At 56.9% G+C, this 57,145-nt stretch carries 53 protein-coding genes (1 of these 53 cut by a window edge); 9 read left to right on the top strand and 44 right to left on the bottom strand.

Annotation, left to right across the window (positions count from 1 at the left end):
* The 4 genes from IEY11_RS01890 to IEY11_RS01875 form a co-directional block, all read right to left on the bottom strand.
* Positions 1–647: the beginning of a CdaR family protein gene (locus IEY11_RS01890; protein WP_188885591.1), read on the bottom strand. 724 nt of this gene lie to the left of the window's left edge; the window shows 647 of its 1,371 coding nt (coding positions 1–647); it begins with the start codon at positions 645–647; the stop codon falls past the left edge of the window.
* Entirely contained in the window at positions 644–1,462 is an 819-nt protein-coding gene (gene cdaA / locus IEY11_RS01885) for a diadenylate cyclase CdaA (RefSeq protein WP_243022759.1), read from the bottom strand. Before cdaA ends, IEY11_RS01890 begins: the two co-directional genes overlap by 4 nt.
* A 460-nt stretch (positions 1,463–1,922) precedes the next feature.
* Entirely contained in the window at positions 1,923–3,050 is a 1,128-nt protein-coding gene (locus tag IEY11_RS01880; protein ID WP_188885590.1) for an aminotransferase class V-fold PLP-dependent enzyme, read from the bottom strand.
* 1 nt (position 3,051) lies between these two features.
* On the bottom strand, positions 3,052–3,261 hold the full coding sequence (locus IEY11_RS01875) for a putative Se/S carrier-like protein (protein ID WP_181967687.1): 210 nt from the start codon (positions 3,259–3,261) through the stop codon (positions 3,052–3,054).
* Between the two features lie 376 nt (positions 3,262–3,637).
* Between IEY11_RS01875 and IEY11_RS01870 the strand changes: the two genes are divergently transcribed.
* Entirely contained in the window at positions 3,638–4,840 is a 1,203-nt protein-coding gene (locus tag IEY11_RS01870) for an ATP-binding protein (protein ID WP_188885589.1), read from the top strand.
* A gap of 214 nt (positions 4,841–5,054) precedes the next feature.
* Here IEY11_RS01870 and IEY11_RS01865 read toward each other — a convergent pair whose 3' ends face one another.
* The 5 genes from IEY11_RS01865 to IEY11_RS01845 all read right to left on the bottom strand — a co-directional run bounded on the left by IEY11_RS01865 (position 5,055) and on the right by IEY11_RS01845 (position 10,796).
* A complete protein-coding gene (locus IEY11_RS01865; RefSeq protein ID WP_188885588.1) occupies positions 5,055–6,731 on the bottom strand; it encodes a trypsin-like peptidase domain-containing protein in 1,677 nt (558 codons plus the stop codon).
* A gap of 208 nt (positions 6,732–6,939) precedes the next feature.
* Positions 6,940–8,376 (bottom strand): sensor histidine kinase, encoded by a 1,437-nt coding sequence (locus IEY11_RS01860; RefSeq protein WP_188885587.1) that lies wholly within the window; start codon positions 8,374–8,376, stop codon positions 6,940–6,942.
* Positions 8,377–8,379: 3 nt separating this feature from the next.
* Positions 8,380–9,060, bottom strand: coding sequence for a response regulator transcription factor (locus IEY11_RS01855; protein ID WP_110435133.1), 681 nt, complete (start codon positions 9,058–9,060; stop codon positions 8,380–8,382).
* Positions 9,061–9,307: 247 nt separating this feature from the next.
* Positions 9,308–10,501 (bottom strand): site-specific integrase, encoded by a 1,194-nt coding sequence (locus IEY11_RS01850; protein ID WP_118728956.1) that lies wholly within the window; start codon positions 10,499–10,501, stop codon positions 9,308–9,310.
* Positions 10,502–10,583: 82 nt separating this feature from the next.
* Complete coding sequence (locus IEY11_RS01845; RefSeq protein ID WP_118728955.1) at positions 10,584–10,796, bottom strand: excisionase; 213 nt, start codon at positions 10,794–10,796, stop codon at positions 10,584–10,586.
* Positions 10,797–11,049: 253 nt separating this feature from the next.
* On the opposite strand from IEY11_RS01845, the gene IEY11_RS01840 reads away from it, so the two are divergent.
* Positions 11,050–11,613, top strand: coding sequence for a recombinase family protein (locus tag IEY11_RS01840; protein WP_118728954.1), 564 nt, complete (start codon positions 11,050–11,052; stop codon positions 11,611–11,613).
* A 194-nt stretch (positions 11,614–11,807) separates the two neighbouring features.
* Here the strand turns inward: IEY11_RS01840 and IEY11_RS01835 are convergent, their stop codons facing one another.
* Positions 11,808–12,893, bottom strand: a complete 1,086-nt coding sequence (locus IEY11_RS01835; protein ID WP_188885586.1) for a replication initiator protein A — start codon at positions 12,891–12,893, stop codon at positions 11,808–11,810.
* 813 nt (positions 12,894–13,706) lie between these two features.
* Entirely contained in the window at positions 13,707–14,048 is a 342-nt protein-coding gene (locus IEY11_RS01830; protein ID WP_188885585.1) for a hypothetical protein, read from the bottom strand.
* Positions 14,049–14,314: 266 nt separating this feature from the next.
* Here IEY11_RS01830 and tsaA point away from each other — a divergent pair, with 266 nt between their 5' ends.
* Positions 14,315–14,995 carry a tRNA (N6-threonylcarbamoyladenosine(37)-N6)-methyltransferase TrmO gene (gene tsaA, locus IEY11_RS01825; RefSeq protein ID WP_118728951.1) on the top strand — a complete coding sequence of 227 codons (681 nt, stop codon included), beginning with the start codon at positions 14,315–14,317 and terminating at the stop codon, positions 14,993–14,995.
* Positions 14,996–16,080: 1,085 nt separating this feature from the next.
* On the opposite strand, the gene IEY11_RS01820 is transcribed toward tsaA, so the two are convergent.
* The 6 genes from IEY11_RS01820 to typA all read right to left on the bottom strand — a co-directional run bounded on the left by IEY11_RS01820 (position 16,081) and on the right by typA (position 25,041).
* A complete protein-coding gene (locus IEY11_RS01820; protein ID WP_188885584.1) occupies positions 16,081–17,955 on the bottom strand; it encodes a DUF4914 family protein in 1,875 nt (624 codons plus the stop codon).
* 330 nt (positions 17,956–18,285) lie between these two features.
* Positions 18,286–19,071: a TIGR00282 family metallophosphoesterase gene (locus tag IEY11_RS01815; RefSeq protein ID WP_118478386.1), complete on the bottom strand. Its 786-nt coding sequence runs from the start codon at positions 19,069–19,071 to the stop codon at positions 18,286–18,288.
* 735 nt (positions 19,072–19,806) lie between these two features.
* Positions 19,807–20,766, bottom strand: a complete 960-nt coding sequence (locus tag IEY11_RS01810) for a ribose-phosphate pyrophosphokinase (RefSeq protein WP_117488850.1) — start codon at positions 20,764–20,766, stop codon at positions 19,807–19,809.
* Positions 20,767–20,830: 64 nt separating this feature from the next.
* Entirely contained in the window at positions 20,831–22,078 is a 1,248-nt protein-coding gene (locus IEY11_RS01805; RefSeq protein ID WP_201309091.1) for a DapH/DapD/GlmU-related protein, read from the bottom strand.
* A 645-nt stretch (positions 22,079–22,723) separates the two neighbouring features.
* Entirely contained in the window at positions 22,724–23,110 is a 387-nt protein-coding gene (locus IEY11_RS01800; RefSeq protein ID WP_118478380.1) for a RidA family protein, read from the bottom strand.
* Between the two features lie 104 nt (positions 23,111–23,214).
* Positions 23,215–25,041: a translational GTPase TypA gene (typA, locus tag IEY11_RS01795; RefSeq protein WP_118478378.1), complete on the bottom strand. Its 1,827-nt coding sequence runs from the start codon at positions 25,039–25,041 to the stop codon at positions 23,215–23,217.
* A gap of 233 nt (positions 25,042–25,274) precedes the next feature.
* Between typA and IEY11_RS01790 the strand changes: the two genes are divergently transcribed.
* Positions 25,275–26,390, top strand: a complete 1,116-nt coding sequence (locus IEY11_RS01790; RefSeq protein ID WP_188885583.1) for a stalk domain-containing protein — start codon at positions 25,275–25,277, stop codon at positions 26,388–26,390.
* A gap of 74 nt (positions 26,391–26,464) precedes the next feature.
* Here the strand turns inward: IEY11_RS01790 and acpP are convergent, their stop codons facing one another.
* From acpP to IEY11_RS01740, 10 genes are all read right to left on the bottom strand, one after another.
* Positions 26,465–26,689: an acyl carrier protein gene (gene acpP, locus IEY11_RS01785; RefSeq protein ID WP_110435152.1), complete on the bottom strand. Its 225-nt coding sequence runs from the start codon at positions 26,687–26,689 to the stop codon at positions 26,465–26,467.
* Positions 26,690–26,694: 5 nt separating this feature from the next.
* Entirely contained in the window at positions 26,695–27,486 is a 792-nt protein-coding gene (gene accA / locus IEY11_RS01780; protein ID WP_188885770.1) for an acetyl-CoA carboxylase carboxyl transferase subunit alpha, read from the bottom strand.
* A 19-nt stretch (positions 27,487–27,505) separates the two neighbouring features.
* Positions 27,506–28,381, bottom strand: coding sequence for an acetyl-CoA carboxylase, carboxyltransferase subunit beta (gene accD, locus IEY11_RS01775; RefSeq protein WP_110435153.1), 876 nt, complete (start codon positions 28,379–28,381; stop codon positions 27,506–27,508).
* A 289-nt stretch (positions 28,382–28,670) separates the two neighbouring features.
* On the bottom strand, positions 28,671–30,014 hold the full coding sequence (gene accC / locus IEY11_RS01770; protein WP_117488862.1) for an acetyl-CoA carboxylase biotin carboxylase subunit: 1,344 nt from the start codon (positions 30,012–30,014) through the stop codon (positions 28,671–28,673).
* 20 nt (positions 30,015–30,034) lie between these two features.
* Positions 30,035–30,460 carry a 3-hydroxyacyl-ACP dehydratase FabZ gene (gene fabZ, locus IEY11_RS01765; RefSeq protein ID WP_181967688.1) on the bottom strand — a complete coding sequence of 142 codons (426 nt, stop codon included), beginning with the start codon at positions 30,458–30,460 and terminating at the stop codon, positions 30,035–30,037.
* Positions 30,461–30,778: 318 nt separating this feature from the next.
* The gene (gene accB / locus IEY11_RS01760; RefSeq protein ID WP_118728946.1) at positions 30,779–31,252 is read right to left on the bottom strand and encodes an acetyl-CoA carboxylase biotin carboxyl carrier protein; all 474 of its coding nucleotides are present in this window, start codon (positions 31,250–31,252) and stop codon (positions 30,779–30,781) included.
* 2 nt (positions 31,253–31,254) lie between these two features.
* Positions 31,255–32,484, bottom strand: coding sequence for a beta-ketoacyl-ACP synthase II (gene fabF / locus IEY11_RS01755; protein ID WP_118360849.1), 1,230 nt, complete (start codon positions 32,482–32,484; stop codon positions 31,255–31,257).
* Between the two features lie 226 nt (positions 32,485–32,710).
* Positions 32,711–33,439 carry a 3-oxoacyl-[acyl-carrier-protein] reductase gene (gene fabG / locus IEY11_RS01750; protein ID WP_116704637.1) on the bottom strand — a complete coding sequence of 243 codons (729 nt, stop codon included), beginning with the start codon at positions 33,437–33,439 and terminating at the stop codon, positions 32,711–32,713.
* 63 nt (positions 33,440–33,502) lie between these two features.
* Positions 33,503–34,450: an enoyl-[acyl-carrier-protein] reductase FabK gene (gene fabK / locus IEY11_RS01745; RefSeq protein WP_118285714.1), complete on the bottom strand. Its 948-nt coding sequence runs from the start codon at positions 34,448–34,450 to the stop codon at positions 33,503–33,505.
* A 144-nt stretch (positions 34,451–34,594) separates the two neighbouring features.
* The gene (locus IEY11_RS01740; protein WP_243183930.1) at positions 34,595–35,584 is read right to left on the bottom strand and encodes a beta-ketoacyl-ACP synthase III; all 990 of its coding nucleotides are present in this window, start codon (positions 35,582–35,584) and stop codon (positions 34,595–34,597) included.
* Between the two features lie 203 nt (positions 35,585–35,787).
* Here IEY11_RS01740 and fabD point away from each other — a divergent pair, with 203 nt between their 5' ends.
* Complete coding sequence (gene fabD, locus IEY11_RS01735) at positions 35,788–36,705, top strand: ACP S-malonyltransferase (protein WP_118360851.1); 918 nt, start codon at positions 35,788–35,790, stop codon at positions 36,703–36,705.
* A 57-nt stretch (positions 36,706–36,762) separates the two neighbouring features.
* Here the strand turns inward: fabD and IEY11_RS01730 are convergent, their stop codons facing one another.
* Complete coding sequence (locus IEY11_RS01730; RefSeq protein ID WP_110435160.1) at positions 36,763–37,326, bottom strand: manganese efflux pump MntP; 564 nt, start codon at positions 37,324–37,326, stop codon at positions 36,763–36,765.
* Between the two features lie 965 nt (positions 37,327–38,291).
* On the opposite strand from IEY11_RS01730, the gene IEY11_RS01725 reads away from it, so the two are divergent.
* The 3 genes from IEY11_RS01725 (at position 38,292) to IEY11_RS01715 (ending at position 41,042) form a co-directional block, all read left to right on the top strand.
* Positions 38,292–39,662: a Mur ligase family protein gene (locus tag IEY11_RS01725; protein ID WP_188885582.1), complete on the top strand. Its 1,371-nt coding sequence runs from the start codon at positions 38,292–38,294 to the stop codon at positions 39,660–39,662.
* Between the two features lie 13 nt (positions 39,663–39,675).
* Positions 39,676–40,410: a type 1 glutamine amidotransferase gene (locus tag IEY11_RS01720; protein ID WP_188885581.1), complete on the top strand. Its 735-nt coding sequence runs from the start codon at positions 39,676–39,678 to the stop codon at positions 40,408–40,410.
* 170 nt (positions 40,411–40,580) lie between these two features.
* Positions 40,581–41,042 (top strand): sugar ABC transporter substrate-binding protein, encoded by a 462-nt coding sequence (locus IEY11_RS01715; RefSeq protein ID WP_188885580.1) that lies wholly within the window; start codon positions 40,581–40,583, stop codon positions 41,040–41,042.
* A gap of 42 nt (positions 41,043–41,084) precedes the next feature.
* Here the strand turns inward: IEY11_RS01715 and IEY11_RS01710 are convergent, their stop codons facing one another.
* The 8 genes from IEY11_RS01710 to IEY11_RS01675 are packed head-to-tail and all read right to left on the bottom strand — an operon-like array spanning position 41,085 to position 47,439.
* The gene (locus IEY11_RS01710; RefSeq protein WP_188885768.1) at positions 41,085–41,708 is read right to left on the bottom strand and encodes a precorrin-8X methylmutase; all 624 of its coding nucleotides are present in this window, start codon (positions 41,706–41,708) and stop codon (positions 41,085–41,087) included.
* Between the two features lie 8 nt (positions 41,709–41,716).
* On the bottom strand, positions 41,717–42,241 hold the full coding sequence (locus IEY11_RS01705; RefSeq protein ID WP_188885579.1) for a cob(I)yrinic acid a,c-diamide adenosyltransferase: 525 nt from the start codon (positions 42,239–42,241) through the stop codon (positions 41,717–41,719).
* Positions 42,238–43,737: a cobyric acid synthase gene (locus tag IEY11_RS01700; protein ID WP_188885578.1), complete on the bottom strand. Its 1,500-nt coding sequence runs from the start codon at positions 43,735–43,737 to the stop codon at positions 42,238–42,240. The genes IEY11_RS01705 and IEY11_RS01700 overlap by 4 nt, the downstream gene beginning before the upstream one ends.
* Before the next feature lies 1 nt (position 43,738).
* Positions 43,739–44,800, bottom strand: a complete 1,062-nt coding sequence (locus IEY11_RS01695; RefSeq protein WP_188885577.1) for a pyridoxal phosphate-dependent aminotransferase — start codon at positions 44,798–44,800, stop codon at positions 43,739–43,741.
* A gap of 44 nt (positions 44,801–44,844) precedes the next feature.
* Positions 44,845–45,801: an adenosylcobinamide-phosphate synthase CbiB gene (gene cbiB / locus IEY11_RS01690; RefSeq protein WP_188885576.1), complete on the bottom strand. Its 957-nt coding sequence runs from the start codon at positions 45,799–45,801 to the stop codon at positions 44,845–44,847.
* Positions 45,798–46,127: a bifunctional adenosylcobinamide kinase/adenosylcobinamide-phosphate guanylyltransferase gene (locus tag IEY11_RS01685; protein ID WP_188885575.1), complete on the bottom strand. Its 330-nt coding sequence runs from the start codon at positions 46,125–46,127 to the stop codon at positions 45,798–45,800. The genes cbiB and IEY11_RS01685 overlap by 4 nt, the downstream gene beginning before the upstream one ends.
* Complete coding sequence (locus IEY11_RS01680; protein WP_188885574.1) at positions 46,124–46,912, bottom strand: adenosylcobinamide-GDP ribazoletransferase; 789 nt, start codon at positions 46,910–46,912, stop codon at positions 46,124–46,126. The genes IEY11_RS01685 and IEY11_RS01680 overlap by 4 nt, the downstream gene beginning before the upstream one ends.
* A complete protein-coding gene (locus IEY11_RS01675; protein ID WP_188885573.1) occupies positions 46,909–47,439 on the bottom strand; it encodes a bifunctional adenosylcobinamide kinase/adenosylcobinamide-phosphate guanylyltransferase in 531 nt (176 codons plus the stop codon). The genes IEY11_RS01680 and IEY11_RS01675 overlap by 4 nt, the downstream gene beginning before the upstream one ends.
* Positions 47,440–47,525: 86 nt before the next feature.
* Here IEY11_RS01675 and IEY11_RS01670 point away from each other — a divergent pair, with 86 nt between their 5' ends.
* Positions 47,526–48,062 (top strand): YcxB family protein, encoded by a 537-nt coding sequence (locus IEY11_RS01670; RefSeq protein ID WP_118728935.1) that lies wholly within the window; start codon positions 47,526–47,528, stop codon positions 48,060–48,062.
* A 142-nt stretch (positions 48,063–48,204) separates the two neighbouring features.
* Here IEY11_RS01670 and cobT read toward each other — a convergent pair whose 3' ends face one another.
* From cobT to cbiD, 8 genes are read right to left on the bottom strand one after another with little or no spacing between them, the layout of a single operon-like run.
* Entirely contained in the window at positions 48,205–49,263 is a 1,059-nt protein-coding gene (cobT, locus tag IEY11_RS01665; protein WP_188885572.1) for a nicotinate-nucleotide--dimethylbenzimidazole phosphoribosyltransferase, read from the bottom strand.
* Positions 49,260–50,609 carry a cobyrinate a,c-diamide synthase gene (locus tag IEY11_RS01660; RefSeq protein WP_188885571.1) on the bottom strand — a complete coding sequence of 450 codons (1,350 nt, stop codon included), beginning with the start codon at positions 50,607–50,609 and terminating at the stop codon, positions 49,260–49,262. Before IEY11_RS01660 ends, cobT begins: the two co-directional genes overlap by 4 nt.
* Positions 50,596–52,548 (bottom strand): precorrin-6A reductase, encoded by a 1,953-nt coding sequence (gene cobK / locus IEY11_RS01655; protein ID WP_188885570.1) that lies wholly within the window; start codon positions 52,546–52,548, stop codon positions 50,596–50,598. The genes IEY11_RS01660 and cobK overlap by 14 nt, the downstream gene beginning before the upstream one ends.
* Positions 52,545–53,273 (bottom strand): precorrin-3B C(17)-methyltransferase, encoded by a 729-nt coding sequence (gene cobJ / locus IEY11_RS01650; RefSeq protein WP_188885569.1) that lies wholly within the window; start codon positions 53,271–53,273, stop codon positions 52,545–52,547. Before cobJ ends, cobK begins: the two co-directional genes overlap by 4 nt.
* Complete coding sequence (locus tag IEY11_RS01645) at positions 53,270–54,310, bottom strand: cobalt-precorrin 5A hydrolase (RefSeq protein WP_188885568.1); 1,041 nt, start codon at positions 54,308–54,310, stop codon at positions 53,270–53,272. Before IEY11_RS01645 ends, cobJ begins: the two co-directional genes overlap by 4 nt.
* Positions 54,307–55,062, bottom strand: a complete 756-nt coding sequence (gene cobM, locus IEY11_RS01640; protein WP_188885567.1) for a precorrin-4 C(11)-methyltransferase — start codon at positions 55,060–55,062, stop codon at positions 54,307–54,309. The genes IEY11_RS01645 and cobM overlap by 4 nt, the downstream gene beginning before the upstream one ends.
* Positions 55,059–55,751 (bottom strand): precorrin-2 C(20)-methyltransferase, encoded by a 693-nt coding sequence (cobI, locus tag IEY11_RS01635; RefSeq protein ID WP_188885566.1) that lies wholly within the window; start codon positions 55,749–55,751, stop codon positions 55,059–55,061. The genes cobM and cobI overlap by 4 nt, the downstream gene beginning before the upstream one ends.
* Positions 55,748–56,884 (bottom strand): cobalt-precorrin-5B (C(1))-methyltransferase CbiD, encoded by a 1,137-nt coding sequence (cbiD, locus tag IEY11_RS01630; protein ID WP_188885565.1) that lies wholly within the window; start codon positions 56,882–56,884, stop codon positions 55,748–55,750. The genes cobI and cbiD overlap by 4 nt, the downstream gene beginning before the upstream one ends.
* Between the last annotated feature and the right edge of the window lie 261 nt (positions 56,885–57,145).

Raw genomic sequence — 57,145 nt, 5'->3', positions numbered from 1 at the left:
CTGGTGATATAGTTCGAGGTGAACGCCGCACCGTCCTGATCATACAGGGTTACCTTGCATTCGTAGTCGGCCAGCGAGGAATTGCGGCCGGTAACATCCACGGCTGCAACCGCCTTGGCCACCTGCGCCAGATCGGTTGCCGGACCAAAAACGGTGACCTTTTTGGTTGCCGCGGTCGGCTTGCCTGCGCGGTAGCCATCGCTCGGTGTGCCGGTCACATTGACCTCAATCGGAACATCCTTGCTCTCCACGCGGTCCACGCGGACGTGCACCTTGCCGGGATTGACATAGTTAGTCTCCACGCCGGACTTGCTGACCGATACGGTGACCGGAAGATCGTATTCATTCGCCTCGGTCAGACCCGAGATATCCACCGTTGCGGTGATCTGGCTGGCGCGGACCTCGCCGACGCTCTTGCTCTGACCGCGCAGGCTGACAGTGACCGTTGTGTTCTCGCCCTCGATGAGCTCCAGACCGGTCGATGCTTTCAGCTGGGACGCACCGATGACGCGCACCGGCACATCGTCAAAGCGCATGTTGCGCTCAGGATTGTCAATATCCATAACAACTGCCCACAGAACGATAGACAGCGCCAGCGACAGGAGCTTCAGCAGAAAATCCTGCTTTTTGATAAAATTCTTCTTCACTTGCCGGCACCTCCCTTCCACTTGTCGCGGATGGCGGCAATACGGCTTTTTTCGTTCCTGTTCCTGAGTTCATCGCCGAGCAGCTCGCTCTCGAGCATCTTCTGCAGAATCTCGGGCGACAGATGGCGCTTGAGCATGCCGCCGATGGCGACAGAGATCGCGCCGGTCTCCTCGGAGACGACGACGAGCACGCTGTCCGCGGTCTCGCTCATGCCGACAGCCGCGCGGTGGCGCGTGCCGAGGTCGCGTGACAGACCCTGATTGCCGGAAAGCGGCAGCACGCAGCCTGCAGCGCACACCCGTCCGGCACGGACGATCATGGCGCCGTCATGCAGCGGGCTGTTCTTGAAGAAAATGTTCTTGATGAGCTCGGCAGACGGTGCTGCGTCCACTCTCGTGCCGGTGGAAATGATCTCACCGAGACGCTCCTTGCGCTCGAACACGATGAGCGCGCCGGTCTTGGTCCTGGACATATCCGCGCACGCGGAAACGGTTGCAACGATCATGCTCTCTACCACATTCGGGTCGGTATCCGGAATCAGCATGCGGCTGAGGTTGCCCTTGCCGATCTGCTCGAGCAGGCGGCGCAGCTCCGGCTGAAAAATGACCACAACGGCGAATACGCCGACGCTGAGCGCGTTGCGCAGCAGCCACGAGATCATGGTCAGACGCAGGAAGCTGGCGAACAGCATGATAAGCACCAGAATAAGAATACCCTTGGCCAGTCGTGCGGCGCTGGTATCCTTCAGCAGCTTCATAACACGGTAAATGATATACGCCACGACGAGGATATCCACCACGTCGATCGGCGTCATTGTGCGGAATTGATCAAACGCACTGAAAAAAGAACTTATTATGGTCCGCCATGATAAATTCGGTGAGAATACATTTTGCAGCGCTCCCATTTTGTCACCTATCCTAACTTGCTCCTCATTTTTTGGCTGTCGCCAAACCACGGTTTGGCCGACAACAGGAACGGACCGTGGGCCGTTCCAAAGTCGTCCGAAAGTTCCCATTCGGAAACTTTCTCCCTCTCAGGGCATAAAAACCAGCGCTATCCTTGCGCGGCTTCTTGGCCGCGCTGCGCCGATACATGCTCCCGTTTTTTATGAATTTGCTGAGCAAATTCTATTTTATGCGCGCTGACGCGCGAAGAAAAAAACAAATCGGTAAAGCACAGACTTCTTTTCGACAAGCCGCAGTCTGTTACCTTTACAGAAAGCCATGTTTTACCTTACTTATACTACCACAAATCCGGCTTTCTGTATAGCGTGTTCACAGTTTTTTTACCAATCTGCAAACTTTGTCTGCGGCCTGCTCCAGCTGCCGCGCCGTCGAGTAGAACGACAGGGACAGCCGCACGGTTCCGGTGTCCTCCGTGCCCGCCGTCCGGTGCGCGAGCGGCGCACAGTGCAGCCCCGCCCGGGTGCACACGCCCTCGTCCGAGAGCATATCCGCGAGCACCTCACTCGGCGTGCCGGGAACGCGGAAGGACAGCACGCCGGTCTGCTCCTTTCCGGCAAAGCATTCGATTTTGCTTTCGCGGGAGAGCGCACGGGCAAGCTCATGCACCAGCCGTCTCTCCTGCCCGGCAATGTGCGCCGGCGTGACCGCCCGGACAAAGGCGATGCCCGCCGCGAGTCCCGCGATGCCGGGCACATTCGGCGTGCCGCTCTCGAGCGCATCCGGCAGAAAATCCGGCTGACGCAGCTCCTCGGACAAACTGCCCGTTCCTCCGGTCAGCAGCGGCTTCGCGGCAATCCGGTCATCGAGCGCCAGCAGAATGCCCGTGCCCATCGGTCCGTACAGCGCCTTGTGTCCGGGCATGCACACCGCCGCAAGACACGGATAGCGCTTTACGTCAATCTCCGCCACGCCCGCCGACTGCGACGCATCCAGGATGAGCGGCACACCTGCCGCCGTCAGCAATTCCGCGATTTCGTCCAGCGGCGCAATGCTGCCGAATACGTTGGAAACGTGGCTCAGTATCATCAAGTCGGCGCCCTGCACAAGCGCCTGTTTCAGCGCGGAAACCATAGCCGCGCCGTCCCACAGCGGCGTATCCAGCACGGTCGGCTCAATATTTCGAGCCGTCAGCGGCCGCATGACCGCATTGTGCTCGTAACCGCTCACAATGACGCGGGAATCCGGCGCAACCAGAGCATTTACCGCAATATTCAGCGCATGTGTGGCGTTCAGCGTAAAAATGACGCGCTCCGGCTCGCCCACGCCGAACAGCGCCGCTGCCTGCTCCCGGCAGGCGTACACCAGCTCTCCCGCTCGGCTGGCTGCCGCGTAGCTGCCTCGTGCGTAGCCTGCCGCGCCGTACATCGCACGGCGAACCGCCTGCTCGACCGCCCGCGGCTTATACAAGGTGGTGGCAGCATTATCCAGATAGATCATGTCAGTCCTCCCGCAGCACACGGCACGGCGGCACACCAAGCTGACGCAGCCGATGCACGGCCCAGTCCGCCTGCTGCGCGCTCACGCGCACCGCCCATCCGCAGGATTCGGTTCGTTCGTGACGCGGCGGACGCGTGACCTCTCCCGGTACACCCAACCGCGCCAAATGCCGCCGCAGGCCGATGGCCTCGGTCTGACTGCGGCAGATCAACAGCGCATAACCGCCCATAAGGGCACTCCTCCCTCCCAATTCTGAGAAACTAAGGCAATACCGCATAATTGAACAAAAGCGATTTGTGAGTAAATTTTGCGGACTGACGAGGCGCAGTTTTGCGGTAATACTTGATGTATTACCGTGAAATCTCGGCAGCGCGGACGGAACTCGCGCAAGGAACCGAAGCCAAAGTCAGGGCACAAAATTTCCGCAAAGCGCCGCGGCAGCGCGACCGGAGCCTGCGCAAGGAACCGCAGCTTTAATTGTGCGGTGTTGCCCTAAGGTTTCTCCCCTCATACTATGTTGAAATGAGCGGAAAAGTGTGCTATGCTGATTACGTTATAAACTACAATCCCGACTGGAGTTGAAAACAATGGAGCTTTCCGCCCTTTCCCTGCGTCTGCGCGCGCTTTCCGTGCTGCGCGGACTGCTCCCCCATCCGCTGGTGCGCGCCTACAGTGACGCGCTGACCGCGCTCGACGGCACAGCCGCCGACTTTGCTGACCGCTACGGCGCACTGTGCGCGACCCGCTTCTCCTGTGGCGATATCGCGCAGGCAGTGCTCGACGCCGTGCACTTTGACACCAACACCCTGACCGATACCATCAACGCACCGGAAGCGGCTGTGCTCAATGCCGCAACCCACGATCTGGACGTGCTGAACGCTCTGCTCGCGCTCGACGGCGAAGCCTTCAGGTCCGCCGCAGCGGACAAGTTCTACGAGCCTGCCCTCGAGGATCTGCCGGACTTCGAGGCCGCGGACTCGCTTCCGTTCTCCACCGGCGCAGCGCTTGCCGATTACTACCGTGAGGAGGGCTACGGCTTCTTCGCACAGTCCTCTGCGTTTGCCATGCAGGACGACGGCTCGGCGACCCCGATCGTGCATCCGGACGCCATCCGTCTGCACGACCTGCCCGGCTACGAGATGCAGAAGCAGAAAATCCTCAAGAACACGCTTGCCTTCCTCGACGGACGCGACGCCAACAACATCCTGCTCTACGGCGACAAGGGCACCGGCAAGTCCTCGACCGTCAAGGCGGTTGCCAATGAGTACGCCGACCGCGGCCTGAAGATCATCGAGATGTCTCCACGGCAGATCACGAATTTCCCCAAGCTGTTCGAGCAGACCCTGCGTTCGCCGTTCCGTTTCATCGTGTTCCTCGATGACCTGACCTTCAGCAGCGAGGATGACAACTTTGCCGCGCTCAAGGCGTTCATCGAGGGCGGTCTGGCCGGAAAGCCGTCCAATCTGGTCATTTACGCAACCTCCAACCGCCGTCATCTCATCCGCGAGAGCATGGCTGACCGTCAGGGCGATGAGGTGCGCGTGCGCGATACCCTCGAGACCGTCACCTCGCTGTCCGACCGTTTCGGTCTGGAGATCACCTTCTCCGTGCCGGATAAGGACGAGTATCTGTACATCGTCGAGCAGCTGGCCAAGGAGAATGACATGAACCTTGATATCGACGAGCTGCACCTGCTTGCAGAGCGCTTTGCGCTGCGCCGCAACGGCCGCTCGCCGCGTACCGCAAGACAGTTTATCAGCCAGCAGCTGGCGGAGCAGTATGGCAAGTAATTGAAGATGAAAAATGGAGAGTGATTTCATTTTTCATTCCGTGTGCAGAAAAGGCAGATTTTCGTTTGAAAATCTGCCTTTTGTTTTACCATTTACGATATTGATATTGTAGGGCGGGATGAGGTCAGAAGGTGAATTGTCCGTAAGGACAAGAGAAGCCACCCTGGGGTGTCCCGCTCTACACGAAACCGCTCCATTTTCAATTCTCAATTATTTACCAGCCGAACGAACCAAACGGACTGGAGAACCGATAGCTGCCGTAGCCGTCATCCTGCTGCGAATTATCGCTCTGGCTGCTCTGGCGCTGCTGGGTCTGGGCATTCGGGTCATCGCCCTCGAGGTCGTGCGAATCGGTCAGCGTGATGGTGATATTGAGCGTCTTGCCGGTCGAAATGCGGTATACGCTCAGCGTCAGCTTGTCGCCGGCCTTCTTATCCTGCTTGAGTTCGTTTACCTTATCCATGTCCGGGGTCGGGGTACCGTCAACGGCGGTGATGACATCACCGACCTGCAGACCCTCACTGGCTGCCTTTGCGCGGGAATCAATGGAATATACCTGCACGCCGGACACCTTGCCGTCCGCGGACTCAACGTTCTGGCCGGTGATGCCGATGGACGGACGGCCGGAAACGTAACCGTTCTGAATCAGCTCATCAACAATATCCTTGGCGGTGTTGATCGGGATGGCAAAGCCCATGCCCTCAACGGTGGCGCTGCCGAACGCATTACCGGACAGCTTAGCGGACGTGATGCCGACTACCTGACCGTACTTGTTAATCAGTGCGCCGCCGGAGTTGCCGTTGTTGATGGAAGCATCGGTCTGAATCAGCGTCATAACACGGTCATTGACGGTCAGGTCGCGGTTGATGGCGGAAATACGGCCGCCGGTGATGGTGTTCGCAAACTGTACGCCGCCGGGAGAACCGATCGCGTAGGCATACTCGCCCGGCTCCAGCTCATCCGAGTCACCGAACTCTGCGGCGGTCAGGTCGCTTGTCGGCGTTACCTTGATGACCGCAAGGTCGGTCTGCTCATCCGTGCCGATGATCTCGGCATCAAGAGAGGTGCCGTCGCTCAGCTGTACGGAAACCGACTGCGCGCCGTCCACAACGTGGTTGTTGGTGATGATGTAGCCGTCCTTGCTCATGATGACGCCCGAGCCGCTGCCTGTGCCCTCCGAGGTGGTGGAGATAACCGAAACGACCGACGGATTGACCTTTTTGTAGATATCCTCACCGGCCATGCCGTCCGCGGTATCGTAGTTGTCCGAGGAGTTGCTCGAATCCGACTCCGGCTTGCTGTTGATCTGCAGCGTCGGCGCGGAATCCGAGGTCGATGCCGAAGCGCCGGAATCGCTGTTTGCATTGCCGCCGAACGCCATATTGCCGACAACGGCGCCGCCTGCAAACAGCAGGCACGCAGCTGCTACACCGCACAGGCCAAGCGCTAAGCCTCTGCTGTGCTTTTTATTCTTCGGGGTGTGCGGCTTCTGGCTCATCGGCGGAACCTCGCCGAAGCCGGTCTGCTGCTGCGCCTGACGGAACTCCGGATGCTGCACCGGCGTCTGGAACGGCGTGCGCGGCTCTTCTGCCTGCGGCTGCTCGCTCTGCGGAGCCTGTGCAGGCTGTTCCGCCTGCGGCTGCTGCATCGGCTGCTCGCTCTGCGGAGCCTGTGCGGGCTGCTCTGCCTGCGGCTGCGGCATCGGCTGCTCGCTCTGCGGTGCCTGTGCAGGCTGTTCCGTCTGCGGCTGCTGCATCGGCTGCTCGCTCTGCGGAGCCTGTGCAGGCTGCTCGTTCTGCGGTGCGGTGTTCCGGGTTTCGGCGGCCGGCTGTTCGTTATTCTGATCGCTGCTGTTCAGCGGTGTTTTGTTGTTCATGTTGAAGTCGTCCATGATACTGACCTCCTGTTGTTATTCGCGGGAACATTCCGTTCCCTCTGTTGATGCTTCTATCATAGTTTCTCAATGTGGCAGTTTGTTGAAAACAATATGAATATTTTTTGAACACTATGTCAAGGTTCTGTGTAGCAGGTACACAATTCGCAAAAACTCCCACAGACCATTTGGGTCTGTGAGAGTTTGGAAATCAGGTGTTATTCTGTCAGTTCTGCTCCGGTGCGAGCGGCAGGGTGAACTCAAACTCGGTTTCGCCGCCGCCCGAGCGGACGGAGATCTCGCCGCCGTGCAGGTTGATGATGTTCTTCACAATATACAGGCCGAGACCCGCGCCGGTCTTATCCATCGAGCGCGAACGGTCGGTCTTGTAGAAGCGGTCGAACACATGCGGCAGATCCTCCGCCGAAATGCCGATGCCGGTGTTGCTGATGGCGAATACGCACAGCTGTCCCTCCTGATGGACCTTCAGCTTCAGCGTACCGCCGTCCTCAATGAACTTTACCGCGTTATCGGTCAGGTTGTACACCACTCGGTACAGGTGGTCGCGGTCGCCCATGACGGTCAGCCGTTCCTCGAGGTCGCACTGCACATCCAGCTTCTTTTTCTCAATCTTCTGCTCGAACGAGAGCAGGATCTGCGCCGTCATTTCGGTAAAGTCGAACGGCGCCGGACTGAGGATCAGCTCGCCGGACTGAATTTTTGCGGCATCCAGCATGCGGTTTACCATGCGGGACAGGCGTTTGGTCTCCTCCGCGATGATTTTCAGGTACTTGTCGCGCTGGTCGAGCGGAATCGTGCCGTCGATCATGCCGTCCACAAAGCCGCCGATGGTCGTCATCGGGGTCTTGAACTCGTGGCTGACGTTGGAAATGAAGCCGCGGGTCAGCTCCTCGAGCTGGTCAAGGTCGCGCGCCATGTTGTTGAACGAGACCGCCAGTTCGTCAATCTCGTAGCAGCGATTGTCCTCGGGCACGCGCACATCGAAGTTGCCGCCCGCGAATTCCTTAGCGGCGGCGGCAATCGTCTTGAGCGGACGCGTGAAGTGCTGAGAGATCATGAACGAAATCACCAGCATGACCGCCAGTGTCACCAGCAGGATGAGCACGAGCGTCTGCGTCGAGTGACGCACCACGCCTGCCGAATTCGGGTCCTGCGTGGAGACGAAGATCATCAAATCCGCATCGCCGTTATCATCCTTGACGCAGGTGCCCACCGTGTAAAACGAGGACTCACTCAGCACGCCGAGTGACCCGACAGACGCATAACTGCCGTTTTTGTGCATCTCCGCGACCACTTCGTTTGAGATATGATAGCCGGGCAGCGTGTAGGTCGTGCCGTCCGGCTTGGCGCCCATTTCAATGTTGCCGTCCGCGTCCGTGATGAGCACGGTCAACTCGTCCTCCTTCGCCACGCGCGCGATAGACAGCACGTAAATCTGACGGATCACGTCAGAGTCCGTACCCTCAAGCAGCTTGCTCTGCTCGGCAAGGCTCTGCACGGTCGTGCGCAGCTCGGTCTGCTTGGCGTGCAGCGCGTAGCTGCTCATCTGGTAGCAGAATACCACGCCGGCCAGTGCAAACGCGCACACGATCAAAATCAGGTGGGCCACATAGTCCTTGAAGAAAAAACTGCGTCTGCCCATGGCTTACTCCTTGGTCTCAAACTTGTAGCCGACACCCCATACGGTTTTCAGCTCCCACTTGTCCGAAACGCCCTCCAGCTTTTCGCGCAGACGCTTGACGTGTACGTCAACCGTTCTCGTGTCACCGAAATAGTCAAAGCCCCATACATCGTCGAGCAGCTGTGCGCGGGTGAACACGCGGTTCGGGCTGGAGGCGAGGAAGTACAGCAGCTCGATCTCCTTCGGCGGCGCATCCACGCGCTTGCCCTTGATGACCAGATCGTACGCCTGCTTGTCGATGACGAGATTGTCAAACGACAGCTTCTCGGGCGCATCATCCGGCGCCATGCGGCGGAATACCGCACGCACGCGCGCAATGACCTCCGGCATTTCGAGCGGCTTGACGATGTAGTCGTCCGCGCCCATCTCCAGACCGGAAACGCGGTCTGCGGTCTCGCCTTTGGCCGTCAGCATGATAATCGGCACATCGCTCTCCGCGCGGATCTCCCTGCAGACCGCCCAGCCGTCCATCACCGGCATCATCACATCGAGCAGCAGCATGTCCGGCTTGTCGGACTTCCACTTTTTGATGCCCTCCACGCCGTTTTCCGCCTCAAGCACCGTATAGCCTTCGCGCTCCAGATACAGGCGCAGCAGCTCACGGATGTTGGCCTCGTCCTCTACGATCAATATCTTCTTGGGCATAGTTCTCCCCTGCTTTCCCAGTTTAATCTGATTCTATTATAGCGCGTTTTGAGGTGGAATGCATTAACATTTTGTAACAAGTTCCAGAAAACATATTTCAACTTTCACAGCATTATATGCGATTTATTTGTGCTAAATATCGCATTTTCAGAACTTTTTCTTGAATCTCCCGAACCAGCATTTTACATAGCTTCACGCAATTTCACGCATCTTGGTGCAAAATCGGTGCAAAATCGGTGCAACGTCCTTACCCGTTTACCGCCAGTGTTGCAGAACTATTAAATTCAAGAATCTGCCGCATCTGGTTGATAGCCTGCTCGTTATTCGCGTGCGCGTAATATTTCATGGTCGTAGTCGGGTTATCATGCCCCATCATCGCGGCTACATTGGCCGCAGACATTCCCCTGTTCAGTAAATTACTGCACAGTGTATGCCTAAAAGTATGCGGTGTGATGCGCGGTAATGGGTTATCAGGGTGTTTCCTGTTGTATTTATTTACCGCTCTCCGCATGATTGATTCTAAATCAGCAGCAATAACAGGTTTATCTCCCTTTGTCAGCATGAGAAAACCACAGTGTCCATCTATCATAGGTTCAACTGTTCCGCAGTTACGGTGTTCAATGATGTTGTGCAGACTGTTGCACACCGCATCACTCATAGCGATAACGCGATTGCCCGCAGCAGATTTAGGGTTTTTCATGTACTTGCTCCCATCTTTACGCCGCAGCAGTTGTTTGTTAATGGTAATCAGCCGATTCTCAAAGTCCAAATCAGCCTTGGTCAAACCACAAAATTCGCTGATACGAACGCCCGTTCCCAGTAATACAATGAACCAATCCAGATGCCGTGAATATGTGCTGTCATTGGTAATGAAGTCCAATAAGGCATTTACTTGTTCATTGGTCAGCGCATCACGTTTCGCCGTGTCATTTGTGAGTATGTCATTGAGCCGAAAATCAAACGGATTTTCACGAATCAGATGGTTTTTCAATGCCATTTTGAACGCTGGTTTTAATATTTTACTCATAGCTGAGATAGTGCTGTACGCTTTGCCGTTTTTACGCATCGCTTTGAACCACCGCCGCGCATCTATCTCTTTTACGTCACAGATACGACGATTTCCGAACTGTTCCCGTTTTACCATCTCCGCCCATGAAGTGTAGTTGATCTGCGTATTTTCGGTTTTATCGTCTTTCATCTCGATATACATTTCCAGCAGTTCATTCACTGTGATTTTCCCGCTAGAATAGCTGATACCGCTCTCAATCGAACGAATCAGTTCCGCCTTTTTCTTTCTCATGCCCTCTAAAGTCGGGTCTGTTACATAGGCGTATTGGTGGGTGTTCGGGTCAAGTTTCTTGAACTGATAGATACCATTCTTTTTCTGGCACTCTCCCTCTTTTAATACACGCCCTTTGTTGTCTTTTCGCTTTCCAGCCAATAATTAGATCTCCTTTCCTGCTGAAAAGCCCCAAATATGACAGCAACAGTATAGCATAGTTGGGGCTGGATTGCACGAACTTTTACATGGAATAATTATCACGAATGAACTTCTGGAGAGATTTGCGTTTGATAAGATGTTTTGTGCCGACACGGAACACCAGTTCAGGGTGTTCTTCAATAAGAGCACGAATCGAGTTTTGACCAATACCAGAGAACGCCGTAGCCTCTGGCACGTTCAGCAGTTCTTTCTCCCAGAGGGGAACATAGGTGTTATTCATGTAATCAGTGGTCATATGTTTTCCTTTCTTTTTCTTTGAGTGAGATATATCTACTCGCCCGCTCGTGTGCAGGCGGCAGACGTGAAAAGTGTAAATTGTGCCCGTACAGGCAATTGTAAAATTAGGGTATAATCTAACTTGACTCTCTCAGGAGTCTGTTGTTCGGTAAATTTAGAGTTTAAATTGATATTTATTTTACCAACTGTAAAGATAGTCATTGACTTATACTTTACGTTATGCTATTCTAATCTCACAGGAGGTTGAGAATATGGCAAATATCGCGTATGTGAGAGTATCTACAGTAGAGCAGAACGATGAACGGCAGCGTGAAGCGTTAGCCGCTTACCAGATCGACAAGTGGTTCTGCGAGAAAGTGTCCGGCAAAGACACGAACAGGCCGCAGCTTCAAGCCATGCTGGAGTTTGTGCGCGAGGGTGATACCGTGTATGTTCACGATTTCAGCCGCCTGGCACGCTCTACCGCTGACCTGCTGAACATCGTTGACACTCTGGCCGCCAAGGGTGTGCATCTTGTCAGCCGCAAAGAAGCCGTAGACAGCAGTACACCAACGGGAAAGCTCATGCTGACTATGATAGGAGCTATCGCAGAGTTTGAACGCGCGAACCTGTTAGAGCGCCAGAGAGAGGGTATCGCCATCGCCAAGCGGGAGGGCAAGTACAAGGGGCGCACACCTGTTACACCTGCCGACTTTGCCGCCCAGTATGCGAGATACCAGCGCCGCGAGATACCGTCTAAAGCTGAGTTGGCACGAGTGCTCAAAATCAGCCGTCCGACACTGGATAAGCTGATTAAGGAGCAGGGAGAGGGTTAACGCCCTCTCTTTCGCGCTGGAACGCCCTGTATTCGCGTTAGTTTTCACCCGCAATACCGTAGCGAAACGCGACAGTATTGCGGCTGGTGCGCTGTTGTTCAAAGGTCGCAGTTTCCGTACTCCCCTTAGTCCAGCCAGCGAGAGGATAGCTGATTGTGACACATCCTTAGTTACAGTCAGTGACAGAACACAGCTCAATTCCACAAATCACCAAATTCTGCGTACATTCGTTCTAATTTTTTCTTGTTCTGCTCTTGCGTTTCTTGGCTTATTCCAGCCAGAGCATCAGTGTTGCTTGTTTGGCTGGTGGTCTGATATGAACTATCAGCAATACCCGCTTGCACAGTTTGATTGCTGGTTTCTTGCGTGACATGGTATAATTCTGCCGTCAAGTGTTCACGCCGTTCTTCCTCCGAATACTGATTTCCCTTAATGCGATCCATTGCAGTTTCGACTTGTGCTATGCTGATATTCTCTAATTGCTTACTAACTGCATTACCTTTCATTTCTCGATCATCAACACGAATAGTTTGGGGTGTTGCCCTCACTATCTTAAACATCAACTGACATACTTCATCCACTAAAGATTCTTCATTTCTGGCCAGAAAATAAATTTTCGCATCTGAGGTCATTAAACCGTTATTAAAAGCCCGCTCGTTACCATTGACGGAGTAATTACTATTGTCAGTATTACTAATTTCAGTATTGCTACTATCAGTGTTACTGTTATCAGTCTTACTAATTTCAGTCTTATTACTCTGTCCGTTGGACTGCTCTGGAACTGTCCCCTTGACAGGTCTTGTCTGTCCGTCAGACGGTTCAGTGCTGTTCCCCCGACAGCTCTTTAGCTGTTCTTCCAACGGCTCTTGTCCGTCCTTTGAACGTGTTCTGTCCAGTCGTTTTGACGGTTCAGTTTCAAGCACATCATGCACATAGATTCGGTTGGGTTTGCCTAATCCCCGCCGAACCTTGCGAATCAATCCCATGTTGTCGAGGTCATTCACTAACTGGCCAGCTTTCTTTTCACCGCAGCGAACATCTGCCGCCACGTTTCCAAGGTCATAACAGATGAACGGAATGCCATGCTCATCTTTCATCTGGTTGGAGATAGACAGTTGCAGACGGTCACGCATCAAGGCGTACGCCAGAATATGTTGCGCTGTCAGGTGTTTGTATTGCGGCGCTTTTCCGTTGAAGAAAATTTTCGGCAGTTTGGCGAACGCTTGTGTGCTTTCGCTCTGGCCGAACGTTTCGTTCGGTGTGGTAATGGAATTACTCATTGATTATCCTCCCAATTTGATTATTTGTTGAATATTAAGCCTCTATTACCCCTTCTGGCTCGTTCCGATTTTTCGGGAAACAGCGTTCACGGCTCTCCGAGTTTTCGGTAAAAGTTCTCCCAGACAGAAAATTTATATTTCCTTGAATTTTCTCGAGCGCACGAATCAAACTCGAACGTAGGAATGAGCCAAAATACTTGACTTCTCCCGCACTTGATGGTATCCTTGCTTTGAATAGTTGAATCGCAATTTTCTCACTCCTTTTATAATTGGCTCAGAATGCCCTAGAATCGTTTCTGGCGGTCATTCGTCAATGGATACACCAGATGCACCAAAAGCGATTACAGCGCATTCTCGCAGGATTATGGCATTTCGCACTGTCTATCAAATTGTAATCGCTCTCTTTCTGGTCGTTGGTCGTAGTTGGTCATTGTGAATCGCTGGCTGAACTCGATAACAAAATGTTATTGAGTGGCCATGCGGCTGGCTTGCTAAGTCATGGATTCACCTCTTTCTATAAATCGGCTCAGAATGCCTCAGAATCGTTTCTGGTGGTTGTTCACCAAGAGATAGGCGCAGTTAGGGCAGGAACGATTGTGGCGTATCCTCGCAGGCTTATGCAACTTGCCGCGCGGTGATTTTGCTTGACATATACTACTATACAAAAAATCGGAAATTGGGTCTCGGCACTATGCACAAATTCCTTTCTCTTTTATTGTGCATTATTGCAGTTCATAACTAAAATCATTATATAAACAGCAAAAGCGGCTGATATGCGTAAAAGATCGCACATCAGCCGCAGTTATTTTTTATTTAAAAATCTTCTTCATCATCATCAGCCAGAAAAATGGTCAGCTGAAAAGGTTTCTGATCTGCGAATTTTACGGTGATATACTCAATCCGTTCCTCGGGAAAGAAACGCCCGCTTGCCCATGCAAATTCGCCTTTTACCACAATCTTACTCTCCCAGAACGGGTCAATGATAAAAGCAACGCCGTCCTCGATAATTTCAAAAGGCCCTACTACAAGAGATATATCTACTCGACTGGCCGCATCTTTCGAGGGAAAGTTCATCTGCATACTGGTGAAATACCCTCTGTTCAAATGAACCAGCAGGCTTTCCAGTGTCGGGAATGTTAGTCTTTCAAATTCCATGTTTTTTCTCCTTTGTTTTTCCGTTGGGTGATTGGGTTTTCGGTGTCATTTCGGGGCTTTTCAGATATTCGGTGCAAAATCGGTGCAACGATAAATAACACCAAACTTTTTCGCGCTCTATATTACATATTTTTGATAAAATTACTGTTTTCAGCACATGAATCCATCATCAAAGCAAGATATTGCATTAACATTTTGTAAAACACTGCTTTGCACCCGACAGTTCCTGTGCTATACTGAATATATCACCCAAAAGGAGAATTTTTATGTCACAGACGGTAGAAATGCATATTATTGCGCGGATACACAGCGATTTTCCCACCAAATTCGGCATTCCGCGGCAGAGCGGACTGGCGGACGTACCGGCGCGCATTGTATTCGAGCCGGAATACCGCAACGCGGATGCGCTGCGCGGCATCGAGGGTTTCTCTCACCTGTGGCTCATCTGGCAGTTTTCGGCAGCCGTGCGTGACGGCTGGTCCCCGACTGTGCGCCCGCCCAAGCTGGGCGGCAACAAGCGCATCGGCGTGTTTGCGACGCGCTCGCCGTTCCGGCCGAACGAGATCGGGCTGTCCTCGGTGCGCCTTGACCGCGTGGAGCCCAACACGCCGGACGGTCCGGTGCTGCACATTTCGGGCGCGGATCTGATGGACGGCACGCCGATTTTCGACATCAAGCCGTACCTTGCGTACACGGATTCGCATCCGGAGGCACGCGGCGGTTTTGCGCTGACGACCGATGCGGTGCGGGTTAAGTGTCCGGCGCAGCTGCTCGAAAAGCTGCCGCAGGAACGCCGTCAAACCCTGCTGAACGTGCTCGCACAAGACCCCCGACCGGGCTATCAGCACGAGCCGGGTCGCGTGTACGGCTTCCCGTTTGCGGGATTTGAGGTCAAATTCACCGTGGAAGGTGACTTGCTGACCGTTCGGCAAATCGAGAGTCGCTAACTATTCTGCGGTAAATTTTACACGGGGCGCACAAACCGCGCAGGCAGTTCGCCCAATCCGGGCGGCAGCCTGTTTCTCTGCACCGACTGAGCGGGGGACGTGAACTGCGCAGGCGTGTTCGCCCTTTCCGGGCGGCAGCCTGTTTCTCTGCACCGGCTGAGCGGGGGACGCGAACTGCGTTAGCGTGTTCGCCCCTAACGGGCGGAGAGTTTTCCGCTGAACCTCAGCGGGGGGATTCGCCGTCTGCGGACGGCGGGAGCGTGCCGCGCTCCGCGGCGGGGGCAAAAAGGAAGGACAACCTGCGGTTTTCCTTCCTCTTTGAACTCCTACCTTTCCCTTGTTTGTTAGCCTGGCGCAGATTACCTACATGTGACCGCTGCGAAATAGGGGAACGGCAGAGGATTTTTTCTTCCGTGTCTTTCGCAACCTGTTCGCAGTGTCAGATACCGTTCTGCTACACAGACCGGAAAGTCTTCGCAGGCGCGACACAAGGTGAATTGCCCATAGGGCAAGAGAGGGTCCCCTGGGGGATAACAGTGTCGCGCAAACCGTTTGCGAGTGCAAATCAGCTATAACCGCAGGATTTGGATAATCTGCACAGGTAAAAATGTTGCGCGGCACTGTCATGCCGCGCTCTGCGTTGATTAACCCGCATGTGTAGCAGTACGCTGTCTGTGAACTGCGAAAAGGCAGAGAAAGACACGCTGAGGTAACCCGACTGCCGCGTCCTTTTCCTGCTTACGCAGTCTACCGTCTGCACCCAAGCTATCCCAACAAGGGAAACGGGTGTTCAAAGAGGGTAGAAACCGTAGGTGTCTACCCTTTTTGCCCCCGCGGCGGGTGCCGCAACGTCCCCGCCGTCCGCAGACGGCGAATCCCCCCGCTGAGGTTCAGCGAAAAACTCTCCGCCCGGAAAGGGCGAACCCGCCAGCGGCAGTTCGAGTGCCCCGCTCAGCCGGTGCAGAAAAAGGAGCCGCCCCGTCAGGGCGAACACGCTTACGCAGTTCATGTACCCCGTCTATTCCGTGCCGAAAACGAAAAAATCACCGAAACAAATCGTTTCGGTGATTTTCTTTTACGTTTTATTAGAGGCCGGTCGGAGTGATCTTCTCGAAGTCCTCCAGCGTGCCGCCGTTCATGAAGCAGTCGATGATCTGCTTGCCGAGCGGCTCAAGCTCCGGCGTATCGAACTTCGCCAGTTCCTTGCGGAAGAAGTCGGTCAGGATCTTTGCGCCTGCATCGTAGCCGTCGGTGCCTACGCGGTCCTGCGTATCAACGCGCAGGAACTTAGAGCGGATCTTCTGGCCGTCGATGGTCAGATCCTTCATCGCGTAGCCGAGCAGCGGGCAGCGTGCCGGCTCAAGGTGCTCGCGGCGGATCTTTGCGCCGCCGTGGCGTGCCAGATACTCACGGGAGATCCACTCAGCCGCAAAGCCGACCTTGTAAACGCCGATGTGCTGGTTCGGGATCAGGACGTAGCGGGTGTTCGGGCTGTCCACGATCTGGTGCAGCAGCAGGTTTGCCTGCTTTACGCGCTTGCCGGTTGCAAACGGCCAGTAGGAACCAACGCCCTCGCTCTTCAGCTCGTTGCCGGTTACGATAGACGGGTTATTGAAGCCGCGCGGTGCGATCAGACGCCACAGCCAAGCCAGTGCCGGCGGAATGATATGCAGCATACCCATGATGCCGTAGTTCGGGTTATCGCGGGTGGAGGGGGGCATACGAACGCCGAAAGAGCGTACGTCTACTTCTACCGGCTCCTTGACGATGTTCGGAACATCCCAGCGCGGCACGATGGCACGCGGGTTGGAGCACGGCTTGCCGTTGGAATCCAGGGTGTGCTCCCAGATCAGCAGGGTTGCACCCGGATGGCCTTCCATGTTGAAGAAGCACAGCGGCTCCTTCGGCTCGGTGCAGATGCGCTCGTAAACCGGATCGCAGCCGTAGTGGGTTACGCCGTCCATGCGGAGGAACCAGCCGTCCTCACCGTCAACGAGTACCAGCTTACCGGACTTGTTCTGCACGCCCGGATAGCAGGTAGCCATATCGTCGCACACCGGCTCGATCTTGCAGGTGGAGCTGATATGCAGGTAGGTCTTTTCGCCCGTTACCGTGTTGGTAGAGAGCAGCACCTCGCCGTCCGGCTCGCGGGCGATATCCTGCAGCATCTCGCTCTTGCCGCCGCCGGAAGCGCCCTCGTGCATGATGACAAGCTCGTTCTCGTACGGGGTGATCAGACGGCCTGCAGAAGTATGGCAGGTGGTCCAGCCCTCCTGCTCGCCAATGTCGAGCAGTACGGAGTAAACACCCTTCTTGGCAGACGGGCCCGGATACAGGTTATAGGAGAATACCTCGTGGCAGTCATCCAGACGGTTGTGAACAACAACCTGCTTGCCCTCAAAGTGGGTGTGACGGAACGGAGGTGCAACGTAGATGATCGCACGCGGCTTGTAGCCCTCGGTCTCCTCTGCGCTTACAAAGCCCTGCAGATGTGCCAGCGCGAATGCGAAGAACGCGCACTGCTTCGGGCATACGAGCATGGAGCCGTAGCCGTACTGGTTGCCGCCGGAATTAAACGGCATGAGGATCAGCTCCTGCGTCTTGAACCAGTCCATGGTTTCGCGGCGCAGCTTGTCGAACTTGTAGCCGTACACATCCGCAAAGCGCTTCTTATCGGTCGGCTTGTCGTCTGCGATACGCATGCAGTCCGGCTCGCGGCGGCGCATGTAATCCTCTGCAAAGTTGACGGATGCGCCGTTCTTGCAGCGTACAACGTCAGCTTCCTTGATCTGGCCCTTGCCCGGTACATCGAATACAACGTCGTACACGTCGGCATGTTCCGGACCGAATACCATGTCGTACAGTTCCGCCTTGCTGGTGGGAACAACTACGCCCTTGCAGTTCTCGATGACATCGGTCAATTCATCGGTAAAGGTGAATTTGGTGAGCAATGAGTTCATCTGTATCATTTCCTCCTTAAGCACCGCGGAGTCCCTCGCCACGGCATGCTAACCGGGCCGGTTAAATTTCTTAACCTTTGCCCCATTGTCTTTCGATTATAGCATACCGCAAAACCCACCCTCTCGTCAACTGTGATTTTGCTTTTTTTGCAAGTTGAATTACAAGTTCTTGCAAAATGTACAAAACCTGAGGGATTTCTCACTATTTTCCCGACACGGTCACTTGTCCGCCGATAGGACTTTTTTACGAAAACGTTTCCGCATGGCAAAATCCGTTTCACAATGCGCAATCGTGTATCAAAAGTGCGATACTGTGCATCTGCGTACACTTTATCTCACATTCCAGCGCTCCCACACGCGGGTGACGGAATTGCATTTTCCGTTTCTCGTAATATCGAACAGCGCACCGGCAACTGCACAGTCGCCCTCAGCTGTCTTGAAATACTCGGTCAGGTCACCGCGAAACATGGCGATGGACTGCTCCACGCGTACGCCGAGCACGGACACGATCGGGCCGGTCATGCCGATATCCGTGATATAACCGGTGCCCTTGGGATTGACGCGCTCATCCGCGGTCTGCACATGTGTGTGCGTGCCCCAGACAGCCGCCGCGCGGCCATCGAGGTAATAGCCCATGGCAAGCTTTTCGCTCGTGGCGTTCGCGTGGATTTCGGCAAGCGCCACGTCGTACATGCCCTCGTTTTCCTTGAGGATGCGGTCTGCACACAGGAACGGATTATCCGGGCCGAATTTCATGTCGCAGCGGCCGATCAGGTTCATGACGAGCAGGCGCATGCCCTGCGGGCCGTCATAAATGCCCCAGCCCCGACCGGGGCTTTGCGGCGCAAGATTGGCCGGACGGAGAACATCCGAACGGCTGTCCAGATACGGCACGATCTGCTGCTTGCCGAACACATGGTTGCCGAGCGTGATCACGTCCGCGCCGGCGGCAAAAATGTCATCCGCCTGACGCGGGAGAACGCCGTTTCCGGCTGCATTTTCGCCGTTTACGATGACGAAATCTGCGCCGGTGTCGCGCTTGATGCGGCGGAGCAGGCCGTGAAGCGCGTCGATACCCGCCTCACCGACCACATCGCCGATGACTAATAGTTTCATGGATTACCTCTTTCTATCATTGCTGCAAGCCGTTGATTGGTTCCGCTGGATTCAGCGAGGAGTGCGCCGCCGCTGCGGCGGGAGCATGCCGCGCCCCGCGGCGGGGGGCAAGAGGGTAGACACCTACGGTTTCTACCCTCTTAACTCCCGTTTCCCTTTGTTTCCGAGTCTGGCGCAGATTGCCGTCATGTGACCGCTTCGAAATAGGAAACGGCAGAGGATTTTTTTCTATCGTAGGGGAGCACAGTGTGCTCCCATGCCGAGACATATTCGCAGCGTCAGATACCGTACTGCTACACATGTGGTTTCATCTCCGCAGGGCGCGGCATGACAGTGCCGCGCTTGCGCAGAGTAGTCCGTATGTGTAGCAGTAATGTATCTGACACTGCGAACAGGTTGAGAAAGATACGGAAGAAAAAATCCTCTGCCGTACTCCTTTTCGAAGCGGTCACATGTCGGCAATCTGCGCCAGATTAGGAAGCAAGGGAAAGGTAGGAGTTCAAAGAGGAAGGAAAACCGCAGGTTGTCCTTCCTTTTTGCCCCCGCGGCGGGCGCCGCGACGCTCCCGCCGTCCGCAGACGGCGAATCCCCCCGCTGAGGTTCAGCGAAAAACTCCCCGCCCCGTCAGGGGCGAACACGCCTGCGGCAGTTCGTGTCCCCCATCTGGTCGGTGCAGAAAATATATACAAAAAAGAGCCGCTGCACCCATGCAGCAGCTCTTTTCCATGCAAAAACTTAATCGAACAGAGTAGATACGGACGTCTCCTCGTAGATACGCGCGATCGCCTCGGTGAACACCGGTGCAACCGGCAGGACGTTGATCTTATCCAGCTTCTTGTCGTTGGTCAGCGGGATGGTATCGAGGATGGTCAGCTCCTTGATCGGGCTGTTCTGGATGCGCTCGATCGCCGGACCGGACAGTACGCCGTGGCTTGCACAGGCGTAAACCTCGGTTGCGCCGCCGCGCTCTACCAGAGCGTCCGCTGCGTGTACGAGCGTGCCTGCGGTGTCGATCAGGTCGTCAACCAGAATGCACTTCTTGCCCTCTACGTTGCCGATGATGTTCATAACCTCGGATACGTTGGCCTTCGGACGGCGCTTGTCAATGATGGCAAGCGGCATATCCAGCTTCTGGGTGAACTTGCGGGCACGGGTAACCGAGCCCAGATCGGGAGAAACGATAACGGTATCATCGGTGCCGACGCCGAACTTGCCCGCAATGTACGGGATCAGAACGGAAGAACCGAGCATGTTATCCACCGGAATGTCAAAGAAGCCCTGGATCTGTGCAGCGTGCAGGTCCATAGTCAGCACGCGGTCAGCGCCTGCAGCGGTAATAAGGTTTGCGACCAGCTTTGCGGAGATCGGGTCACGCGCCTTGCTCTTGCGGTCCTGACGAGCGTAGCCGAAATACGGAATTACAGCCGTGATACGGCCTGCCGATGCACGCTTGCAGGAGTCGATCATGATGAGCAGCTCCATCAGGTTGTTGTTTACCGGACCGCAGGTGGACTGTACGAGGAACACGTCCGAGCCGCGAACGGATTCCGACATGGAAACCGAGATTTCGCCGTCAGCGAAGGTAGAGATGGCAGCCTTGCCGATCGGCAGTCCGAGCGCAGAAGCGATCTGCATCGCCAGTGCGGGATGGGAGTTGCCGGAGAAAATTTTGATGTTTTTTCCGTGAGAAATCATTGATTTGCCTCCGTCATATAAATATATTTTTTGTTCCGTGTGGATTTATATACGTTTTATGGATTTACTTCTTGTCCTTCTCGTGTGCGGCGCGGCGGCGGTCGTTCCAGCCCTCAAGATTGGTCTGGCGGGAACGCGCAACGCTCAGCGCACCGGCAGGAACGTCCTTGGTGACAGTCGTACCGGCAGCCGTAAACGCACGGTCGCCCAGCTTGACAGGCGAAACGAGGTTGGTATTGCAGCCGATGAAGCAGTCGTCACCGATCTCGGTGCGGTACTTGTGATAGCCGTCGTAGTTGACAACGACCGTGCCGCAGCCGAAGTTGACGCGCTCGCCGACGGTCGCGTCGCCGATATAGGTCAGGTGCGAAACCTTGGTGCCGTTGCCGATGGTGGACTTCTTCAGCTCTACAAAGTCGCCGATGCGGCAGCCGTCACCGACCACGCTCTGCGGGCGGATATAGGCAAACGGACCGACCGTGGTATTGCTGCCGACGGTGGATTCATAAACCTGCGAATTGTTTACCGTAGTGCCTGCGCCGATCTCGGCCTTTTCGAGGATGGTGTTCGGGCCGATGACCGCGCCCGCGCCGACCTTGCAGCCGGGACGGATGTGACAGCCGGGCAGAATGGTCGCGCCCGGAGCAATATCAGCGTCCGGCGCAATGTAGGTGCTGGTCAGATCGAAGATCTGCACGCCCTTCTTGATGAGGCCGAAGTTGACACGCTGCATCATCTCGACCTGTGCCATAAAGGCCGCCGTACCGTCGCAGATGACGTAAATCTTGTTGGTGATGGCAATGCCCTTCTGCGCACCGGCTGCAACAGCCGCCGCAACCAGGCCGTCGAGCGTATCAGCGCCGCTCGCGAGTGCCTTTTTCAGCATATCCCAAGTGAACATGGCGGCATAGCAGCGGCTGTCTCTCGGCAGAGGCTGACCTTCCGCATCAAAGCCCTGCTGCTCGGCAGACAGTACGCTGACGCCGTAACCGGTGTTCAGGTGCGTCTCCGCCAGATGGAACAGAGCGTCCTCCTCGGCCAGTGCAAACGGAGCCGCCAGCACCAGAACGTGCTCGCTCTCCGGCAGCGCAGCCAGCGAGGCAAAACGATTTGCGGCATCGAGCGCAATGTCCTGTGCGCCGGCAACGGCATGCTCTCTGTCGTCGTGCGCAAAGAAGCACGCCTCCACCGCATCAGGCAGCGCATCCCGCATTGCATCGCCCGCAGTGCCGAACAGCACCGGACGCGCAAAAGCGGAAATGCCGTTTTCGTCAAACAGGCCGCCAACCATGACGGCATTTACTTTATTCATCGCAGAAATCCTTTCGTTTCTCAAGGGTCATACGACCAGATTTTCCGATATAGCTTTATTATACAACAGTATGCCGCAAATTGCATTATCATTTTTCGATAAATTTCTTCTCACCGCATAATATTTTTCGCCGTTTGCATACAAAGGCCGCAAAGCAAGCATTTTGGTGGGAATTGAAGTGATGGAGAATTGAGATACCCACCGCCGCAGGCGGCTCTCAGCGAGTCGGAATGGAGGATGGCGAATTCGTGCGGAGCGTGCAGATCACGCCAACCTCGAACCACGTTCGCGGCATAAAATACGCGGTTTGCTTGCATAACCGCACCCACAGGGCAGGCGGCGCGTGCCGCCGAGCCTTCCGCGGGCGACCGCGTTTCCGCCACCCCATAAAATCCCGCAGGGATTTCTGCACCCAGAGAACCCATCACGCCGCGGAGCGCATAAAATGGAGCGTGCGCGCGACAAAAATGGCAGGACATGCGCCTGCCATTTTTAACAAACAGTAAAACACCCCGAAAACCGGAAAGTTTTCGGGGTGTTTTGCTGCAGCAGGTGTTCCCGCCCTGTCCGTGAAACGGACACGCGCGGCGACACCGTCCCTCGATTCAAAGGACAAGTCCTTTGAATCGAAAAAGCCGCAGGCTTTTAGCCCTGTACTGCAACTACTTCTACTTCTACCTTAGCGCCGAGCGGCAGAGCAGCTACTTCAACGCAGGAACGAGCCGGAGCGCCTTCCGGGAAGTACTTCGCGTACACACCGTTGAATGCAGCAAAGTCGTTGATGTCGGACAGGAAGCAGGTGGTCTTGACAACACGGTCAAAGCCTACGCCGCCCTGTGCCAGAACGCACTGCAGGTTCTTCATGACCTGCTCGGTCTGCTCCTCGATGGTGGTTGCTACGATCTTGCCCTCCTTCGGGTCGATCGGAACCTGACCGGAGGTAAATACGAAACCGTTTGCAGCGATTGCCTGAGAGTACGGGCCTACGGCTGCCGGTGCGAGATCAGTGTGCAGAACTTCCTTGATAGCCATGGTGGGAATTCTCCTTTATATATCTTTATTTTTTGATAACAGGGTGAAATGAGCGCTTTTCTTCACCTAAACGGTGTAAAAGCGTAATTGCGGCACAGCCATCATTATTTCTTGCCGCCCTTGGTCTTTTTCAGACGCTCGGTGTTGGACAGAACGCGCTTGCGCATACGGATGCTCTCCGGGGTAATCTCAAGCAGCTCATCGTCGGAGATGAACTCGAGTGCCGCCTCGATGGACATCTGGCGCGGCGGAATCAGGCGCAGCGCATCATCCGAGCCGGATGCACGCATGTTGGTCAGCTGCTTTTTCTTGCAGACGTTTACAGCCATGTCCTCGCCGCGCGGGTTCTCGCCGACGATCATGCCTTCGTATACCATCGTGCCGGGGCCGATGAACAGCGGGCCGCGATCCTGTGCGTTGAACAGGCCATAGCCAACAGCCTCGCCGGCCTCAAACGCGATCAGAGAACCGGTGGTGCGCTTCTGGATATCGCCCTTATACGGCTGATAGCTGTTGAATACGGAGGACATAACGCCCTCGCCCTTGGTATCGGTCAGGAACTCGGTGCGGTAGCCGAACAGGCCGCGCGCCGGAATGATGAACTCGAGGCGCATACGGTCGGTGCCCTTCGGGTTCATGGAAACCAGCTCACCCTTGCGGGAGCCCATCTTCTCCATGATCGCGCCGACAGCATCCGCCGGAACGTCTGCGATCATGCGCTCCATCGGCTCGCAGGTCTTGCCGTCGATCTCCTTGAGCAGCGCCTTCGGTGCGCCAACCTGGAACTCGTAGCCCTCACGGCGCAGGTTCTCGATCAGAATGGACAGGTGCATCTCACCACGGCCGCAAACGCGGAATGCATCGGTGGTATCGGTTTCGTTTACGCGCAGGGATACGTCCTTGAGCAGCTCACGGAACAGACGCTCACGCAGGTGACGGGAGGTAACAAACTTGCCTTCCTTGCCGGCGAACGGAGAGTCGTTGACCATAAAGGTCATCTCAACGGTCGGCTCGGAGATCTTAACGAACGGCAGAGCCTCAACGTGCTCGGGGTCGCACAGGGTCTCACCGATGGTTACGCCCTCGATGCCGGAGAAGCAAACGATCTCGCCTGCCTGTGCCTCCTCGATCGGCTGACGGCCCAGCTCCTCGATGGAGTACAGGGTAACCAGCTTTGCGTTATACGGCTTGGTGTTGCCGTGGTAGTCGCAGACGGTAACCTGCTGACCTACCTTCATCGAGCCGCGCTCGATACGGCCGATGCCGATACGGCCAACGTACTCGTTGTAGTCGATAGAAGAAACGAGCATCTGGGTCGGGCCTTCGGTATCAACCTGCGGTGCCGGAATGTGCTCGAGAATCTGCTCGAACAGCGGGGTCAGGTCCTTGCCCTCCACGTTCGGGGACATGGAAGCGGTGCCTGCACGGCCGGAGCAGTAAACGATCGGGCTGTCCAGCTGCTCGTCGGTCGCATCAAGGTTGAGCAGCAGCTCGAGGACCTCGTCGCCGATCTCGTTGAGACGAGCGTCCGGACGGTCGATCTTGTTGATTGCGATGATGATCTTGTGACCGAACTCCAATGCCTTCTGCAGCACGAAACGGGTCTGCGGCATCGGGCCTTCTGCTGCGTCAACCAGCAGAACAACGCCGTCTACCATCTTGAGGATACGCTCTACCTCGCCGGAGAAGTCGGCGTGGCCCGGGGTATCTACGATGTTGATCTTTACGCCCTTGTAATGTACAGAGGTGTTCTTTGCCAGAATGGTAATGCCGCGCTCACGCTCGATATCGCCCGAGTCCATGACACGCTCTTCTACCACCTGATTTTCGCGGAAAGCGCCAGCCTGCTTGAGCATCTGATCGACCAGAGTGGTCTTGCCATGGTCAACGTGCGCAATGATGGCGATGTTGCGTAAATCGTTACGGATCATATATTCTATTCCTCCATCAGCGGGATTATTTTCGTACAGAATTTATTATACCCGTTTTTTCGTTCATTTTCCACCTATTTTATCGTCAAAATTACGGCGATATATCCGCTCTAAATTGTAAAATATTTTGCTAACTGATAAAAATTCCGCTCAGGATACAGTTGACGCAGACAGACCGCTGCCGTACAATAAAAAAAAGACGCAAGCGTCTGATAAAAGGAAGGAGAATCTCTATGAACAAAATCGGAAAGGCAATGCTCTGCACCGTACTGACCGGCGCAATGGCTGTCGGAGCCGCAGGCGCGGCTGACCTCGGTTCCCTGTCTCCGCAGGGTGCTAAGGCGTATCTGAATCAGATCACCACCCTGCAGAATAAGTATGGCAAGGCTGCCGCTCGCACGGACGATGGCTTCAAGGGACTGCTGACCGGACTTTCCATGGCAAAGCTGGTGGATATGGACGGCGATAAGATTCCGGAGCTGTACTGCGCTGCCGCTCACCAAGGACAGCATATGTACTCATATGCAGACGGCAAAATCTATGAACTTATAATCCCGAAAGGCGTGAGCAACTTCGGTACGGACGTTTCGCCGTGCACCCAGTTTTACGTTGGCAAGGACAAGGCGTATCTGGTCTCCGGTCAGGAAGTGATGAATAACAATCCGGTCACCTTCTGGACCAAACAGGGCGATAAAGCCGTTGTGGTCCTCACTTACACGGACGGCTTCGACTGGGATGCCGAGACACCGACACCAGTCAAAACTATCAACGGTCAGTCCGTTACCGCAGAGGAATTTTCCTCCACTATCCTCGACCTCACCGGCGATATGGACGAGCAGTATTACTCCTTCTGGGAAAGTCCTTACAACAGCGACCGTGCGCTGTCTCCGCGTGCGGCTCTGCAGGACACCATCGCCTCTCTCCGCCGCCTGACCAACCCGACCGCAAAGGTTTCTACCCACAAGGTAACGCTCAACGGCGAGTCGGTAAAGCTTGGCGCGTACACCATCAACGGCAGCAACTACTTCAAGCTGCGCGATTTGGCGAAAGCACTCGACGGTCTGAACACCAATTTTGAGGTCAAGTGGAACGCCGCACAGCAGCGCATCGACCTGACCAGCAAGACCGCCTACACCGCGGTCGGCGGCGAACAGGCCGCCCTGCCCGCCGGCAATAAGGCCGCATCTCTCACGAACGCCTCTGTTTATCTGGACGGCAAGCCGCTTTCCCTTACCGCCTACTCCATCGGCGGCAACAACTACTTCAAGCTGCGCGACCTTGGCGACGCCCTTGGCTTCGGCGTGGATTGGAACGCGGACACCATGACTATGATCTTGACTGTGAAATAAAAAAACACGCTGCACACAGCAAAAAAGCCACCGTTTCAAAGAAACGGTGGCTTTTTCATGCTCAAAACGAAATCTTACTGATTTGCTTCGATGTAGTTTACGATGTCACCGATGGTGCTCATCTTAGCAGCTTCCTCATCGGAAATCGTTACGCCGAAGTTCTCCTCGAGGTCCATCATCAGCTCTACAACGTCCAGAGAGTCTGCGTTCAGGTCTTCCTTAACCTTGGTGTCCATGGTCATGGTGGAAGCATCAGCGTCAAACTTGTCTGCCAGGATCTCACATACCTTTTCAAACATGGGATTTACACTCCTTCATTACTTTCTTGATTTATTGTTCTGAAAACTCCGACTCTGCGGAATTTTTCATACCGTTTCTGCAGCATCGTGTCGATGTCCGGCTCAGCATCCAGCTCGGCAAGCTGGTCGCGCAGCGTGCGCGCCACATTGCGGATAAGCTGTGCGGAGGATGTGCCCTCCTGAATGATGCCTTCGATCATACCGAAGCTGTACAGGTCCTGCGCGGTGATATGCAGCGTGTCCGCTGCCTCCGCCTCGCGCTTGGGGTCCTTCCAGAGAATGGACGCGCAGCCGCGCGGCGAAATAACCGAATACAGGGCGTTCTCGAGCATGAGCACACGATCTGCCACCGCCAGCGCCAGTGCGCCGCCGGAGCCGCCCTCACCCGTCACGATAGAGATAACAGGCGTTTTCAGCTCGATAAACTCATACAAACAGCGGGCAATGGCCTCGCCCTGACCGCGTTCCTCCGCGCCAACGCCGCAGAACGCGCCGCCGGTGTCAACAAAGTTGATGACCGGGCGGTGGAATTTCTCCGCCTGATGTGCGAGACGCAGGGCCTTTCGATAGCCCTCCGGGTGCGCCATGCCGAAGTTGGCGTCCATATTCTGCTCAATGGTGCGGCCCTTGCGGTGGCCGATTACCGTCACCGGTGTGCCGTTGAAGTAGCCAACGCCGCCGAGGATGGCATGGTCGTCCGAAAAATAGCGGTCGCCGTGCAGCTCGGTGAAGTCGGTGAACAACTCATTGACGTAGTCCGTGAGCATCGGACGCTTGGTATCGTGAATGATACGCATTTTTTCACTTGCGGGTTTGTTAATCACGACGCCACACCTGCCATTTCTTGGACTTGGAGCCGCAGTGCAGCTTCAAGAGTTTTTCCAGCGTTTCTCTGAGTTGATTACGCGGAACTATTTTATCACAGAAACCGTGCGATAGCAAGAACTCCGAGGACTGAAAATCGTCCGGGAGGGTCTGACCGATGGTTCCCTCGATAACACGGCGGCCGGCAAAGCCGATGGTCGTGCGCGGCTCCGCGAGGATAATATCGCCCAGCATGGCGAACGACGCGGTAACACCGCCCGTGGTCGGGTCGGTCAGCACGGTGATATACAGCAGTCCGGCGTCCGAGTGACGGCGCGCCGCCGCAGACACCTTTGCCATCTGCAGGAGCGAAAACATGCCCTCCTGCATGCGCGCACCGCCGGAGCAGGTGAACAGCACGACAGGCAGACCCTTTTCGGTCGCGTACTCGAACAGGCGGGTCAGCTTTTCACCGACGACCGAACCCATGGACGCCATCATGAAATGGCTGTCCATCACGCCGATCGCGGTCTCCACGCCGCCGATCTTACACACGCCGGTCTTGACCGCGTCCGGCATGCCGACCTTTTCAGCCAGCTCTGCCGTTTTCTCTGCGTATCCCGGGAAGTGGATCGGGTCCGCCGGTGCCAGATTTGCGTACAGCTCCTCAAAGCTGTCCTTATCCGCGATCTGACGGATGCGCGTGCGCGCGAGCAGTCGTCCGTATCGTCCGCAGTGCGGGCACACATACAGATTCTTGCCGTAGGCATACGCCTTCAGTTCTGCGCCGCAGCCCTTGCAGGTTACAACCTTGGCCGCTTCGTCCTCCTGCGGTTTCATTTCCATAGAGGTCTCGCGTGTTTTTTGAAACAGGTCGATCAGACCCATGCGTAACTCCCCTTTCGTTTGGAGGCAGTACCGCACGATTGGCCTTCGGCGCTTTGCGGCTGTTTTGCCCCCTGGTTTTGTTGCGTACTTTTGCAATACAGCGTACTGCTGCAAGTCCGCGCCGCACCAGTGAACAAAACATCTCGCAAATCGCTCTTGTCCAACCGTGCGGTACTGCCTCTGAAATCCTTCGGATTACAAAAACTTCGCTTTTCAAAATACGCTGATTTTATAAGACCTTCGGATTCAACTATACTTGTACTAAATCTATTATACCATAATAAATGATTTAGTCAAAATCGCCGTTTGCGATGGAATTAACATTAAAGTTTGCTTCCACAAACGCCTTTGAGCACAGGATGTGCATCTGGTAGTCGGTTGCGGTCACAACGCCCTCAAACAGCATCTCCGCGAGAGCGCGGCGCATGCGAACGATAGCCTGCTCACGGTCGGCGCCGTAGACGATCAGCTTGCCGATCATGGAATCGTAGAACGGCGGAATCTTGTAGCCCTGATAAGCCGCGGAATCCACGCGCACGCCGGGACCGCCCGGCAGATGCAAGGACACCAGCGTGCCCGGACAGGGCGCAAAGTTTCTCGACGGGTCCTCCGCATTGATGCGGCACTCGATGGCGTGACCGCGGATGGTCAGATCCTCCTGCTTAAAGGACAGCGGCTCGCCTGCCGCCACGCGAAGCTGCTCGCAGACCAGATCTACGCCGGTGACCTCCTCGGTGACCGGGTGCTCGACCTGAATGCGGGTGTTCATCTCGCAGAAGTAGAAATTGCGGTCGTTATCGACCAGAAATTCGATCGTACCCGCGTTTCGGTAGCCGACGCGCTTTGCCAGCGCAACAGCCGCCGAGGTCATCTTCTCGCGCAGCTCGGGCGTGACGAAAGCCGACGGACTTTCCTCGATCAGCTTCTGGTGGCGGCGCTGCACCGAGCACTCACGCTCGAACAGGTGCACCACGTTACCGTAGTTATCGCCCAGAATCTGCACCTCGATATGGCGCGGATTGTGAATATATTTTTCCATGTACAGGCGGCCGTCACCGAAGTTGGCGATAGCCTCTGCAGCGGCGCTGTCGTACGCGTCCTTGAGGTCCTTGACGCTCTCCGCCACGCGGATGCCCTTGCCGCCGCCGCCGGAGGCCGCCTTGAGCATGACCGGATAGCCGATGCGCTCGGCCTCGGAGATGGCTTCGTCAAAATCGCGCAGCGGGCCGTCCGTGCCGAGCGCGACCGGAACGCCTGCGGCGATCGCGTTGCGCTTTGCCTCGGATTTGTCGCCCATCAGGCGGATAGTTGCTGCAGTCGGGCCGATAAACGCCAGACCGGCCTGCGTGATGCGCTCGGCAAAATCCGGATTCTCGGACAGGAAGCCGAAGCCCGGATGAATGGCCTGACAGCCGGAAGCCAGCGCCGCCGAAATGATATTATCCATATTCAGGTAGCTGTCCGCCGCACGGGCCGGACCGATGCAGACCGCTTCGTCCGCGATCTGCGCGTGCAGCGCTTCGCGGTCAGCCTCGGAGTAAACGGCCACCGAGATAATGCCTAAATCACGGCAGGCCTGAATAATGCGGACCGCAATCTCGCCGCGGTTCGCAATGAGTACCTTCTGAAACATTCGATTAGCTCTCTCCCGCCTCAGTCATTGATGACCATGCATTTGATCTCCGCTTCGGCGGCCTTCTCGTCCCCAACCCAGGCAATGCCTTCGGCTACTGCCATCGGGCCGCGGCGCTTGGTGAAGGTAACTTCCAGACGAAGGGTATCGCCCGGCTTTGCCATTGCGCGGAATTTCGCCTTGTCAATGCCGGTGTAGACCGCAGTCTTGCCCTTGAATTCGGGCAGAGACAGCAGCGCTACGCCGCCTGCCTGCGCGAGCGCCTCCAGACGGAACACCGCGGGCATGATCGGGTTGCCCGGAAAGTGGCCCTGGAAGAAGAACTCGTCGCCGGTCAGGTGCAACGCACCGACTACATGGTTCTCGTCCATTTCGAGGATCTCGTCCACCAGAAGCATCGGCGGACGGTGCGGAAGGATCTCCATGATCTGTTCTTTGTTCAGCATATTATAATCCCTCTCCTTACAAAATGCAAGTGAAACACGCAATACAGCACTAATTATGCGGTAAAACCGCAATGCTTTGCATTGCGCATGAAATAGAAGCGCCTTGCGCTTCGTAAAAACCCGCGACATGTGCGGCGCAGCGCGAACGGCGTCGCGCAAGGTTAGCGCTGGGTTTTTACACCCCGACTCAGCCGTCTTGGGCGCTATCCTTGTGCGACTTCTTGGTCGCACTGCGCGCGGCGACATTCGGGTATCGAAAACAGGTTTCTACGGAACCTGTTTTCGTATATAGGGGGCTTGTGAAGCCCCCTATAAGCGTCATTCGATTACGCAGAGCACCTGATTGTATTCAACCATATCGCCCGGCTGTGCCATAATGCGGATGATCTTGCCGTCGCACGGTGCCTTGATCTCGTTCATGATCTTCATCGCCTCGATGATGCAGAGGGTATCGCCCTCCTTCACCTGCTGACCGACCAGCACGAACGGCGGTTCGTCCGGAGACGGAGAAGAATAAAACGTGCCGACCAGCGGGCTCTTCACCTGCGTGCCTGCCGGAAGCTGCTCCTCAGCCGCTGGTGCCGCGTCTGCGCTCTCCGCTGCGGGTGCTGCCGCCGGCGCCGCTGCGGGTGCCGCCGCTGCTACCGATGCTGCAGCGATCACGGGAGCCGGTTCAGCTGCCTTGATCTTGATTTTTACGTCATCCAGTTCGAGCTCGACCTCGCCCAGCTTTTTTGCAGCCAGCGCGTCCATCAGCTCAAGCGCGATGTCTTTCAATTCTTTGATGTCCATTTTTATACCTTCTTGATCAGGATGCAGGCGTTGTGGCCGCCAAAGCCGAGCGAGTTGGAGATGGCAACATTGATCGGCATCTCAACCGCCTTGTTCGGGGTGATATCCAGATCACACTCCGGATCCGGCTCCTTGTAGCCGATGGTCGGCGGTACAATGCCCTCGCGGATTGCCATAACGCAGGCAATGGCCTCAACCGCAGCCGCGCCGCCCAGCAGATGGCCGGTCATGGACTTGGTGGAGGATACCTTCACGTTGTAAGCCTCCTCGCCAAACGCCTTCTTGATGGCAATGGTCTCATACTTTTCATTCAGCGGCGTGGAGGTGCCGTGCGCGTTGATATAGTCAACGTCAGCCGGGGTCAGACCGGCATCCTCAATGGCACCGCGGATGGCGTGTGCAGCCGCATCGCCGTCCGGAGACGGGCTGGTGATGTGGTAAGCGTCGCCGGAGGCACCGTAGCCTGCCACCTCTGCCAGAATGGTCGCGCCGCGCTGCTGTGCGTGCGTCAGGCTCTCGAGTACGAGACAGCCTGCGCCTTCGCCCATGACAAAGCCGGAACGGCGTGCGTCAAACGGGATGGAAGCCGCCGTCGGATCCTCACCCATGTGAACCGCCTTCATATTCTGGAAGCCTGCCATCGAGATCGGGATAATGCCGTTCTCGGTGCCACCGCAGACAACGACATCCTGATAGCCGTGGCGGATGGCGCGCATTGCCTCACCGATCGAGTGGTTGCCGGTCGCGCACGCGGAAACCGGGCAGAAATTCTCACCCTTGAAGCCGAAGTGCATGGAGATATACGCCGCCGCGATGTTGGCGATCATCTCCGGAATAGCGAACGGCGAAACGCGGCCGGGACCCTTTTCGAGCAGCTTCGGGACCTCCTGCTCGGCAACATGCAGACCGCCTACGCCCGAGCCGAAGATAACGCCCGTGCGATAGGGATCGAAATTGCCTTCCTTGAGGCCTGCCTGCTCGACAGCCTGGATCGCTGCCGCCATTGCGTAATGCACATTTGCATCTGCGCGGCGCGCCTCACGCTTCTCCATATACTGGGTCGGGTCGAAGTCCTTGACCTCTGCACCCAGCTTTACCTTAAAATCGGATACATCAAACTTGGTGATGGGACCGATGCCGCACTTGCCGGTCTTGAGCGACTCCCAAAACGACGGCACATCGTTGCCGACCGGAGTGATGGCACCCATGCCGGTGATTACTACACGTTCCATATATTTGCTCCTTCATTCCAATATCACGCATTTATCTAATCGCAATTTTTATTCCACGCAGCAAAAAGGTATCACCGGATAATTCGGCAAGAGCAATTTGCGCAGGAATTTTGCGTTCTGATTAGGCGCGGGTTTGCAGCAATACTTTGTGTATTGCAAAAATCCGGAACGACATCAGAGCGGAAAATTACCGCAAAGTGCCGCAGGCGAATTGTCCGGTGATGCCTTAATAAAGTCCGCCGTCAGCGATGATCGTCTGGCCGGAAATATAGCTTGCAGCGTCGGAGGCCAGAAAGGCAACCACGCCTGCGATTTCCTCCGGCTTGCCGAAACGGCCGAGCGCGATCTGCTTCTTGGCGTTCTCGCGGATGTCCTCGGGCACCTTGTCGCTCATCTCGGTGGCGATCCAGCCCGGAGCGACTGCGTTTACCGTAATGCCGCGCGCACCCAGCTCCTTGGCGGCGGTCTTGGTCATGCCGACCATACCCGCCTTGGCAGCGGTGTAGTTGATCTGGCCGTAGTTTCCGGTGAACGCCGAAACCGAGGTGATGTTGATAATGCGGCCCTGCTTTGCACGCATCATCATCGCACCGCACAGGCTGAGCATGTTGAATGCGCCCTTGAGATTGGTGCGGATAACGTCGTCGAACTGGTCCTCCTTCATGCGGACCATCAGACCGTCGCGGGTAATGCCCGCATTGTTGACGAGAACGAACGGTACGCCGATCTCTTCCTTAATTTCCTTGAGCGCGGTGTTGCAGGCGTCATAGTCCGCAACATCCCACTTCTTCACATAAGCGTTAACGCCGTGCGCGCGGCACTTCTCCGCCACAGCCTCAGCCTTTTCGACCGAGGACGCACAGTTGATGAGGACGTCGAAGCCGTCCTGCGCCAGCTTTTCCGCGATTGCCGCGCCAATGCCGCGGGAACCGCCGGTTACGATTGCTAAGCTCATTGTTTACTCCATTCTATAAGCAGGCAAGAGTGAGGAGTTTTCGTATCTCTTCACTCTCCGCTCTTATTCAAATCTCTTGTAAGCGTTCTTCAGAAGGTCTTCTGCCTGCGCGGTCATGCCCTTGAGAATCTCCTCGCACGGATGCAGCTCCTTGAGCATACCCGCAATCTGGCCGGACATGAACGTGCCCTCCTCATAGTTGCCGTCCTGCACGGCCTTGCGCAGCGAACCGGCGGTTGCCTTCTCAAGCTCCTCAAGGGAGGCATTGGTGTTCTGCTTCTCGAGCTCGAGGCACTTGCGCGCCATCGGGGTCTTGAGCGAACGCACCGGATGACCGGACGGACGACCGGTAACAACGGTCGAAATGTCGGTAGCCTTGAGAACGAGCTCCTTGTACTTATCCGAAATATAGCACTCGTTGGATGCAAGGAACACGGTGCCGCACTGTACGCCTTCGGCGCCGAGCATCATGGCAGCTGCCATGCCGCGGCCGTCTGCAATGCCGCCTGCGGCGATGACCGGAATGCTCAGTGCGTCTACGACCTGCGGAACGAGCGGCATGGTGGTCAGCTCACCGATGTGGCCGCCGCCTTCCATACCCTCTGCGATAACCGCATCTGCACCTGCGCGCTCCATGCGCTTTGCCAGTGCAACCGAAGCAACGACCGGCATAACCTTAATGCCTGCGTTCTTCCAGTCCGCGATATACTTGCCCGGATTGCCTGCGCCGGTGGTCAGCACTTCGATCTTCTCGTCGATAGCCAGCTGCGCCAGATCATCCGCATTCGGGGAGAGCAGCATGATGTTCATACCGAGCGGCTTGTCCGTGATGGCACGCGCCTTATGGATCTCCTCACGGATGTAATCCACCGGAGCCGCGCCGCCCGCGATGATGCCCAGACCGCCGGCCTTGGAAACCGCAGCCGCAAGATGATGCTCTGCGATCCACGCCATCGCGCCCTGCACGATCGGGTATTCGATACCGAGAAGTTCTGTGATCTTGGTTTTCATAGGTCATTCTCCCCTTTTATACAGGTAATTTCTTGTAATTCTAAATCTATCAAGTTATTATAGCATATTTTTCACGAAATGTAACCAAATGTTATTGCGCTGAATATCTGGTATCGTACATTTCTGTTGAATATTGTACTGTAATTACAATTTCAGCACAAAAGCGCCATAAGTAAGTCCTCCGCCGAAGCCGGTGCAGACAATGGTCTGACCCTCGTGCAGCAGGCCGTTCTTACGCATTTCGTTCAGGCAGATCGGCACGCTTGCCGACGAGGTATTGCCGAAACGGTCCATGTTGACGTAAATCTTCTCTTTCGGCAGATGGTAGCGCTTGGCGATGACATCCAGAATACGCAGGTTGGCCTGATGCGGCACTACCCAGTCGATGTCGTCCGCCGAAACGCCCGCCCGCTTGAGTGCGGTGTCGATGGCCAGCGGGACCGCTCTTGCGGTGAAGCGCACGACCGGTGCGCCCTGCATTTTAAGGAAACGCGCCTTCGGATCTACCGGACGTTCCTCCGCGAACGGGTCCTCGACCGGGAGCGCCTGCATTTGCAGGTATTCGCCGCCCGAGCCGTCCGCCGCGCTGAACGTGGACAGGATACCCGTTGTTTCGTCCTCGGTCGCCTGATAGATAGCCGCCGCAGCACCGTCGCCGAACAGGATGCAGGTCGAGCGGTCGGTGTAGTCCACAATGCGCGACAGCGTTTCCGCCGAGACAACCAGTACGGTCTTTGCCTTGCCGGATTTGATGTAGCTGTCCGCAATGTCGGTCGCGGAAACAAAGCCGGTGCAGGCGTTGTTGATGTCGAACGCGCCGACCTGCCGTGCGCCCAGCTTGTCCTGCAGGATGGCGGCGGTATTCGGCGTGTTGGTATCCGGCGTGCAGGTGCTCACCAGGATCAGGTCGAGCTCCTCCGCCGAGATGCCCGCGTCAGCCAGCGCATCCTGCGCGGCACCGAGCGCCAGCTCCCATGTATGTGTATTCTTTGCGATGCGGCGCTCGCGCACACCGGTGCGCTGCACGATCCACTCATCGTTGGTATCGACCATTTTTTCCAGCATGGCGTTGGTCAGGACAAAATCCGGAATGCAGGCGCCCGTGCCGATCAATTTACTGTTGATGATTTCCACGCTCCTAAAAAGTCCAAATCGCTCTCCCAAAAAGCGTGGAAAAGCGACAATAGTTAGATTGACAAAGTATTCTCCGACTATTATAATAAAAGCACAGTAAATTGTCAAGACAGACCGTTATTATTTAGCAACACTTTGTGTGAAGAATATCTATTAAAATACGGTGCTGTCAGCGTTTGATTATTATTTTGGAGGAACGAAACGTGAACTACGGTTTTGCATTTTTCCCGGGTCAGGGCGCACAGGCCCCCGGCATGGGCAAGGATCTTTATGAGAACTCGCAGGCTGCCAAGCTGGTTTTTGAGGAAGCAAGCGAAGGCGCCGGTCTGGATGTAGCCAAGCTGTGCTTTGAGAGCGATAAGGAAACGCTCTCCCGCACGGAGAACAGCCAGATCGCTATTTTCACCCATTCCATGGCAGCCTGGGCTGCACTGAAGGAAGCAGGCGTGGAATTCAAGGCAGCGGCAGGCTTCTCGCTCGGTGAATACACCGCACTGGCGGCTGCAGGCGTTGTTTCCCTCGCAGACGGCGTGAAGATCGTTTCCATGCGCGGCAAGCTGATGCAGCAGGCTGCGGACTCGATCGACGGCGGCATGGCGGCTATCCTCGGACTGGAGGACAGCGTAATTGAAGAAGCCTGCGCGAAGGTGACCTCCGGCGTGGTTCGTCCGGTAAACTATAACTGCCCGGGTCAGCTGGTTATCGCAGGTGAAAAGGCGGCTCTCGCAGAGGCGATCGAGAACTGCAAGGCTGCCGGCGCGCGCCGTGCGCTCCCGCTTGCTGTATCCGGTGCATTCCACACCCCGCTGATGGCAAAGGCTGCCGCAGAGCTGCGCGCTTACGTTGCGGACTTTACCTTCTCCGCACCAAAGATGGATATTTACTCCAACCTCGACGGCAAGGTTTACGACTGCTCCGACCTGCCGGCACACCTCGAGCAGCACATGATCTCTCCGGTTCGCTGGACGCAGCTGGTGAAGAACGGCATGGCTGCCGGTCTGACCTCGGCGTGCGAGATCGGTCCAGGCAAGACGCTGACCGGCTTCGCGGGCAAGATCAGCAAGGAGCTGACCTGCAAGACCGTGCAGGATATGGCGGGCGTGCAGGCTGCAGCCGAATGATTTTCGACCGAAAACGCATAGAGACAGTAAAAAGGCACCTCATTGAGGTGCCTTTTGTTATCCCAGAAAACCCAAATGCTCCAGCAGGATTTTGAGACCCATCAGGATCAGCACGATACCGCCGAACAGCTCTGCGCGGGACTTGTACTTTGTGCCGAACACATGGCCGATCTTCACGCCGATGCACGACAGCACAAACGTAGTTGCACCGATGAACGACACCGCCGGAACGATATCGACCTGCAGGAATGCAAACGTCACGCCGACCGCAAGTGCATCAATGCTCGTGGCAACCGCAAGCGGCAGCATGGTCATAAAGCGGAACGAATCGCTGACGCTTTCGTCATCGTGCTCGCGCGACTCGCGCACCATGTTTGCGCCGATAAGCCCCAGCAGCACGAAGGCGATCCAGTGATCAATGCTCGTGATGAGCGACTGAAAGCGCACGCCGAGTGCAAAGCCGATGAGCGGCATTAAAAGCTGAAAGCCGCCGAAATACAGTCCGCAGATGACCGCGTGCTTAGCCTTGAGCGTGCGCACGCTCAGTCCCTTGCAGACAGACACCGCGAACGCATCCATCGACAGACCGACTGCGATTAAAAACAACTCCAATAAACCCATTTTCTTGTCCTCCTCAGTCGTTTATCCGGCGGAAAACAGGCACAAAAAAAGACCCATCTGCCGCGTAGAACAGATAAGTCTCGTCATTTCATGCAAAACCAGAGGAGCGTCCTCCCCAGTATGTTGGCTCTGCCGCGCGGCGGAACGCTCCGCGCCGACTACTCCCTTATTGCGCTTTATGATAGCATATGCGCAGCCGAAAGTCAATATGCGGGCAAAATTGTTGCCCTATGCAAACCGAAAAGCCGATACGGAAACGGCGGCACAGGCTGTCCAGTGTGCCCGAACCACGCAGGCGGTTCGCCCTGTCCGGGCGGGGAGCTTTGCCGTGAACCACAGCGGGGAATTGCCGCTACGCGCGGCAGGCGCACAAGAGGGTAGACAACCTGCGGTTTTCCACCCTCTTGTGAATCTCCCCTTTTCCCTACTACCTTGGGTGCAGATGGTAGACTGCGTAAGCGTAGAAAAAAAGAGAACGGCAGAGAATTTTTTCTTCCGCGTTGTATAACACCTATTCGCATTTCGGCTACCATACTGCTACACAGGCGATTTACTCCACGCAGGCGCGGCATAACAGTGCCGCGCAACATTTTTACCTGTGCAGATTATCCAAATCCTGCGGTTATAGCTGATTTGCACTCGCAACCGAGTTGCGCGGCACTGTCATGCCGCGCCTGCGGAAAGTAGCCGGTATGCGTAGCAGTAAAGTAGCCGAAATGCGAATATGCGGATACCGCGCGGAAGAAAAAATCCTCTGCCGTTCCCCTTTTTTCGCAGCGGTCACATGTCGGCAATCTGCGCCAGACCCTCCAAGGGAAAGGGGTGATTCACAAGAGGGTGGAAACCGCAGGTGTCTACCCTCTTGTGCCCCCGCCGGGTAGGCGCATTTTCCGACGTTTTCCCTTGTGCAATGCCGCAAAATGCGATATACTTATTTTATATGACTTGAAAAAGAGGTTACAACAATGAAACTCCAAACCAGACTGGCGGTGCTGGTGTGCAAGGCATCGGGCGCTGTCCTGCGCAGGCTGGGACGCGGCGGCACCAACCTGCCGGGCAAGCTGGCACTGAAAATTGATAAAAATATTCTGGGTGAGCTGTCGCACGGCGTAAAGGTCACGGTCGTGACCGGCACGAACGGCAAGACCACCACCTCCCGCATGATCGAGCAAGCGTTCGCCGATGCGGGACTCAAATATTTCTCCAACAAGTCGGGCGCGAACCTGCTGACCGGCATCATCGCGGTATTTGCACAGCATTCCACGCTGTCCGGCAAATGCCCGTACACGCACGCGCTCATCGAGTGCGACGAGGCAGCCTTCCGCAAAACGAGCGAATACCTGCCGGTCGAATGTCTGGTCGTCAACAACATCTTCCGCGACCAGCTTGACCGCTACGGCGAAATTACGCACACGCTCAACGCCATCCGCGAGGGTATCACGCATGTGCCGAATGCAACGCTCTGCCTGAACGCGGACTGCTCGCTCACCGCTTCCCTTGCGGACAGCGTGCCGAACAAGATCGTCTGGTTCGGCGTAAATGTCCCGATCTACAAGGAGACCGCGCACGAGCTGTCCGACGCGCCGTACTGCATCCACTGCAAGACCGAATATGAGTACGATTACATCACCTACGGCCATCTCGGCGGCTTCCGCTGCCCGAAGTGCGGCTACCACCGCCAGACGCCGCAGGTCGCTGTCACCAAGGTGCTCACCACCGGTGCGGACTCGTCCGACATCATACTGGACATCTTCGGTCACGAGCACGAGGTACACGTCAACCTGCCGGGCGGCTACAACATCTACAACGCCGCCGCAGAGGCCGCTGTCGCGCATGTTGTCGGCATTGATGAACAGACCGCGGTCAGCGCGCTTTCTCAGTTTGAGTGCGGCTTCGGCCGTGCCGAGCAGTTCAAACTCGGTCAGGCACAGGCGCGCATGATGCTGGTCAAGAATCCTGCCGGCTTCAATCAGGTCATCAACCTGATCGCGCACGATGAGGGCAATTACAAGCTGGCATTCCTGCTCAACGACCGCTTCGCGGACGGCACGGACATCAGCTGGATCTGGGACGTTGACTTCGAGGCACTCGCCGACCAGCAGGTGCGCTTTACGCGCGTACTGGTTTCCGGCGTGCGTGCGGATGATATGGCGCTGCGTCTCAAGTACGCAGGCTTTGCACCCGAGCGTATCGAGGTTATCCGCGAGTACGACAGGCTGCTGACCGAGATCGGCTCGGATGAGACACCGGCATTCCTTATGCCGACATACACTGCCATGTTCGACCTGCGCGGTGAGATCAGCAAGCACACCGACGTTAAGGCGTTCTACGAATAAGGGGGAAACTGCAATGGAACTGAATATCTGCCATCTTTACCCCGACATTCTCAATCTGTACGGTGACCGGGGCAACATTATCACGATGAAGCGCCGTCTGGAGAGCCGCGGCATCAGCGTCAATGTGGACGAGTGCTCGATCGGTCAGCCGCTCGATGTGGACAAGTACGACATTTTCTTCATCGGCGGCGGACAGGACTTCGAGCAGGAGGTGCTGCTACGCGACCTCGCCTCCGGCAAGGGCAAGGACATCTGCACCGCTGTTGATGAGGAGAAGGTGTTCCTCGCCATCTGCGGCGGCTACCAGATGCTCGGTCAGTATTACAAAACGTGGGACGGCGTGCAGCTCGACTTCATCGGCGCGATCAACGTGCACACCATCGGCGCGAAAGAGCGCATGATCGGCAACTACATGTACCGCACAACGCCCGAGAGCAGCGGCTCCATCGTGGTCGGCTTTGAGAACCACTCGGGCAAAACCTATCTCGGCGAGGACGTCGCGCCGCTCGGCATGATGATCAAGGGCTACGGCAACAACGGCGAGGATCAGACCGAGGGCGCACGCTACAACAATGTGTTCGCCACCTACTCGCACGGCTCCCTGCTGCCGAAGAATCCCGTGCTGTGCGACTTTATCCTGCAGACCGCGCTCGACCGCCGCTACGGCAAGACCGAGCCGCTCGTACCGCTCAACGATACTCTTGAGCTGAACGCGCACAATTATATGGAGCAGCGTCTGAGCAAATAACCTGATAAAAGTTACGGAAAAAGGCATGATTTGAAGTCATGCCTTTTCTATTTGTCTCTCTGCGGAAAATATGTTAAACTCTTATCAAGGGAAGAGCGGGAGCAGCTCCCGACAGAAAAGAGAACGAGGAGACACACCATGAATAGGAGAATGATTGCGGCAGCACTGGCATGCCTTGCCTGCGCGGCTACCGCAGCGCCGTGGAGCAGGCGGGCGGCACTGTGCTCGAGGTGCAGTACTGCGACGCGCAGCCCGACCGTGCGGCAGCCGCGATGGAGGCTGTCATGCAGAAGTATCCGCAGGGTGTGGACGCGCTGCTCGTTACCAGCGATGATATGGCGCTTGCAGCCATCAAGTGCATCTGGGATAACAACAGCGCCGACTATCAAAAAACCGTTATCTGCGGCTTTGACGGCAATCAGGCTGCGGTGGAAGCGCTCGACCGCGGCGAGCTGACTGTCGATATTGCCCAGCAGGGCTATGAAATGGGCTACAAAGCTGTCGAGGCCGCTTTGGACGTACTCGAGGGCAAATCCGTTGAATCGGTGATCGACTCGGGTTCCGAGGTCATCACAGCGGACAATATCGACGCATACATTGCCGACTGCAGGGAAAAAGGCTTATGGGAATAAACAAAAGAGGAAGTTTCAGCCGAAACTTCCTCTTTTTTCGCGTTAAAAGCCTTCTCGATGTACCATCTGATACAACAGCGCATTGACAATGGACGCGGCTACATTCGAGCCGCCCTTACGGCCTCGTGCGATGATATACGGCGTGTCCCCGCCGATGAACAGCTCCTTCGCCTCGACCACGTTGACAAATCCGACCGGCACGCCGATGACGAGCGCAGGCGCGACAATGCCTTCCTCAATCAACTCATGCAGACGGATGAGCGCGGTCGGCGCATTGCCGATGGCGAAGATGAGCGGGCCTTCAAATTTGGCGGCGTGCTCCATCGAAACGACTGCCCGCGTGACACCGCGCGCCTTGGCCTCGCCTGCCACCTGCTCATCCGCCATCAGGCAGACCGCCTTTCCGCCGAGCTTTGCCAGCGTCGCCTTGCTCACCCCGGAGAGCGCCATATTGGTATCGGTAACCACCGTCGCCCCTGCCGCAAGCGCGGCCTTTGCCTTTTTAATCACGTCCGGCGAGAACGCGAGACTGTCCGCGTAGTCAAAATCCGCCGTGGTGTGGATCACGCGCTTGACTACCTCGGCGATGCCCGCCGGAAACGTGCGCTCGCCCATCTCGGCGGTGATGATCTCAAACGACCGCTTTTCGATGTCCTGCGGCTTCATGTATCCGTTCAAAATTCAATTCCCTCCCGCGCAGCGATGCCCTTCTCAAACGGGTGCCGCTGCATTTTCATTTCCGTAATGTAGTCCGCGTGTGCCTGCAGCGCTTCGGACGGACCCCGTCCGGTCAGTACGACCTCGAGCGTTTCCGGCTTGGTCTCAAGGAATTTTACGACCGTTTTCTCATCCAGAAAGCCGCACGAGATTGCCGCGCAGACCTCATCCAACACGAGCAGCCGCGCGTGCTCCCGCACGGCAAAGCCGGTTGCCGCATCGAAGGTGCGGGTGAGCGCGTCCGCTGTCTCCCGCTTCTCCGCCTCCGTCATGCGGAACGAGAACTTGCCGACCGGATTGGCTGCCATAACGGTCACGTCGGGCAATTTCGCCAGCACGCGGCACTCACCCGAAGTCCCATCCTTGAGAAACTGCGTGAACACGACCTTGTTCCCGCGTCCGGCGCAGCGCACCGCCAGTCCGACCGACGCCGTAGTCTTGCCCTTGCCGTCGCCGCAGTAAATATGAATGAGTCCTGTCATGCTTTTCCCTCCATTATGCGGTAAATCCACTCCATATCGAGCGATTTCCGCACCGAATCCGCCAGTTTGTCGTACTGCTGCTCCTTGTAGGCGTGTGTGTCGAGCGCTTCACCGGTGAGCGTCACACCCTTCTTTTTCGCCAGTGCTTGCGCCGTCCGCAGCGCCGCCTCCGGCGCATCGAACACGCCGTGCAGATAGGTGCCGAAGGCGTTTTCCGTCTGACAGCCGTCCTCGATTTCGCCTTCCCTGCGAAGCAATCGAACGAGCGGCTTTGCACTCGCGTCGCGCACGGTTTCGCCCATGTGAATCTCGTAGCCCTCGACCGCCAGACCGCTCAAATCGGACAGCACGCCGTCAATCTCAAGCAGCGTGCCGCGCGTCTGCGTCGTGGTCTTGCTCGGGCGGAACACCGTGTCGATCGGCAGCAGATTCATGCCGCGCAGACTGCCGCCGCCCTCGGTATTGTCCGGGTCGGACACCGTGCGTCCCATCATCTGGTAACCGCCGCAGATGCCGAAAACCGGTGTGCCTGCCGCGTGCGCCTTGAGAATCTGCGCCTCCATGCCGCTCTCGCGCAGCCACCGCAGGTCTGCCAGCGTGGACTTGGTGCCCGGCAGGATAATCAGATCGGCTCCGGCAAGCTGTGCCGGTTTGTCCGCGTAGACAACGCCCACGCCGGATACACGCGAAAGTGCGGAAAAATCCGTGAAATTGGAAAGACGCGGCAGCTTTACCACCGCAATGTTCACCAGTGCGGGAGCAGCCTTTGCGTCCAGACGCTCGGACAGGCTGTCCTCATCGTCGATGTCAAAATGACCGTACGGCACCACGCCGATGACCGGCTTGCCGGTCAAATCCTCGAGCTGCGTCAGACCCGGCCGCAGAATCTCCACGTCACCGCGGAATTTGTTGATGATGAGACCGTGAATGCGCGCCTGCTCGTCCTCATCGAGCAGCTTGACCGTACCGTACAGCGACGCGAACACGCCGCCGCGGTCAATGTCGCCGATCAGCAGAACGGGTGCATCCACCAGCTTCGCCAGACCCATATTTACAATATCATCCTGCTTGAGATTGATCTCCGCCGGACTGCCCGCACCCTCGATCACAATAATGTCGTTCTCAGCGGCAAGGCTGTCAAATGCGTCCTTGATAATGGGCAAAAGCGCCTTTTTGTGCCCCCAATATTCGCGCGCGGTGCGGTTTCCCTGCGCCTCGCCCATGATGATGACCTGCGAGCCAACGTCGCTTGTCGGCTTGAGCAAGATCGGGTTCATACGCACATCGGGCGCGATGCCCGCCGCCTCGGCCTGCACGACCTGTGCGCGGCCCATCTCCCTGCCGTCCGCCGTGATGAACGAGTTGAGCGCCATGTTCTGTGACTTGAACGGTGCAACGCGGTAGCCGTCCTGCCGGAAAATCCGGCACAGAGCCGCGCAGAGAAGGCTTTTGCCTGCATTCGAGCACGTTCCCTGTATCATGATTGTCTTTGCCATTTTACACCTCACATTGGGTATAATTAGTAATGATTTGCAGTAACCGCTCACTCGCTTCTCTCGTTTTTACCGCAACGCGATAGTATCCCGCCGAAAGTCCGCGATAATTATCGCAGTTTCGTATCATTATGCCGTGTTCAGCGAGTTTCTTGTGCAATCCGGTATCGTTGGAGCGGAACAGCAGGAAGTTCGCTTCACCCGGAAAGACTTTCAGTCCGTGGGCTGCAAGTCCGTCGGATAAAAACCTGCGTTCCTCGGCAATGCGTTTGGCGGTTTCAGCGGCCCAGTCCGGCTCGTTTGCCGCCGCGACGGCGCACGCCTGCGCGATGACCGACACGTTCCACGGCTGTCCGGCATGGTATAATTTCTCAATCAGCGCCGCGTCCGCCGTCATGCACCAGCCGAAGCGCACACCGGGCACAGCGTACATTTTCGTGTACGCGCGCAGGATGATCAGGCCGGGATCGGATTCCAGCAGGTCTTTCAGTGTGTGCTGCGCGGCGTCCTCCAGAAAGTCATTGAAACACTCATCCACAACCGGTTTTACGCCGTTTTCTGTACATTTCCGAACGATTTCCCGCAGAAGCTCCGGCTTAACGGTTCGCCCGGTCGGATTGTTCGGATTGCAGAGATAAACCGCATCCAAATCCGGTGAAATCTCGCCCAAAATACGTTCTGTGAGCGCAAAACCGTCCGTTTCCCGCAGATTATGCACCCGAATCTCCGCACCCGAGAGCGTGCGCTCGTACTCCGCAAAGGTCGGTGCGGTGAGCAGCACCTTGCGCGGTTTCAGCACCGCCGCAAGCCGGTCGAGCACATCCGCCGCACCGTTGCCGCAGTACAGAAAATCCGGATTGACGCCTTCTCTCGCACCAATCGCCTGCCGCGCGGCGCGGCAAAACGGGTCGGGATACTGCGTGCAGTTATCCACAGCCCTGTGCATGGCCGCGCGTACCGCGTCCGGTATGCCGAACGGATTGATGTTCGCGGACAGGTCGAGCGGCGCGAAGCCGTGGCGGTCGATGTAGGTTTGGATATCGCCGCCGTGGACATAATTAAGCATTTTTTCATCCTTTCAAATGCGAGTTTTCTCTCCCGCACAGCGTCCTAACTTTTTACGATCAGGCGGATTGCACAGCACAGCACCAGCGCAAACACGCTTGCCGCCGTCATCAGATCGACCGTTGCGAGAATATCCGTGCGGTCTACGCTGCGGATCGGATCACCGAAGGCGGCCTTTTTAACGACTTTGCCGAAGTAGCTGGCATCGCCGCCGAGCTGGATGTGCAGCGCGCCCGCGCACGCGGACTCGGTCTGACCGGCGTTCGGACTTTTGTGCTTATTGCGGTCTCGGCGGTAAATCCGCAGCGCATTTCGGTTATCGAGATGCAGCATTCCGGCACCGGCGATCATGCACAGTGCGGACAGTCTGGCAGGAATAAAGTTGAATAAATCGTCCATTTTTGCCGAAAACTTGCCGAAATACTCGTACTTTTCGTTATGATAGCCGACCATGGAATCCAGCGTGTTGACCGCCTTGTACAGCATGCCGAGCGGCGCTCCGCCGATGAGCATGAACACGAGCGGCGAGACCACACCGTCCGTCAGGTTTTCAGCCACAGTCTCGACAGCGGCCTTGATAACGCCCTCCTCGGACAGCTCTGCGGTGTCGCGGCCGACGTACCACGCGATGGCCTTGCGTCCCTCCTCGAGCGACTGCTTGACCGCGCCGTAGACATGATAACCGGCGTCCGCAAGGCTTTTTCGTGCGAAAATCATCCAGCAGAGCAGCGTTTCGACGGCAAAACCGAACCAGAAGTTCACATGATACAGCCAGCGCAGAAGGAAAAACGGCACGGCAAAGCTCATACCGCAGGTGATGAGCCAGAGTAAAATTCCGGCGAATGTCAGTGCCGCGGGCGTTGCGGGAAAGATGCGGCGCAGAACTTTTTCGGTTCCTGAAATGAGTTTTCCCACCGCACATACCGGATGCGGCAATTTTTTCGGGTCTCCGAGCAGCCAGTCGAGCGCGAAGCCGAGCAGCACGGCAAAGGTTATCGTCATGGTTGTTCTCCTTTGATGAATTGCGACACGCCTGCGATCACGCGCACGACTGCATCTGCTTTCTGTGCTAAAGCACAGCACAGGCGACCAACCGTTTCACGCCAGTTTTCGTCCGCACGGTCGATGGGAACGATGCCGCAGCCGATCTCATCGCAGGTGATAACGTGTCCGCACAGCGTATCTGCGAGTGACAGCGGGTCTTTGTCTTCCTTTAGCATTTTCCGCACGATTTCGTGCAGATTTTCAATCCTCGGCAGGTCTGCATACAGGTTTTCGGCAACTTTTCGTTTCCCCTGATATGCGCCGCCAATGATGAGCACGGTCATAAAATCAGCCCTCCAATCGCTGCTGCCGCAAGCGTGATCAGTTCCGACAGCGAGATGCAGAATCCCGCCAAGTCTCCGGTGACACCGCCGAACACACGGCGGCTTATGTGCTCATGCACAGCATACCACACAACGAGCACGATAACGAGCACTTTCGCCGCAGCAAGCGCGTGCGGCACGCGGTATATCCACAATCCGAGAAGCACCGCAAACAGAACAAATTCAGCAACTAACATGCGCGATACCGCGCGTTTATCGCTGTTTTCTGCAAAGATATGTGCAAGTCCGCTGTCTTTCGCGCACGGTGATGCAACCACCTTACGGCCGCCCATTGTCCGTGCAAAAGCAAATCCTGTGCATGCCAGCGGAAGAAGCACAGGCCGGTCGTAAATCTGGGCAAAACACCCGACCTCGGCCAGCAGGAATGCCATCAGCCAGAGCGGCCCAAACGCGCCAACGTGCGGGTCCTTGAGAATGTTCAGCCGCTTTTCCCGGTCACCGAACGAGCACAGCGCGTCGCAGGTGTCGCACAGGCCGTCCAGATGAATGCCGCCGGACACCGCCAGAGGAATCAGCGCTGCGATCACAGCGTAAAACACACCTGCTGCGCCGAAATGCATGCAAAATGCGAACCAGAACCACTCTATCGCACCGATCAGCACACCGATGAGCGGCAGGAAGCCAAGTGCCCACCGCATGGTCTGTTTTTCCCAGTTCACCTGCGGAACAGGTATCGCAGAGTACATTGAAAACGCGACCAAAAGTCCGCTGATTACACTTTTCACGGCTGTTTTCCCTCCTTTACCGACAGTAAAATCCCGCACACCGATTCATATACCGCGTCTGCTTTCCCAGTTAATTTCTGGTGCAGTTCTCCTAAAATCCGGATATACTGCATGGTCTCCGGCGGGTACGGCACGCCGTCCGCAAAGATTTCGTTGGAAACGATAACCAGCGTTTCACAGTATTTTTGCAGATTATCCACGCCTGCAACAATGCTGTCGAACGCCGATCCTGCACCTGCGCCTTCCGGCGCAAACAGCTCGTTTGCCAGCAGATTGCCCAAATCCTCGAGCAAAATTCCGTCGTATTGCTGAGAGAGCCTGAGATTCGCTAAATCAAGTGTTCTCTCCACCGTAGCGAACCCTTTTCCCGCACGAAGCGCCCGATGCCGTGCAATCCGCGCCTCTGCAGACTTGCCGAACGGCTGCATGGTCGCCAGATATAATCGACTCTGTGCTTTTTCACACACCAGCCGTTCCGCGTGCTCCGACTTGCCCGAAGCCGCTCCGCCGGTCACTAAAATCAGCATTTTCGCTCCCCTTTCTGAATTAGACTTGCAATCCGCTCTGATTTTCGATACAATAACTTTATCCGAGTAAGTTGAGGTAAAGAAAAATGGAGCTGCATTACGATATCACCAAACAGGATTTTATTGATTTTAATTTGAATTATTACAACAATAATGCGATTGTTCAACGCAGCATTCGCACCATGAGAATCGCCACCGCGGCTATTGTCATTCTCGGCGGCAGTGCGCTCATGTACTGGCTGCATACGCTCACGCCGGTTTCCATCGCGGTTTACGTTGCGCTCGCTGCCGTCTGCTTCTGGGGCACACCGCGCTATATGCGTCATAAAATGATCAAAAATATCGAGAAAATCCTCAAGAACGCAAAGAACAAACAGCTTTGCGGACCGAAAACGCTCACGCTGCGTGAAAGCGAATTCGAGCTGTCCGGCGAGAACGAAGATACCGTTTACCAGTATTCGGCCGTTCAGCGCACCGCAACCGATGACAAGCATTATTATATTTTTGTTGATGAATTCTCCGCGGTCATCGTGCCGTTCTCAGCGTTTGAAAACGATGCGCAGAAGCAGGAGTTCTACAACAAAATCACCGCAAATATCGCGGATGAAGCTCTGAAATGCTAAAAATTTGAACCGTAAGCACCGAGTTAACGCTCGGTGCTTTTTGCTGCACGCAGTATTCCTGTAAAGAATGCAGGCAGATCGCATTTATCGGCGTTACACACAATATTTCTATAAAAATTTGTGCTATCTGTCAGACAAACAACTACTTTTGCGGCTGATATGCCTCTATTCCAATGTCCGCGAAGCTCACCATTTCCCGATATGACGCCAGTGCCAGGTCCAAAAGTGCCACGCCTGCCGCCGCGCCTGTCCCCTCCCCGAGATGCATGCCCGCCGTCAGGAACGGCCGCTTGCCGAGTGCATCGAGCAGCAGAACGCTCGCCGGTTCGTCCGATCTGTGCGCTGCGACCATAAAATGCACAGACTGCGGGCACAATCGCACCGCGAGAAGCGCCGCCGCACACGAAATCACGCCGTCCAGCACGACCGGAATGCGCTGCGCCGCCGCACCCAAATACAGACCGCACAGACCCGCGATATCCAAACCGCCAACCTTATGCAGCACGTCGATCGAGTCATTCGGGTCGGGTTTGTGAAGCGCCAGCGCCGCCTCGATTACCGCGATTTTTCGCTCCAGACCGGCCGTTGACAGACCCGCTCCGCGTCCTGTGACCGCCGCAGTCTCCGCGCCGGTGAGCGCCGCCGTGACTGCCGCGCTCGTAGTCGTGTTGCCGATGCCCATTTCGCCGCCTATCAGCACCGAATATCCCTTTTCGGCACACATTTCCGCCATTTTAATGCCGATTTCGACCGCTTCGAGTGCCTCTTTCCGCGTCATGGCAGGCTCATGCGCCAAGTTTGCAGTTCCGCGCCGAACGGAAAATTGCAGTACTTTTTCGCTCTTTATCGGCTGTGCAACACCTATATCGACCGGAAACACGTCCATTCCGAGCTGTTTTGCCATCAGACATACGGTGGACTCGCCGCGGCCCATATTTTCCGCGACCGTGGCTGTCACCTCCTGCCCGCACTGCGTCACGCCCTCGGCAACCACGCCGTTGTCCGCGCAGAAAACTACCGCCGCGCGTCTGGAAATATCCGGCACCGGCTGACCGAGAATACCCGCAAGCTGCACAATCGCGTCCTGCAGAAGACCCAGACCGCCGAGCGGCATGGCAATATTTGCAAAACGGTTTCGCGCCGCCGTCATGCTTTTCTCATCCAGCGGCCGGATGACAGAAATAGTCTGTTCAAGTGTCATTTTCCGCTCCTTTCTGCGCATTTCCGGACAAAATTCGCTGCAATTTCAGTTTTCGCACGGAAATACAAATGCGGAAATCCTGCATAGAGCGTATCCGACGCAAAGCCGCAGTCCCACGCGCGCCCGTTTGGCTTGACCGCGCGAAAATCTGTGCCATTATCCACAGCCTGTGCATAATGGAACTCGTGCACAGGAAATTGTCCACCGGCTTCGCACAGCAGGTTATCACTGTTTGCCGTGAGCGTGACATAGCCGAACGGCTGCAGCCTGCGCGTCATGTGCGCCGAAGTCGGCAGCACACCTGCCATTTCCGCGCCGTCGAGCGACTGCAGCAGATAAAGAAATCCGCCGCATTCTGCAACTGTCGGCAAACCGTTTAGAATCGCTGTTTTGATAGAATCTCGCATGATTTCATTCTCTGAAAGCCGTTTTTCATATAATTCCGGATAGCCGCCGCCGAGATACAGGCCATCGATATTCTCCGGCAGCCGCTCGTCTGTGAGCGGCGAAAACGGCACAAGCTCTGCCCCCAGCTCGCGCAGCACATCGAAGTTATCCTCGTAATAGAAGCAGAATGCGCGGTCCTTCGCTACCGCGATCCGCACCGGAAAATCGGTCACACGAGCGAGCGACATGTGCGTATCGGTCAGCGGTTTCGCCGTCTGTGCTAATGCACACAATGCGTGGAGGTCAATGCCCTCCTCTGCCGCATCCGCGAGCCGATCAATTTTTTCACGCAGGTCGGACAGCTCGTCCGCCGTCACCAGACCGAGGTGGCGGTCAGGTATTTCGGCCTCCGGAACCGGCGGCAAAAAGCCGAGCACAGGCAGCCCCGCTTTCTCTGCGATTTGTTTGTAAAACGAGTACATCCCTGCGGAAACGCCGTTTAAAATCACTCCTGCAAGCGTATTTTCCGCAAATGTGCGGAACCCGTGAATCTGTGCCGCAAGCGACAGCGACTGACCCTTAGGCCGCACGATCAGCACCGCAGGCGTGCCGGTTGCGCGGGCCAGATGCGCCGCCGAAGCCGTATCCGTCGTACCGGAAACGCCGTCGTAAAAGCCCATAACGCCCTCGATCACGCCGAGACCGTCCGGCTGGATATGCCGCGCAAGTTGACTGCGAATACCGGCCTCGTCCTCGAAAAAAAGGTCTAAATTGCGGCTCGGAACGCCCAAAACCGCCGTGTGGAACATCGGGTCGATGTAGTCCGGACCGCACTTGAACGCGCTGAGTTTTACGCCGCGGCGCTGCAGAGCCCGCAGAATCGCGGTCGTGACCGTCGTCTTGCCGCAGCCGCTGCCGGTGCCCGCAAGCAGCAGTCTTGGTGCATTATTTTGTATCATTTTCGGCCCTCCCGGACAGAATAAACACCGGATTGTTCGCAGTCAGCATGGTGTACGCGCCGACCGGCTTGCCGCGCGTGGCCGCCAACTGCGTGATCTCGATGTCAGTAAATCCCAATTCTTTCAAAGCCGTCTGCGCCGCAAACAAGGTCTCGAGCGCAATCGCGTTCACGACCACGCGGACTTCCGGATTTTTCTTCTTAGCGAGTGCCAGAATCTCTCGCATTCTGCCGCCGCTCCCGCCGACGAACACGCAGTCCGGTGCCGGAAGGTCCTCCAGTGCCTCTGGCGCAGGTCCTTCAATGATTTTCACATTGTATCCGCCGAGTTTTATGCGGTTTTCGCGCAAGAGCGCGACCGCTTCCGGCTTTCGCTCAATAGCATAAACCGTGCCGTCGCCGGCCTTGCGCGCCAGCTCGAGCGTGACCGCACCGGTGCCCGCACCCACGTCCCAAACCATGTCGGTCGGTCGGACAGTCAGGCGGTTCACCGACACCCACCGAACCTCTTCCTTGGTCATCGGCACCTTTCCGCGCGTGAGCATTTCATCTCGAATCGGTTCGTTTTTGTTCGCCGCATGCGGGTTTTCGAGCAGCAGAACCGCTAAATCCGAGCACGAAAGCTGCGCGATCTCCGCAGCTGTGCCGTGCACAATCCGCTCATTTTCCGCGCCGAGATTTTCCCCGAGATGAACGGGCAGCGCGCCCAATCCCGCATCCATAAGGCTGCTGCAAACCGCCTGCGCGTTGTTTTCACCGCCGGTCAGCGCAAATGTTGCCGCATAGTAACTTACGGCACCGAGAATATTCCCTGCGCGACCGTGCAGGCTCTTAAAACACAGATTTTCGTAGGAAATGCCGCATTTCGCGCACATATACTGCATGCTTGACAATCCCGGCACGAGTGTTACCCCGCCGTATGGCAGGAGCCGCTCGCGCAGCTTTCCGGCCGCGCTGAAGAATCCCACGTCGCCGGAAACCAACAGCGCCGTGTGCCGGGCATGACCGGAAATTGCCCGCTCAGCCAGCTCTGAGAACGCGCAGACCTCCGCCTTGGGCGACAGCGATGCGAGCCGTTTTGTGGCAAATACTTCCTCTGCGGCTGCAAGCGTGCGGACGGCTTCGCCGGTCAGCGTGTCCGCCATGCCCATGCCTGCGCCGATGATGGTGAATATGCGCTGCATTTTTTCCGGCTGTAATCCGAGCAAATCCGCGATAAATGCCTGCATTTCCACCTGATTTTTGCCGTTTTCCACACGCGGACGCGCAATGACCAGTACCTTTGCGCCGACCTCCTCGGCTGCCGCTACCTTCTCCGCAAAGCCGCCGGACACGCCGGTGTCCTTGGTCACGAGGATTTTTGCGCCGGTCTCGCGCAGTAGCGCCGCGTTCATCGCCTGCGAAAACGGGCCTTGCATGGCGATGATGTGCGCGCCCGGGAAGCCGAGTGCGGCGCACTTTTCGAGCACCGACGCAGTCGGCAGCACGCGCGGGAACAGGCGCGTTTGGAAGTCCTGCACCGCCGTGTACGCTTCCAGTTCTTTACTTCCTGTGGTGAGCAAAACCTTGCCCGGATGCGCGTTCAGCCAGTCCACTGCGGCGGCTGTGTCCAGCACGATTTCGCAGTTCTGATAAGGCAGGGCAGGCCGCAGCAGCCGCTCATAGCGTGCGCCCGATTTCGCACAGGCCGCCCGCAGATTGTCGGTCACAGCCGCTGCATACGGATGCGTTGCGTCGATGAGCAGCGTATCCGAGGTCAATCGCTTTTCCATCTCCCGCTCATCCAAGCGGCCCTCGTGAACCGTGATTCCCGCCATCGGCTCCATCACCGCCGCACCATACTCTGTGGCAACGAAAACATCTGCCTGCACGCTCTTTTTCGACAAAAACCGGCACAAATCGTGTCCTTCTGTCGTACCGGAGAAAATCATCAGCTTCATACGCCGCGATACCCCCTCGGCGTGACCATGCGGCCGTCCATCACGCGCGTACGGCTGTTTCCGACAAACGCAGTCGTCAGCATATCGACCTGTGTATCACGCAGCTCACCGAGCGTTGTAAGCGTGCAGCTTTCGCCTTCTCGGCCAATGCTGCGCACCAGACCGCAGACGGTTTCCGGCGGTACGATCTCCAGCAGAATATCGCAGGCTCGGCGCAGATGGTCGGTGCGTTTTTTGCTCGACGGATTGTACAGCGCGATGCAGAAATCGCCGGCCGCCGCGCCGCGCAGACGCTGCTCGATCTTGTCCCACGGCGTGAGCAGGTCGGACAGGCTGATGCACGCAAAGTCACACGTCAGCGGCGAGCCGAGCACGGCGCCGCCCGAGCAGGCCGCCGTGATGCCCGGAATGACCTCGACCTCGAGGTTCGGCTCGTGCTCGCAAAGCTCGAGCAGCAGGCCGGCCATGCCGTACACACCGGCGTCTCCCGAGGACACGACCGCGACCGTTTTACCCTGTTTTGCCGCCTCAACCGCCGCTTTGCAGCGCAAAACCTCGCGCGTCATGCCGGATTCGATGCGTTCTTTGCCCGAAATGAGGTTCTCGATCAAATCGAGGTACAGGCCGTAGCCTGCCACACAGTCACATTTTTCCAGAGCACGCACCGCGCGCAGCGTCATCTGCTCCTCGCCGCCCGGCCCGATGCCGATGCAATACAGCTTCATGCTTCGTCCTCCCGTTCTTCAAACGTCACGCGCCAGTCCGGCACAGCGACAGCCGCCGTCACGCCGTTCTGCGCGAATTTATGCAAGATAAGTGCGCCGTTCTGTGCTGCGCACACAGCCGCGCGTTCGCACACATTATCTACGCCGACGGTCTGCTGCACGAACGCCGACCGGCTGAATTCGCCTTGTGCGTCCTGCAGCTGCTCGGCCGTAAAGGTGCGGAACGGCAGTCCGTGTTTTTCGCAAAACAGCAGCAAACCCGGCTCATTCTGCTTGATATCAATGCTCGCCGCACCGCAAATCGCCTGCCAGGGCAGTTTTTTCGATGCAAGCGCCGCCTGAACCGTCTGCTCGATGGCATCCGCGCTCGTGCCCTTGCGGCAGCCAATGCCGAGATACGCGATCCGCGGCACGAGATGCAGCGTGTGTGCAAACGGCTGTGCGTCTGTGCGGAATCCAATCGTGAACCCGCTTTCCGCGTCTTTTTTAAGATCAATATGGGCGGGCAGCAGCCCGTCTACCGGAAAATCCGAGCGAACGCCCACGGTTTCCCCTCTGAGCAGCGCACCGGATACATATTTAATATGTTCCGGCTCCAGAACTGCACAGCTGTGTGCTTTTGCCCAAGTGTCCACGGCGAACACCTGCCGTCCATCTGTCGCGGTGGTGAGCACCGGCACAGCCTGCAGACCTTGCGCAAGTATTTCTGCAATCTTGTTGGCACCGCCCAGATGTCCGGACAGGAGCGGAATCACGAACTTTCCCTGCTCATCAATGACGATTACCGCCGGATCATAGGCTTTCCCCATCAAATACGGCGCCACTGCGCGTACCGCGATTCCGGTCGCGCCCACGAACACGATCAGGTCACAATCGACCATTGCCTGCTGTGCAAAGCGTTTCAGGCTCGTGCCCGAGAGCGACGCATCCGCCGTCCTCGCGTACCGCTCACACCGGAAATCCGGCAGGAGTTTTACCGCCTTTTGCACAGTCTGTGCGCCGCACAGGGTAAAGGATACAAATTTTGCGTGCTTCATCGGCTTGCCTCACGAAATTCGGTCGTAAAGGTCGGGTCGTACAGCTTGGAGCGCTCGTACTCGGTGCCAAGGAACCCGCCCACCGTGATGAGCGCGGTCTTGGTGATGCCCTCTCGCGCACCGGCTTCGGCGAGGTGTGCGACCGTTGTCCGCACGACCTTTTCGTCCGGCCAGGTGGCCTTGTACACGATAGCCGCAGGCGTGTCCGGCGCGTAGCCGCCCGCGATCAGCCGCTCGGACAGGCGCGGCAGCTGACCTGCCGACAGGAAGATGACCATGGTGGCTCCGTGTGCCGCGAACGCCTCGATCTGCTCCTTTTCGGGCACGGGCGTGCGGCCCTCCATGCGCGTCAGGATGACCGACTGGCTGACATTCGGCAGTGTGTACTCGGCTTTGAGTGCCGCTGCCGCGCCGCAGAACGAGGACACGCCCGGACAGACCTCATACGCCAGACCGAGCCTGTCCAGCTCGTCCATCTGCTCGCGGTGCGCACCGTACACGCACGGATCGCCGGTGTGCAGACGCACGACCGTTTTGCCCGCTTTCGCGGCAGGCGCCATCACGGCGATGACCTCCTCGAGCGTCATCTTCGCGCTGTTGTATACCTCGCATCCGTCCTTTTTGTACTCCAGAAGTGCCGGATTGACCAGCGAACCGGCGTAAACGATCACATCTGCCTCGCTCAGCAGACGTGCGCCGCGTACCGTGATCAGGTCGGGCGCACCCGAGCCTGCACCCACAAAATAGATCATTCGCTTTGCTCCTTTACCAATATAATAGAGAAATAGCCGCTCGGCTGTTCAAGCGCATCTAAATCTTCGATCAGCCGCTGACCGTCCATGCCAACGCGTTCGATCAGCACCGCGCTGCCAAGTTCGCCGCGCTGCCGGAGCAGTTCGCGGACCTCCAATACACTCTTTCCGGTCTTCATCAGCACCCTGCTGCCGGAGAGAGAAAGTCCCTCCTCTGCCCTGCCGTGCGTGACCGGAATAACGTGCAGCATTTCCCCGTCCTCGCACAGGGCGCGGCCCATGGCGGCAGCCGCGGCACAGAAGGACGGCACGCCGGGCACCAGCTCGGCAGCATAACCGCGAGCGGCCACGCGCCTGTGTACATACCAGTAGGTAGAATACACCGTCGGGTCACCGAGCGTGAGAAACACCACGGTTTTGCCCTCGTCGAGCAGCGCACAGAGCGCGTCTGCCGCCGCGTCGTGGCTGGCATTTCGCGCCTGCCTGTCGTGCGTCATCGGCATATCGAACAGCAGGATCGTCTTGTCCTGCCCGATGTACGGCGAAGCAATATCCAGTGCGGTCTGTCTGCCGTCGGCGGACTTCGGTGCGGCGACCGCATCGCACTCGCGCAGCAGCCGAATCGCCTTGGCGGTCAGCAGTTCCGGATCGCCCGGACCGACGCCGACTCCATATAAAATACCCTTCATTGCAGTTTCAACCTCTCACAGAGTGCGCGCGCGCCCGCCGACTCGGCCAGCACGCCGTATTTTCCCGTAAACATGATGAATTCCACGCGTGCCTGCCCCTTCATGCGCAGGGCGATACGGGTTTCCATTTCCCTGCCGATGCGCGACAGGACGGGCTGACGAAGATTCACCTCGTCCAGCAGCTCCACGCACGCGTCCACCGAGATGGCGGCCATCAGTCCTTCGAGTGTCTCGCGCGGTGCGCCGCACAGTGCCGCATGCGCGGTGAAAATCTCCTGCCGTGCGTCTGCGACCGATGAATGCGTGTTCATCACGCCTGCAGCCATCTTGACCAGCTTTCCGGCGTGTCCGACGAGCAGAATCTCCGGATAGCCGCGGTACGCTGCGTGGTCGAACGCCTCACCGATGAAGTTGGAGCACTTGACCGCGCGTTCAAGGTCAAGGCCGAGCGTGTCCCGCGCGAAATCCGCGCCGTAGTTGCCCGGACACAGGAACGCAATGCGCTGTCCCTGCGCGTACAGGCTGTCCAGCTCCAATCGGATGGTGTCCACGAGCGCCTTTTCGCTCATCGGCTCAACGATGCCGCTCGTGCCGAGAATCGAGATGCCGCCGACGATGCCGAGGTGGCCATTGTAGGTCTGGGCGGCAAGTGCCTCGCCGTCCTCCACCGAAATGGTGACAGAAAAGCCGCCGCCGTATCCGTTCTGTTCTGCGGCCCGGTGCACCGCGTCCGTGATCTGCTGCCGCGGACCGGGATTGATCGCCGCTTCTCCGACCGGCATCGCCAGTCCCGGGCGGGTAATCCGACCGACGCCGGCGCCGCCCTCTATGGCAACGCCCTTTTCGATTCGGCGCACAGAAGCCGTGATGCGGACCCCGTTTGTGATGTCCGGGTCGTCGCCCGAGTCCTTGCGGACGGTGCAGACAGCCGCGCTCCCGCTCCTGTGTGCGTTCTCGACCGGCAGGCGGAAGGTGATGCCGCCCGGCGTGTGCAGATGAATCTCCGGCGGCGCGATTCCGGTCAGCAGCAGCACAGCCGCCGCCTGCGAGGCCGCCGCCGCGCACGATCCGGTTGTCCAGCCGCGGCGAAGCGCCTTGCCGCCGCGGTAGGCGGTGAGTTTTTCGTCCGGCATGCGGGGCACCTCCCTGTGAAATGTAATCCAATTTATTATAGCATACGCAGGCTTTTATTTGAAGTGCAAACGCGGGATGTCTTTTCTCTGCACCGGTTTTCCGGGCGCACTTGAACCGCGCAGGCGGTTCGCCCTATCCGGGCGGCAGGTTTTTTCAGCACCGACCCTCTGGGGCACACGAACTGCGTCAGCGAGTTCGCCCTATCCGGGCGGCAGGTTTTTTCAGCACCGGCTGACTGGGGCACACGAACTGCGTCAGCG

It is taken from the genome of Butyricicoccus faecihominis, from assembly GCF_014648015.1.
GTDB lineage: Bacteria > Bacillota > Clostridia > Oscillospirales > Butyricicoccaceae > Agathobaculum > Agathobaculum butyriciproducens.
This window is presented reverse-complemented; position numbering and strand designations above follow the sequence as displayed.

Bases quoted from the DNA above. Each gene is read 5' to 3' on its own strand.
- cdaA (WP_243022759.1), bottom strand. From the start codon at position 1,462: ATGACGCCGATCGACGTGGTGGATATCCTCGTCGTGGCGTATATCATT.
- IEY11_RS01880 (WP_188885590.1), bottom strand. From the start codon at position 3,050: ATGATCTATCTGGATAATGCTGCCACCACCTTGTATAAGCCGCGGGCG.
- IEY11_RS01870 (WP_188885589.1), top strand. From the start codon at position 3,638: ATGGAGCTTTCCGCCCTTTCCCTGCGTCTGCGCGCGCTTTCCGTGCTG.
- IEY11_RS01865 (WP_188885588.1), bottom strand. From the start codon at position 6,731: ATGGACGACTTCAACATGAACAACAAAACACCGCTGAACAGCAGCGAT.
- IEY11_RS01860 (WP_188885587.1), bottom strand. From the start codon at position 8,376: ATGGGCAGACGCAGTTTTTTCTTCAAGGACTATGTGGCCCACCTGATT.
- IEY11_RS01855 (WP_110435133.1), bottom strand. From the start codon at position 9,060: ATGCCCAAGAAGATATTGATCGTAGAGGACGAGGCCAACATCCGTGAG.
- IEY11_RS01845 (WP_118728955.1), bottom strand. From the start codon at position 10,796: ATGACCACTGATTACATGAATAACACCTATGTTCCCCTCTGGGAGAAA.
- IEY11_RS01840 (WP_118728954.1), top strand. From the start codon at position 11,050: ATGGCAAATATCGCGTATGTGAGAGTATCTACAGTAGAGCAGAACGAT.
- IEY11_RS01835 (WP_188885586.1), bottom strand. From the start codon at position 12,893: ATGAGTAATTCCATTACCACACCGAACGAAACGTTCGGCCAGAGCGAA.
- IEY11_RS01830 (WP_188885585.1), bottom strand. From the start codon at position 14,048: ATGGAATTTGAAAGACTAACATTCCCGACACTGGAAAGCCTGCTGGTT.
- tsaA (WP_118728951.1), top strand. From the start codon at position 14,315: ATGTCACAGACGGTAGAAATGCATATTATTGCGCGGATACACAGCGAT.
- IEY11_RS01820 (WP_188885584.1), bottom strand. From the start codon at position 17,955: ATGAACTCATTGCTCACCAAATTCACCTTTACCGATGAATTGACCGAT.
- IEY11_RS01815 (WP_118478386.1), bottom strand. From the start codon at position 19,071: ATGAAACTATTAGTCATCGGCGATGTGGTCGGTGAGGCGGGTATCGAC.
- IEY11_RS01810 (WP_117488850.1), bottom strand. From the start codon at position 20,766: ATGATTTCTCACGGAAAAAACATCAAAATTTTCTCCGGCAACTCCCAT.
- IEY11_RS01805 (WP_201309091.1), bottom strand. From the start codon at position 22,078: ATGAATAAAGTAAATGCCGTCATGGTTGGCGGCCTGTTTGACGAAAAC.
- IEY11_RS01800 (WP_118478380.1), bottom strand. From the start codon at position 23,110: ATGGCTATCAAGGAAGTTCTGCACACTGATCTCGCACCGGCAGCCGTA.
- typA (WP_118478378.1), bottom strand. From the start codon at position 25,041: ATGATCCGTAACGATTTACGCAACATCGCCATCATTGCGCACGTTGAC.
- IEY11_RS01790 (WP_188885583.1), top strand. From the start codon at position 25,275: ATGAACAAAATCGGAAAGGCAATGCTCTGCACCGTACTGACCGGCGCA.
- acpP (WP_110435152.1), bottom strand. From the start codon at position 26,689: ATGTTTGAAAAGGTATGTGAGATCCTGGCAGACAAGTTTGACGCTGAT.
- accA (WP_188885770.1), bottom strand. From the start codon at position 27,486: ATGCGTATCATTCACGATACCAAGCGTCCGATGCTCACGGACTACGTC.
- accD (WP_110435153.1), bottom strand. From the start codon at position 28,381: ATGGGTCTGATCGACCTGTTTCAAAAAACACGCGAGACCTCTATGGAA.
- accC (WP_117488862.1), bottom strand. From the start codon at position 30,014: ATGTTTCAGAAGGTACTCATTGCGAACCGCGGCGAGATTGCGGTCCGC.
- fabZ (WP_181967688.1), bottom strand. From the start codon at position 30,460: ATGCTGAACAAAGAACAGATCATGGAGATCCTTCCGCACCGTCCGCCG.
- accB (WP_118728946.1), bottom strand. From the start codon at position 31,252: ATGGACATCAAAGAATTGAAAGACATCGCGCTTGAGCTGATGGACGCG.
- fabF (WP_118360849.1), bottom strand. From the start codon at position 32,484: ATGGAACGTGTAGTAATCACCGGCATGGGTGCCATCACTCCGGTCGGC.
- fabG (WP_116704637.1), bottom strand. From the start codon at position 33,439: ATGAGCTTAGCAATCGTAACCGGCGGTTCCCGCGGCATTGGCGCGGCA.
- fabK (WP_118285714.1), bottom strand. From the start codon at position 34,450: ATGAAAACCAAGATCACAGAACTTCTCGGTATCGAATACCCGATCGTG.
- IEY11_RS01730 (WP_110435160.1), bottom strand. From the start codon at position 37,326: ATGGGTTTATTGGAGTTGTTTTTAATCGCAGTCGGTCTGTCGATGGAT.
- IEY11_RS01725 (WP_188885582.1), top strand. From the start codon at position 38,292: ATGAAACTCCAAACCAGACTGGCGGTGCTGGTGTGCAAGGCATCGGGC.
- IEY11_RS01720 (WP_188885581.1), top strand. From the start codon at position 39,676: ATGGAACTGAATATCTGCCATCTTTACCCCGACATTCTCAATCTGTAC.
- IEY11_RS01715 (WP_188885580.1), top strand. From the start codon at position 40,581: ATGCCTTGCCTGCGCGGCTACCGCAGCGCCGTGGAGCAGGCGGGCGGC.
- IEY11_RS01710 (WP_188885768.1), bottom strand. From the start codon at position 41,708: ATGAAGCCGCAGGACATCGAAAAGCGGTCGTTTGAGATCATCACCGCC.
- IEY11_RS01705 (WP_188885579.1), bottom strand. From the start codon at position 42,241: ATGACAGGACTCATTCATATTTACTGCGGCGACGGCAAGGGCAAGACT.
- IEY11_RS01700 (WP_188885578.1), bottom strand. From the start codon at position 43,737: ATGGCAAAGACAATCATGATACAGGGAACGTGCTCGAATGCAGGCAAA.
- IEY11_RS01695 (WP_188885577.1), bottom strand. From the start codon at position 44,800: ATGCTTAATTATGTCCACGGCGGCGATATCCAAACCTACATCGACCGC.
- cbiB (WP_188885576.1), bottom strand. From the start codon at position 45,801: ATGACGATAACCTTTGCCGTGCTGCTCGGCTTCGCGCTCGACTGGCTG.
- IEY11_RS01685 (WP_188885575.1), bottom strand. From the start codon at position 46,127: ATGACCGTGCTCATCATTGGCGGCGCATATCAGGGGAAACGAAAAGTT.
- IEY11_RS01675 (WP_188885573.1), bottom strand. From the start codon at position 47,439: ATGCTGATTTTAGTGACCGGCGGAGCGGCTTCGGGCAAGTCGGAGCAC.
- IEY11_RS01670 (WP_118728935.1), top strand. From the start codon at position 47,526: ATGGAGCTGCATTACGATATCACCAAACAGGATTTTATTGATTTTAAT.
- cobT (WP_188885572.1), bottom strand. From the start codon at position 49,263: ATGACACTTGAACAGACTATTTCTGTCATCCGGCCGCTGGATGAGAAA.
- IEY11_RS01660 (WP_188885571.1), bottom strand. From the start codon at position 50,609: ATGATACAAAATAATGCACCAAGACTGCTGCTTGCGGGCACCGGCAGC.
- cobK (WP_188885570.1), bottom strand. From the start codon at position 52,548: ATGAAGCTGATGATTTTCTCCGGTACGACAGAAGGACACGATTTGTGC.
- cobJ (WP_188885569.1), bottom strand. From the start codon at position 53,273: ATGAAGCTGTATTGCATCGGCATCGGGCCGGGCGGCGAGGAGCAGATG.
- IEY11_RS01645 (WP_188885568.1), bottom strand. From the start codon at position 54,310: ATGAAGCACGCAAAATTTGTATCCTTTACCCTGTGCGGCGCACAGACT.
- cobM (WP_188885567.1), bottom strand. From the start codon at position 55,062: ATGATCTATTTTGTGGGTGCAGGCTCGGGTGCGCCCGACCTGATCACG.
- cobI (WP_188885566.1), bottom strand. From the start codon at position 55,751: ATGAAGGGTATTTTATATGGAGTCGGCGTCGGTCCGGGCGATCCGGAA.
- cbiD (WP_188885565.1), bottom strand. From the start codon at position 56,884: ATGCCGGACGAAAAACTCACCGCCTACCGCGGCGGCAAGGCGCTTCGC.